Origin of the sequence: Alkalimonas mucilaginosa, assembly GCF_036327005.1 — a bacterium.
In the GTDB taxonomy this organism is placed as follows: Bacteria; Pseudomonadota; Gammaproteobacteria; order Enterobacterales; family Alteromonadaceae; genus Alkalimonas; species Alkalimonas mucilaginosa.
The window spans coordinates 341,285-398,955 of the sequence record NZ_JAUGZK010000004.1; the positions used below are offsets into that span (position 1 = coordinate 341,285).

47 protein-coding genes, 1 tRNA gene and 1 pseudogene (2 of these 49 running past the window's edge) are annotated in these 57,671 nt (G+C 51.8%); 27 read left to right on the plus strand and 22 right to left on the minus strand.

The features are described from left to right. On the minus strand, nt 1-983 hold the 5' portion of the coding sequence (locus QWF21_RS07925) for a hypothetical protein (RefSeq protein ID WP_330087501.1). The gene continues 523 nt to the left of window position 1, outside the view; only the first 983 of its 1,506 coding nucleotides appear in the window; the start codon lies at nt 981-983; the stop codon falls past the left edge of the window. A gap of 238 nt (nt 984-1,221) precedes the next feature. Between QWF21_RS07925 and QWF21_RS07930 the strand changes: the two genes are divergently transcribed. After that, entirely contained in the window at nt 1,222-1,674 is a 453-nt protein-coding gene (locus tag QWF21_RS07930) for a hypothetical protein (RefSeq protein ID WP_330087502.1), read from the plus strand. Nucleotides 1,675-2,538: 864 nt separating this feature from the next. Here the strand turns inward: QWF21_RS07930 and QWF21_RS07935 are convergent. The 4 genes from QWF21_RS07935 to rpsU form a co-directional block, all read right to left on the minus strand. Next, a tRNA-Ile gene (locus QWF21_RS07935) sits at nt 2,539-2,615 on the minus strand. A gap of 146 nt (nt 2,616-2,761) precedes the next feature. After that, entirely contained in the window at nt 2,762-4,603 is a 1,842-nt protein-coding gene (rpoD, locus tag QWF21_RS07940; protein ID WP_330087503.1) for an RNA polymerase sigma factor RpoD, read from the minus strand. A gap of 84 nt (nt 4,604-4,687) precedes the next feature. After that, on the minus strand, nt 4,688-6,436 hold the full coding sequence (gene dnaG, locus QWF21_RS07945; RefSeq protein WP_330087504.1) for a DNA primase: 1,749 nt from the start codon (nt 6,434-6,436) through the stop codon (nt 4,688-4,690). A gap of 199 nt (nt 6,437-6,635) precedes the next feature. Then, a complete protein-coding gene (gene rpsU, locus QWF21_RS07950; protein ID WP_091338499.1) occupies nt 6,636-6,851 on the minus strand; it encodes a 30S ribosomal protein S21 in 216 nt (71 codons plus the stop codon). A gap of 163 nt (nt 6,852-7,014) precedes the next feature. Here rpsU and tsaD point away from each other — a divergent pair, with 163 nt between their 5' ends. After that, nucleotides 7,015-8,028: a tRNA (adenosine(37)-N6)-threonylcarbamoyltransferase complex transferase subunit TsaD gene (gene tsaD, locus QWF21_RS07955; RefSeq protein WP_330087505.1), complete on the plus strand. Its 1,014-nt coding sequence runs from the start codon at nt 7,015-7,017 to the stop codon at nt 8,026-8,028. 7 nt (nt 8,029-8,035) lie between these two features. On the opposite strand, the gene plsY is transcribed toward tsaD, so the two are convergent. Continuing rightward, complete coding sequence (gene plsY / locus QWF21_RS07960; protein ID WP_330087506.1) at nt 8,036-8,641, minus strand: glycerol-3-phosphate 1-O-acyltransferase PlsY; 606 nt, start codon at nt 8,639-8,641, stop codon at nt 8,036-8,038. Nucleotides 8,642-8,764: 123 nt separating this feature from the next. Here plsY and folB point away from each other — a divergent pair, with 123 nt between their 5' ends. Genes folB through QWF21_RS07980 form a run of 4 tightly spaced genes read left to right on the plus strand, consistent with a single transcriptional unit; the run spans nt 8,765 to nt 11,154 of the window. Further along, nucleotides 8,765-9,118, plus strand: coding sequence for a dihydroneopterin aldolase (gene folB / locus QWF21_RS07965; protein ID WP_330087507.1), 354 nt, complete (start codon nt 8,765-8,767; stop codon nt 9,116-9,118). Next, on the plus strand, nt 9,118-9,609 hold the full coding sequence (gene folK / locus QWF21_RS07970; RefSeq protein ID WP_330087508.1) for a 2-amino-4-hydroxy-6-hydroxymethyldihydropteridine diphosphokinase: 492 nt from the start codon (nt 9,118-9,120) through the stop codon (nt 9,607-9,609). The genes folB and folK overlap by 1 nt, the downstream gene beginning before the upstream one ends. Further along, nucleotides 9,610-10,416 carry an undecaprenyl-diphosphate phosphatase gene (locus QWF21_RS07975; protein ID WP_330087509.1) on the plus strand — a complete coding sequence of 269 codons (807 nt, stop codon included), beginning with the start codon at nt 9,610-9,612 and terminating at the stop codon, nt 10,414-10,416. It begins immediately after the preceding gene. A gap of 18 nt (nt 10,417-10,434) precedes the next feature. Further along, a complete protein-coding gene (locus QWF21_RS07980; protein WP_330087510.1) occupies nt 10,435-11,154 on the plus strand; it encodes a DUF445 domain-containing protein in 720 nt (239 codons plus the stop codon). 37 nt (nt 11,155-11,191) lie between these two features. Here QWF21_RS07980 and QWF21_RS07985 read toward each other — a convergent pair whose 3' ends face one another. After that, nucleotides 11,192-12,529, minus strand: a complete 1,338-nt coding sequence (locus tag QWF21_RS07985) for an MFS transporter (RefSeq protein WP_330087511.1) — start codon at nt 12,527-12,529, stop codon at nt 11,192-11,194. 201 nt (nt 12,530-12,730) lie between these two features. On the opposite strand from QWF21_RS07985, the gene QWF21_RS07990 reads away from it, so the two are divergent. From QWF21_RS07990 to QWF21_RS08000, 3 genes are all read left to right on the plus strand, one after another. Then, nucleotides 12,731-14,809 (plus strand): M13 family metallopeptidase, encoded by a 2,079-nt coding sequence (locus tag QWF21_RS07990; protein WP_330087512.1) that lies wholly within the window; start codon nt 12,731-12,733, stop codon nt 14,807-14,809. Nucleotides 14,810-15,081: 272 nt separating this feature from the next. Continuing rightward, entirely contained in the window at nt 15,082-17,679 is a 2,598-nt protein-coding gene (acnB, locus tag QWF21_RS07995; RefSeq protein ID WP_330087513.1) for a bifunctional aconitate hydratase 2/2-methylisocitrate dehydratase, read from the plus strand. Nucleotides 17,680-17,768: 89 nt separating this feature from the next. Then, nucleotides 17,769-18,191 carry a secondary thiamine-phosphate synthase enzyme YjbQ gene (locus QWF21_RS08000; RefSeq protein WP_330087514.1) on the plus strand — a complete coding sequence of 141 codons (423 nt, stop codon included), beginning with the start codon at nt 17,769-17,771 and terminating at the stop codon, nt 18,189-18,191. A gap of 8 nt (nt 18,192-18,199) precedes the next feature. Here the strand turns inward: QWF21_RS08000 and QWF21_RS08005 are convergent, their stop codons facing one another. The 4 genes and pseudogenes from QWF21_RS08005 to QWF21_RS08020 form a co-directional block, all read right to left on the minus strand. Further along, on the minus strand, nt 18,200-20,632 hold the full coding sequence (locus QWF21_RS08005) for a helix-turn-helix domain-containing protein (protein WP_330087515.1): 2,433 nt from the start codon (nt 20,630-20,632) through the stop codon (nt 18,200-18,202). 168 nt (nt 20,633-20,800) lie between these two features. Next, nucleotides 20,801-20,968: a hypothetical protein gene (locus QWF21_RS08010; RefSeq protein WP_330087516.1), complete on the minus strand. Its 168-nt coding sequence runs from the start codon at nt 20,966-20,968 to the stop codon at nt 20,801-20,803. Nucleotides 20,969-21,005: 37 nt separating this feature from the next. Beyond that, nucleotides 21,006-21,710: pseudogene (locus QWF21_RS08015) on the minus strand (zeta toxin family protein). Next, nucleotides 21,707-22,933 carry a multifunctional CCA addition/repair protein gene (locus QWF21_RS08020; RefSeq protein ID WP_407935272.1) on the minus strand — a complete coding sequence of 409 codons (1,227 nt, stop codon included), beginning with the start codon at nt 22,931-22,933 and terminating at the stop codon, nt 21,707-21,709. Before QWF21_RS08020 ends, QWF21_RS08015 begins: the two are co-directional and overlap by 4 nt. Before the next feature lie 77 nt (nt 22,934-23,010). Between QWF21_RS08020 and QWF21_RS08025 the strand changes: the two genes are divergently transcribed. Both QWF21_RS08025 and QWF21_RS08030 read left to right on the plus strand, forming a co-directional pair. Further along, the gene (locus QWF21_RS08025; protein ID WP_330087518.1) at nt 23,011-23,925 is read left to right on the plus strand and encodes an ExeA family protein; all 915 of its coding nucleotides are present in this window, start codon (nt 23,011-23,013) and stop codon (nt 23,923-23,925) included. A gap of 90 nt (nt 23,926-24,015) precedes the next feature. After that, nucleotides 24,016-24,771 (plus strand): general secretion pathway protein GspB, encoded by a 756-nt coding sequence (locus tag QWF21_RS08030; protein WP_330087519.1) that lies wholly within the window; start codon nt 24,016-24,018, stop codon nt 24,769-24,771. 1 nt (nt 24,772) lies between these two features. On the opposite strand, the gene QWF21_RS08035 is transcribed toward QWF21_RS08030, so the two are convergent. After that, the gene (locus tag QWF21_RS08035) at nt 24,773-25,915 is read right to left on the minus strand and encodes an HD-GYP domain-containing protein (RefSeq protein ID WP_330087520.1); all 1,143 of its coding nucleotides are present in this window, start codon (nt 25,913-25,915) and stop codon (nt 24,773-24,775) included. Between the two features lie 70 nt (nt 25,916-25,985). Continuing rightward, nucleotides 25,986-29,756 carry a bifunctional proline dehydrogenase/L-glutamate gamma-semialdehyde dehydrogenase PutA gene (gene putA / locus QWF21_RS08040; protein ID WP_330087521.1) on the minus strand — a complete coding sequence of 1,257 codons (3,771 nt, stop codon included), beginning with the start codon at nt 29,754-29,756 and terminating at the stop codon, nt 25,986-25,988. A gap of 144 nt (nt 29,757-29,900) precedes the next feature. Between putA and QWF21_RS08045 the strand changes: the two genes are divergently transcribed. Next, nucleotides 29,901-30,386 carry a winged helix-turn-helix transcriptional regulator gene (locus QWF21_RS08045; protein ID WP_330087522.1) on the plus strand — a complete coding sequence of 162 codons (486 nt, stop codon included), beginning with the start codon at nt 29,901-29,903 and terminating at the stop codon, nt 30,384-30,386. Nucleotides 30,387-30,460: 74 nt separating this feature from the next. On the opposite strand, the gene QWF21_RS08050 is transcribed toward QWF21_RS08045, so the two are convergent. Continuing rightward, nucleotides 30,461-31,057: a TIGR04211 family SH3 domain-containing protein gene (locus QWF21_RS08050; RefSeq protein ID WP_330087523.1), complete on the minus strand. Its 597-nt coding sequence runs from the start codon at nt 31,055-31,057 to the stop codon at nt 30,461-30,463. 153 nt (nt 31,058-31,210) lie between these two features. On the opposite strand from QWF21_RS08050, the gene QWF21_RS08055 reads away from it, so the two are divergent. Both QWF21_RS08055 and glnE read left to right on the plus strand, forming a co-directional pair. Continuing rightward, on the plus strand, nt 31,211-32,140 hold the full coding sequence (locus QWF21_RS08055) for a CYTH domain-containing protein (protein ID WP_330087524.1): 930 nt from the start codon (nt 31,211-31,213) through the stop codon (nt 32,138-32,140). After that, complete coding sequence (gene glnE, locus QWF21_RS08060) at nt 32,140-34,935, plus strand: bifunctional [glutamate--ammonia ligase]-adenylyl-L-tyrosine phosphorylase/[glutamate--ammonia-ligase] adenylyltransferase (RefSeq protein ID WP_330087525.1); 2,796 nt, start codon at nt 32,140-32,142, stop codon at nt 34,933-34,935. The genes QWF21_RS08055 and glnE overlap by 1 nt, the downstream gene beginning before the upstream one ends. On the opposite strand, the gene QWF21_RS08065 is transcribed toward glnE, so the two are convergent. From QWF21_RS08065 to tolC, 3 genes are all read right to left on the minus strand, one after another. Next, a complete protein-coding gene (locus QWF21_RS08065) occupies nt 34,932-35,504 on the minus strand; it encodes a TcpQ domain-containing protein (RefSeq protein ID WP_330087526.1) in 573 nt (190 codons plus the stop codon). The two genes, glnE and QWF21_RS08065, sit on opposite strands and share 4 nt — an antisense overlap. A gap of 40 nt (nt 35,505-35,544) precedes the next feature. Next, a complete protein-coding gene (lpxL, locus tag QWF21_RS08070) occupies nt 35,545-36,468 on the minus strand; it encodes an LpxL/LpxP family Kdo(2)-lipid IV(A) lauroyl/palmitoleoyl acyltransferase (protein ID WP_330087527.1) in 924 nt (307 codons plus the stop codon). Between the two features lie 127 nt (nt 36,469-36,595). Continuing rightward, a complete protein-coding gene (gene tolC / locus QWF21_RS08075; protein WP_330087528.1) occupies nt 36,596-37,924 on the minus strand; it encodes an outer membrane channel protein TolC in 1,329 nt (442 codons plus the stop codon). Nucleotides 37,925-38,039: 115 nt separating this feature from the next. Between tolC and nudF the strand changes: the two genes are divergently transcribed. From nudF to rraB, 10 genes are all read left to right on the plus strand, one after another. Beyond that, on the plus strand, nt 38,040-38,684 hold the full coding sequence (nudF, locus tag QWF21_RS08080) for an ADP-ribose diphosphatase (protein ID WP_330087529.1): 645 nt from the start codon (nt 38,040-38,042) through the stop codon (nt 38,682-38,684). Between the two features lie 2 nt (nt 38,685-38,686). Then, nucleotides 38,687-39,124 (plus strand): DUF1249 domain-containing protein, encoded by a 438-nt coding sequence (locus tag QWF21_RS08085; RefSeq protein ID WP_330087530.1) that lies wholly within the window; start codon nt 38,687-38,689, stop codon nt 39,122-39,124. Nucleotides 39,125-39,137: 13 nt separating this feature from the next. Continuing rightward, nucleotides 39,138-39,899, plus strand: a complete 762-nt coding sequence (locus QWF21_RS08090; RefSeq protein WP_330087531.1) for a metallophosphoesterase — start codon at nt 39,138-39,140, stop codon at nt 39,897-39,899. Then, on the plus strand, nt 39,896-40,501 hold the full coding sequence (locus tag QWF21_RS08095) for a YqiA/YcfP family alpha/beta fold hydrolase (RefSeq protein ID WP_330087532.1): 606 nt from the start codon (nt 39,896-39,898) through the stop codon (nt 40,499-40,501). The genes QWF21_RS08090 and QWF21_RS08095 overlap by 4 nt, the downstream gene beginning before the upstream one ends. After that, nucleotides 40,498-42,390: a DNA topoisomerase IV subunit B gene (parE, locus tag QWF21_RS08100; RefSeq protein ID WP_330087533.1), complete on the plus strand. Its 1,893-nt coding sequence runs from the start codon at nt 40,498-40,500 to the stop codon at nt 42,388-42,390. Before QWF21_RS08095 ends, parE begins: the two co-directional genes overlap by 4 nt. 130 nt (nt 42,391-42,520) lie before the next feature. After that, on the plus strand, nt 42,521-42,733 hold the full coding sequence (locus QWF21_RS08105) for a hypothetical protein (RefSeq protein ID WP_330087534.1): 213 nt from the start codon (nt 42,521-42,523) through the stop codon (nt 42,731-42,733). A 115-nt stretch (nt 42,734-42,848) separates the two neighbouring features. Continuing rightward, complete coding sequence (locus tag QWF21_RS08110) at nt 42,849-44,267, plus strand: tetratricopeptide repeat protein (protein WP_330087535.1); 1,419 nt, start codon at nt 42,849-42,851, stop codon at nt 44,265-44,267. Further along, the gene (parC, locus tag QWF21_RS08115) at nt 44,264-46,546 is read left to right on the plus strand and encodes a DNA topoisomerase IV subunit A (protein WP_330087536.1); all 2,283 of its coding nucleotides are present in this window, start codon (nt 44,264-44,266) and stop codon (nt 46,544-46,546) included. The genes QWF21_RS08110 and parC overlap by 4 nt, the downstream gene beginning before the upstream one ends. A gap of 49 nt (nt 46,547-46,595) precedes the next feature. Beyond that, the gene (locus QWF21_RS08120; protein ID WP_330087537.1) at nt 46,596-47,336 is read left to right on the plus strand and encodes a 1-acylglycerol-3-phosphate O-acyltransferase; all 741 of its coding nucleotides are present in this window, start codon (nt 46,596-46,598) and stop codon (nt 47,334-47,336) included. A 4-nt stretch (nt 47,337-47,340) separates the two neighbouring features. Then, on the plus strand, nt 47,341-47,712 hold the full coding sequence (gene rraB / locus QWF21_RS08125) for a ribonuclease E inhibitor RraB (RefSeq protein ID WP_330087538.1): 372 nt from the start codon (nt 47,341-47,343) through the stop codon (nt 47,710-47,712). A 94-nt stretch (nt 47,713-47,806) separates the two neighbouring features. On the opposite strand, the gene QWF21_RS08130 is transcribed toward rraB, so the two are convergent. The 3 genes from QWF21_RS08130 to QWF21_RS08140 form a co-directional block, all read right to left on the minus strand. After that, entirely contained in the window at nt 47,807-50,368 is a 2,562-nt protein-coding gene (locus QWF21_RS08130; protein ID WP_407935273.1) for a glycoside hydrolase family 3 protein, read from the minus strand. A 9-nt stretch (nt 50,369-50,377) separates the two neighbouring features. Further along, complete coding sequence (locus tag QWF21_RS08135) at nt 50,378-51,637, minus strand: sugar MFS transporter (RefSeq protein WP_330087539.1); 1,260 nt, start codon at nt 51,635-51,637, stop codon at nt 50,378-50,380. A gap of 298 nt (nt 51,638-51,935) precedes the next feature. After that, nucleotides 51,936-52,958: a GlxA family transcriptional regulator gene (locus tag QWF21_RS08140; protein WP_330087540.1), complete on the minus strand. Its 1,023-nt coding sequence runs from the start codon at nt 52,956-52,958 to the stop codon at nt 51,936-51,938. 102 nt (nt 52,959-53,060) lie between these two features. On the opposite strand from QWF21_RS08140, the gene QWF21_RS08145 reads away from it, so the two are divergent. Continuing rightward, on the plus strand, nt 53,061-53,234 hold the full coding sequence (locus QWF21_RS08145) for a hypothetical protein (RefSeq protein WP_330087541.1): 174 nt from the start codon (nt 53,061-53,063) through the stop codon (nt 53,232-53,234). A gap of 131 nt (nt 53,235-53,365) precedes the next feature. Here the strand turns inward: QWF21_RS08145 and QWF21_RS08150 are convergent, their stop codons facing one another. Next, nucleotides 53,366-53,971, minus strand: coding sequence for a class I SAM-dependent methyltransferase (locus QWF21_RS08150; protein WP_330087542.1), 606 nt, complete (start codon nt 53,969-53,971; stop codon nt 53,366-53,368). A 464-nt stretch (nt 53,972-54,435) separates the two neighbouring features. Here QWF21_RS08150 and QWF21_RS08155 point away from each other — a divergent pair, with 464 nt between their 5' ends. Then, a complete protein-coding gene (locus QWF21_RS08155) occupies nt 54,436-55,077 on the plus strand; it encodes a peroxiredoxin (protein WP_330087543.1) in 642 nt (213 codons plus the stop codon). 64 nt (nt 55,078-55,141) lie between these two features. After that, nucleotides 55,142-56,011 carry an MBL fold metallo-hydrolase gene (locus tag QWF21_RS08160; protein WP_330087544.1) on the plus strand — a complete coding sequence of 290 codons (870 nt, stop codon included), beginning with the start codon at nt 55,142-55,144 and terminating at the stop codon, nt 56,009-56,011. A 102-nt stretch (nt 56,012-56,113) separates the two neighbouring features. Here QWF21_RS08160 and QWF21_RS08165 read toward each other — a convergent pair whose 3' ends face one another. After that, nucleotides 56,114-57,671, minus strand: the 3' portion of a protein-coding gene (locus tag QWF21_RS08165) for a TIGR03545 family protein (RefSeq protein WP_330087545.1). Its footprint extends 173 nt past the window's final position; 1,558 of the gene's 1,731 nt are visible here — the last part of the coding sequence; its start codon lies off the right edge, out of view — the gene reads right to left on this strand; the stop codon is at nt 56,114-56,116.

The following is a 57,671-nucleotide window of genomic DNA, read 5'->3' on the forward strand; positions in this document are numbered from 1 at the left end:
AACCAACCCTTCAGTGACTGATCATTCCATGGTTGTCCTAACTCATGAAATTTTGCAAGAACAAAATCCACTTCATCCAAATTTGGAGAGTCTACTAGTTTGACTCTCTCAATAAAATCTTCACTACCTAGAAAGATAATCTCATCGCGATACCAGCCATTGCTAACGTTAAAATATTCATCATGCTGAGTGCTACGATAAACAAACACGCGAACTTCATTTGCTGTAGGATAGGTTTTCCTTAATTCCGTTTTGTGTCGATATGCGGCTTTAAGACCTTGCATGATATCTTGTGCGGCATGATAAGCCACTGAGTCATTATCTGCGATAAAATCAGCGTATAGCCGATCAGCGGATAGATTGTAGAATGACACAAGCCCACGAACGGTTTCTTCGATTTCATTTTTCAGTGTTTGTACTTCTTCCACATGGTTTTTAAGGTAGTGACAGTGCTTTTCCTCTATGGTTCGTGGGTAGCTTCGCTCAATAGCTTCCCAAACCACCGTGGTTAACGGAGAAATATTTCGTGTAAGGCCGTCCCTGAAATCTGCTTCTGTAATCGGCTCAAAGGTGGGCTGTAATATGATTTGATAAGCTTCAGTTACTTCTCCAAGATCTTCATCAAAAGCACCGACAGGCACATCGACGATCAAAGCAGAATATGCAACACACTCAGCAAAATCTTCCGGGATCTCCAAGTAGTAATCTCCGGCTTCTTCAGTAAGTTTTTGTGGTTCGTCAGGATCAGCTATTCCATTGCCATTAATATCTAAAAATACTGTACCTCCTACTATGTAACCATCTATTGCTTTTCCCGACACTGTTAAAAACCGCGCTGTCGGTGGTGTCACTCCTTGAGGAGGTGGTGTCACGCCTTGCGATGGTGGCGCTGGTTCAGAGCTGCCACCACCACCGCAAGCACTTAAAGCAACTGCAATGGCAGTGACAATTGCCAGTTTGGTAAATATTTGGTTTTTCTTCATATCACTCTCCTGATTATTAGGGATAACCCAAACTCGCCTGCAAGGACTCGTTCAGGCTTGGCAACAGGAGTAAATTACAGTGATCAACTAAACTGGTGGTGTACGACAACGACCAGTTTGTGTAACTGACCGACAATATACCCATCGATAACTCATTCAAGCGATGGTGAAATTTTTCTTATTCTTCATACATATCTTTTCTGTTGTGCTAAAACTGACAACTAGTGCTTCAACGATCATGGCTGCAGGTGTATTTGTTTTTCTTTATGGCTTCATTTTATATGGCATGTATGAATTAAGCTTCCAAGTGGTATCTTGGAAGAAACGTTTGAAAGAGAAATATCGGGGCAAGGAGCATTTTGGCTGGATAATGGTTCCGACTTTAATTGCAGGGGTTGGAGTAGGAGTGCCGCTAGTGTTTATTTCGATAATATCATTTGCTGTTTTAGTGGTACTTAATAGTTACACAGTAGGGGCTAATCGGGCAGCTGATGAAATCAAAGCTTTTGTTCAATGCGATCATCCTGAAGCAAGGTGTACCAGGATTTTCTCTGGTACTGACTTGATTGCTGAAGGTAAGATCGTAACGGTGTCAGCTAAAAGTCTAGCGGTATTTGATGGCCATAGAGTGTTAATTCTAGATCATGATAATCTTCGCGTTGAGACAGAAATACAAAAACAGCATAGGTAGCTTGTATATGAAGAGTTTTGCGGTATTTTTCCCCAACGTCACCGAGGTTAGCGTGTGATCTATTGGAAGTCGTTTCAACATCAGGGGAATGAATTTAGTCTTGAACATCTACATCCCAAAATATGGCTCTATGAACAAGCTGCAACAGACACTAAGCCTGCTATACCTTATCGGATTAGGGTTATTTATAGTTTGCATTGTTTTACTGTGATGAGGGATGAGACAAAGCCTAAGCTGGATTATTCAGACGACAGAGAAATAAGAACTTTTTGTTTCGATAGGTACGAGTGGTCGAAGCTTCTGAACGAGGTCATTGAAAACCTGGATGAAGGGCATGTATACCATACGGGGCGACAAAATTTTCTAAGAATCAGGAGCACTTCAGGCTCGGAGTATGAAGTGTTTTTTACGCTCATGAAGTCAAAAGAGAAAGGTGTCGATCTTCAGCTATACGTTCAATCTGCTTACCTGAGAACCAGAGGAAGTAGCCCAAAGGCTGGTAAGATTCGATTTTCTGTTATTGCATACAACACGAAAGCAAATAAACCAATTAAGGTACATAAACGCTAGAAACTAAAAAAGCGCCAAAGGCGCTTTTTTAGTTTAATCAGGGTCTTTGGGTATCACGCTCTTGGGCGGTAACCTTAATCTAATAAGGCGACATTAGCGCACTCTCTCGAGTCCTGTTTATACGCTAACAACGACAGTATAAACTATAGTTGACGGTCAACACATCGGACCAGTTTGATTTGGTGGTTATCCTAACGTTTTACAGGCTGTAGTTTGTTTAGTAGTATCTCGGTAGCACAGAGGTAGCACCGAGCTATTTTCAGGAAACCGGGTAAAACGACAAGCCTTTAAAAATGGTGGCCCCAGCTGGACTCGAACCAGCGACCGATCGATTATGAGTCGAGCGCTCTAACCAACTGAGCTATAGGGCCATGGTGTGGACATTCTTGCTAAGCAAAAACGGCTTGCAGTATAGAAAGTTTTGCTGCCGTTGTCATCTGACTTTGCTGGCTTATTGCTATCAAGCGGTTATTTTTTCTGCAAAAAGTAAAAGGCGCCGGGTAGGCGCCTTTGGTATTTACTCGTCCAGGAAGCTTTTTAACACTTCCGAGCGCGATGGGTGGCGCAGTTTGCGTAATGCCTTGGCTTCGATCTGCCGGATCCGCTCCCGGGTAACGTCGAACTGTTTGCCGACTTCTTCCAGGGTGTGATCGGTATTCATGTCGATACCAAACCGCATCCGCAGTACTTTGGCTTCACGGGCGGTAAGGCCGGCCAGTACTTCGTTGGTGGCGTTTTTCAGACTTTCCATCGTGGCTGAGTCCAGTGGTGATTCACCGCTGGTATCCTCGATAAAGTCGCCCAGATGCGAATCTTCATCATCGCCAATCGGGGTTTCCATCGAAATTGGCTCTTTGGCGATTTTCAGCACCTTGCGGATTTTGTCTTCTGGCATTTGCATGCGTTCGGACAATTCTTCCGGTGTTGGCTCCCGGCCCATCTCCTGCAACATCTGCCGGGAGATCCGGTTCAGCTTGTTGATGGTTTCGATCATATGCACCGGAATACGGATGGTACGGGCTTGATCAGCAATGGAGCGGGTGATGGCCTGACGGATCCACCAGGTGGCATAGGTCGAAAACTTGTAACCACGACGGTATTCGAATTTATCGACGGCCTTCATCAGACCAATATTGCCTTCCTGGATCAGATCAAGGAATTGCAAACCACGGTTGGTGTATTTTTTCGCAATCGAAATAACCAGACGCAGGTTGGCCTCGACCATTTCCTTTTTCGCCCGGCGGGCTTTGGCTTCGCCAATGGACATCCGACGGTTGATGTCTTTAATTTTGGTAATGCTAAGGCCAGTCTCTTCCTCAACTTTCTTCAGTTTTTCAACACAGCGATACAAATCGTCTTTGAAATCGCTCAGTTTTTCAGAGTGCGTTTTTTTGGCTGCAATTTCAGCATCGATCCAGGCCGTAGAGGTTTCATTGCCAGTGAAGGCTTTTACGAAAGCTTTCTTCGGCATTTTGGCATGTTCGACGCTGTGCTTCATCAGCAGACGTTCCTGCACCCGCACCCGGTCCATCATTTCGCGCATGTTTTTGACCAGGCGATCGAATTGCTTCGGTACCAGGCGGAAACAGCGAAACACTTCACTCAGCTTCAGAATCTCTTCTTTGGTGGTGTCGTGCTCACGGCCATTGCTGACAATGGAGTTACGGGTAACATCGTATTGCTGACGCAATTCACCGAATTTAATGCGGGCAACTTCCGGATCCGGACCGCTATCACCATCATCGGCATCGTCGCTGTCGTCATCATCGTCGTCATCGTCGTCATCGTCGTTGTTGGATTCCGGCACATCTGAACCAATGTTGGTTGCAATTACCGGTGCTTCATCCAGCTCATTCGGATCGACGAATGCGGTGACGATGTCACTCAGTCGCATCTGGTCGGCTTCGAATTTATCCCACAACTCAAGCAGGTAGGTGATAGCTTCCGGATATTCCGCAACCGAGGTTTGTACCTGGTTGATGCCATCCTCGATGCGCTTGGCGATTTCAATTTCGCCATCCCGGGTTAATAGCTCGACGGTGCCCATTTCCCGCATGTACATCCGCACCGGATCAGTGGTGCGGCCGAGTTCTTTATCGACACTGACCAGCGCCTGAGCAGCTTCTTCAGCGGCATCATCATCGGCGGCGGCATCGGCCATGATCAGATCATCGGCATCCGGGGCGGATTCAAACACCTGGATCCCCATGTCGTTGATCATGCGGATAATATCTTCGATTTGCTCCGAGTCGATAATGTCTTGTGGAAGGTGGTCATTGACTTCCGCAAAGGTGAGGTACCCTTGCTCTTTACCTTTCAAGATCAGGAGTTTGAGTTGCGACTGAGGACTTTGCTCCATAGAGGCTATGCTTCCACTCAAGTTAATTAATAAACGAATTGCGAACTGGCAATTATAACAAACTGCGGCATTTCTAGCCAGCAATTAGCTGGGTGCCGATCGCGGTTTTCTGCTTTTTAGTGCTGTAAGTAACAATACGTATTCCTGTTGCTCTACAGAGGTCAACTTTTGCAGTTTGGCTGTACGCTCCAGCGCCTCCAGGCGTTGTTGCAGATAAAGATCTTCTATCGCGGCAAAGGTATCCACAAATTCTGGCTCGATTTGCTCGGGTTCCAGTTGAGGATCCCACACTGCCAGTTTATTGAGTATCGGATATTCCTGACTATTCCGCCAATGCTCTAACAGCTGAGCAGTACGAACCCCGGGGATTTCCAGGATTTTTTGTTGCAATGCCAGCAATAAATCAAAGCCCGGTAACTGGGCTCCTGCCAGCTCTTGTGCTTGCGGTATGCTGTTGGCCAACGCCGGGTATTGCAGTAATAAAGCAATGGCTCGGCGCATTGGGGTCATGCTTTGTGCTTTGGGCAGATAACGGGCGGTTATACCTTTGCCCGGAGCTGCTTTGGCCTCTTTGGGCTTGCCAATCAGGTTGTGCAGCTTATCACTGAGTTGTTCCCGGTAAAACTCACTGGGGATCTGACCGATCAGAGCTTTTCCTTCTGCCAATAGCGCTGATTTTCCAGCATCGGAACTGGCATCGTGTTGTGTCAGCAGGTACTCAAAGAAATAATGCTGCAAGCTGGCGGCTGCGGCAACACGCGCTAGAAAAGCCTCTTTGCCTTCTTGTTGTACCATGCTATCCGGATCTTCGCCATCCGGTAAAAAAACAAATTTAAGCTCCACACCATCTTTTAACTGTGGCAGAGCATTTTGCAAAGCACGCCAGGCAGCATCGCGGCCGGCACGGTCACCATCGTAGCAACAGACCACGGAGCGGCAATAGCGAAACAGCGTTTGCATGTGGTCGCTGGTCGTCGCAGTCCCCAGGCTGGCGACAGCAAAATCAATGCCTTGCTCCGACAGAGCCACCACGTCCATATAGCCTTCGACTACCAGCACCTGCTCCAGTCGTTCCTGCTGCTGACGGGCCTCAAATAAGCCATAGAGTTCACGGCCCTTATGAAACAAGCGGGTTTCCGGTGAGTTCAGATACTTGGGGGTGCCGTCATCGAATACCCTGCCACCAAAAGCAATCACCCGGCCACGGCGATCACGAATGGGGAACATCAACCGGTTACGAAAAAAATCGTACTCGCGGCCTTGCTCATTGCGGCTGGTCAGTTTCAGCTCAACTAACTGATCGCGTACTTTCTTGTCCTTGCCCAACTGGCGCAGCACAAAATCCCAACTATCCGGTGCGACACCAATACCAAACTTCTGTACCGTGTTGGCACTTAAACCCCGGCGCTTTAAGTAGGCTTGCGCCTGTGCACTGGCAGGACCATGCTGCAATTGCTGTTGCCATAAGCTACTGACTTTTTGCATCAGTTCGTAATCATCGGCCTGACCACTGGGGCGGGCAGGACCACCGCCTTCGCGTGGCACTTCAAGATGATGCATTGCCGCCAGTTCTTCAATGGCCTCAGGAAACTCCAGTTGCTCGTACTCCATCAAGAAGGTGATGGCGTTGCCGTGTGCTCCACAACCGAAACAGTGGTAAAACTGCTTGTCTTGGCTGACAGTAAAAGAGGGCGTTTTTTCGTTATGGAAAGGGCAGCAGGCAGAATGATTCCGGCCTTTTTTCTTCAAAGGCACACGTTGATCGATCAACTCGACAATGTCGGTTCGAGCCAGTAAATCATCAATGAACTGTCGCGGGATCTGTCCGGCCACTGGATAGTTTCACTTTGCTCAGAAAAAGACAAACCGTGCCTGAAAGCACGGTGTGGTCAGCATATGCCAGTTCCCGACTCTTTGCATTCTAACAATCAAGAGTTGGGGGGCGTTTCATTGCAATCAAAAGCTGTTTGAAAACAGCAGCTGCCTGCCAGGCAATGAAACGCAGCCGTCGCTGTGACGTCTTTAGTACAAATTAGTACAGACGGATACGACGTGCATTTTCGCGAGAAAGCTTCTTAGCGTGGCGTTTTACCGCAGCTGCTTTCTTACGCTTACGAATCCAGGTTGGCTTTTCGTAGAATTCTTTTGCACGCACGTCAGCCAGGATGCCAGCCTTTTCACAAGAGCGCTTGAAACGACGCAAAGCTACGTCAAAGGGTTCGTTTTCTTTTACTTTAACAACAGGCATTAAATTCTCACCTCGGTTTATCTGGTCAGTCAGCGACCAATACGATTAAAAATGGTGCCGCATTTTACTCAAAAGCCGGGGCCCTTGTAAAGGGATTCTGTGGATCGCTGGTGATTTATCCTGGATCCCAGTACAATTCGCGGGTTTTCGGCCGGAGGTAACGATGCGGGTACTGGGAATTGAGACATCCTGTGATGAAACGGGCATTGCCATTTACGATACTAAACTTGGTTTATTAAGCCATCAGCTGTATAGCCAGATCAAGCTGCATGCCGATTATGGCGGTGTGGTACCAGAGCTGGCATCGCGTGACCATGTCCGCAAAACGCTGCCACTGATCCGGGCTGCACTAAAAGAAGCCAATTGCAGTGCCAGTGATATCGATGGTGTGGCCTATACTGCCGGGCCGGGCCTGGCGGGAGCTTTGTTGGTGGGCGCTTCCATTGGCCGTAGCCTGGCTTTTGCCTGGCAAAAACCAGCCATAGGTGTGCATCATATGGAAGGCCACTTACTGGCACCGATGCTGGAGGCTGAGCCGCCAGCCTTTCCTTTTCTGGCGCTGTTGGTGTCCGGTGGCCATACCCAGTTGGTTGCGGTGGCCGGCATTGGTCAGTATCAGTTGTTGGGCGAGTCGATCGATGATGCCGCTGGTGAAGCCTTTGATAAAACTGCCAAACTGATGGGACTGGATTATCCGGGAGGGCCTTTGTTGGCGAAGATGGCAGCAGCAGGCAACCCGGCAGCACACCGTTTTCCACGACCGATGCTGGACAGGCCCGGGTTGGACTTTAGTTTTAGCGGCCTGAAAACTGCCGCGGCTAACGTAATTGCAAAAGCCGGCACGGATAGCAGTGCCCGGGCCGATATTGCCGCTTCGTTTCAACAGGCGGTAGTCGATACTTTGGTGGCCAAGTGCGAACGGGCACTGGAGCAAACAGGTTTAAATCGACTGGTAGTAGCGGGAGGGGTCAGTGCCAATACTTCGCTGCGTGAACAATTAGCGGCTTTGTTGCAACAACGTGGTGGCCGGGTCTTTTATCCACGCAAAGAGTTTTGTACAGACAATGGTGCCATGATTGCCTTGGCTGGGCATCAGCGCCTGCTGGCAGGGCAGCAGCAGGACCTGGCCATTGCCGTGCAGCCACGCTGGCCGATGCAGCAGTTGTCGCCACTTTAAGCCTTGTCTACTCTTTCAGATTGTTATCTTTATCCCAAACCCGGCTTTCGTTGCCACGCAGCAGCCGGGTGATGTTTTGGTGATGGCGGGCAATAATCAGCACGCTGAGCATCAGTACCGGCAGGGTATACATCGGTTTGATAAACCAGGTAAATACCGGTGCCAGTCCAACGGTGATAATAGCCGCCAGTGATGAGTAACCGCTGATTGCCAACACCAGTACCCAGGTTGCCAGTAACAGGCCGGTTAGATCCAGTCCAATCGGCATCATGGTACCTAGCGCGGTGGCGACAGCTTTACCGCCTTTAAAACCAAAAAACAGCGGGTAAATGTGGCCAAGGCAAGCGCAAATACCAATCAGACCCAGATAAATGGGCTCAATGCCCAGAAAATACGAGCCCCAAACGGGTATGGTACCTTTAAGAATATCGAACAGTAAGACCAGGGCCGCTGGCAATTTACCACCAGAGCGTAACACATTGGTGGCGCCCGGATTGTTGGAGCCGGTGGTTCTGGGATCTGGCAGCCGGAACAGCTTGCTAATCAGCACCGCCGATGAGATGGATCCCAGCAGATATGCCAGCAACATAAGTGTCAGGATCATAGGTGTCATCAATGCGGTTCCTCAGCCTGGCTTTTTACGATAAGATCGGCCTCGCCTGATCTTAAGGTGGCGGCAATCTACCCAATTGGCTTCTGTCTTCATCTTACCCTGAACCTGCTGCGGAATGAACTGATGGATACTGTTTTTATTAAAAAATTGTGCATCGATACGGTTATTGGTGTGTACGAGTGGGAAAAGTCCATCCAACAGCGGCTGGAGCTGGATTTGGAGCTGCAGTGCGATACCCGCCGGGCTGCTGCCAGCGACGATATCCGTCAAGCACTGGATTACAGTGTGATCGCGACCCAGGTGACCGAGCTGGTGCAGCGCGAACCCATAGAGCTGATAGAAACCGTGGCAGAGCGGGTGGCTGCTTTGTTGTTACAAAATTTTGCTACCAACAGGGTTCAGGTCACTGTCAGTAAGCCCGGGGCAGTACCTACAGCTGAAACGGTGGGTGTATGCATTGAACGGGAGGCTGGTTGATGGCCTTTATTCTAATCAGCATTGGCAGCAATATTGAGCGCGAGAAGCATGTTCGGCTCGCTATCCGTGAGCTGAAACAAGCGTTTGGCTCCTTGCAAATTTCCTCTGTATACGAAAGTGAGGCGGTCGGTTTTGACGGCGAGCCTTTTTACAATCTGGTGGTCGGTGCCAACACCGACTTATCAATTGAGGCCTGCGTTGAGCTTTTTAAAGGCATTGAAGATCGTCATGGCCGTAAGCGCAATGTGGCTCGTTTTTCCGGTCGGACACTGGATTTGGATTTGCTGACCTACGATCAGATTATTTGTCAGCAGCCGATTGAACTTCCGCGTGATGAAATTACCAAAAATGCCTTTGTACTGCTGCCGTTGGCAGAGTTGGTGCCGGATCAAATCCATCCGGTCACCGGGCAAAGCTACCGCCAATTGTGGCAACATTACCCGAAACAGCAAAAACTGTGGACGGTGCCTTTTTCATGGAGTGAAGACTAAGTGAGTACCATAGAAATCCTAATTTTATCCATTATTCAGGGCATTACTGAATTTCTTCCTATATCCTCTTCGGCGCACCTGATTTTGCCTTCGGCCATTTTAGGCTGGGAAGATCAGGGGGTGGCTTTTGATGTCGCCGTGCATGTTGGCACTCTGGCAGCGGTGGTACTGTACTTTCGCCGCGATGTGGGGCAGATTCTGCTGGGTTGGTTCAATTCCTTGCGCGGCCAGCAAAGCACCCATGGCACTTTGGGATGGATGCTGATTGTGGCGACCATACCGGCAGGGCTGGCAGGTTTGCTGTTTTCCGGTCTGATTGAAACCGTGCTGCGCTCGCCTTGGGTGATTGCCTGCACCACGCTGATTTTTGGTAGCTTGCTCTGGTACGCCGACCGTACTGCTAAACAGCAAACCGATGTGATGCATTTAAGCTGGCGTCAGGTGCTGGTGATTGGGGTGGCGCAGGCGGTGTCGCTCATTCCGGGCACGTCGCGCTCTGGCATTACCATGACGGCCGGCCTGATGATGGGGTTGGATCGTGCTAGTGCCGCCCGCTTTTCGTTTTTAATGTCCATTCCTATTATTGTGCTGATTGGGCTTTATCAGACCAGCAAATTGATTAAAAACCCGGAGATTTACGACATTCCGGCGCTTGGTATGGGCATGTTGCTATCGTTTTTCAGTGCCTTGGTGTGCATTCATTTGTTCTTAAAAATCATTAGCCGGATGGGTATGCTGCCCTTTGTGATTTACCGGCTGGCCTTGGGGATAGGTTTGGTTATCTTTTTAACCTGGTTTGCAGCTTAACGTTTAGGAGATATTTGGATGAACAAAAGTATGCTGACCAATGGTGTGGCGCTGGCGATCACCATCGCTGGTTTTGGTCTGGCGCAGCCCTGGTTGCTTACCACCGGCTTATTTGCCTTGTCCGGCGGTCTGACCAACTGGCTGGCCGTGCATATGTTGTTTGAGAAAGTACCTGGTCTTTATGGCTCCGGCGTGATCCCGGCCCGCTTTGAGCAGCTCAAACAAAGCCTGCAGCAGCTGTTGATGACGCAGTTCTTTAGCAGCGACAACATCGACCGTTTTTTGCATCAGCAAAATGAATACGGCGAGCCGATGAAGCTGGAGCTTGGCCCGGTTATCGAACAGGTGGAGCTGGATCCGGCTTTTGATGCACTGCTGAAGGTGGTGGAAGAGTCGTCCTTTGGCTCGATGCTGATGATGGTGGGTGGTAAAAAAGTGCTGCTGCCACTGCGCGAGCCCTTTATACAAGAACTCAAAGCTGCTCTGACCGAGATTGCTGACTCCGATGCCTTCCAGCAGCAAGTCTTACTGCAACTGGAACGCCCAGAGCAGATGCAGCAAATTCAGCAGCACATTGAAACCATTGTCGAAGCAAGACTGGATGAGCTCACGCCTGAGCTGGTGAAGCAGATGCTGCAGCAGATGATCAAAGAGCATCTGGGCTGGCTGGTGGTGTGGGGTGGTTTCTTTGGCGGCCTGCTGGGCTTGCTGGCCGCTTTGGTACTGAATGGTTTGTAATCAGCAGGCGCAGGCCTGCTGATTATTTTTATCCCCGTTAGCCCGGGTGCTGGTGCTCGGCGGCGGTTTCCTGGTGATGGCCTGGTGTGGCCATCGGTTTGTTTTCATGACGCCATAACAACAGCGCAAACACCAGACCGGTGACGGCCAGGCCGGTGTAAAACCACATACCAGGCGCATAGCCGGCGACATTGTCGGCACTGGCCTGATTCAGATCATTCAGATAGCCAATTACCGGTGGCACGATGGACCAGCCGATTTGCTGGCACAGCGTCATAGTGGCATAGGCGGTGCCTAAACGGCGCTGATCGACGGTATAAGCCACCGAAGGCCACATCGCCGCTGGTACCAGCGAAAAGACGCAGCCAAGCAGCAGCATCACCAGCAACAAGGTCAGTGGAATGCTACTGCCAAACACCATCACCGGTGCGCCGGCTGGCAGGTAGGTGACTGCCAGAAACAGTGGCAGCATCATCAGACAACCAACCGTCATAAAAAGACCACGCCGGCCGACTTTATCGATTAGCAAACCAAACAGCGGGGTGGCAATAATGGCGGATACCATCATCATGCTGTTCAGCATACCGGCAGCTTCCCGCGCCAGGCCATGCGCCTCCTGAAAGTACATAATAGCAAAGGTACGGAACGGGAAAATGGTGGAATAAAACACCACGCAAAGCGCCACAATAAACCAGTAGCGCTGGCCAAAGAAAAATAACTCTTTGAATTTCAGTTTGTCGGTCTGGCCGGTGGCGCCCAGATCAAAGCGCCCTTCGCAGCGTTTTTCCTGCAGCCAGTACAGCATGGCAGCCGTCACCGAAATACCGGCAAAGGCGGTGGCAAGCCACAGCGGGTCCTGCCAGTTGCTGTACAGCGGGCTGGCAAAGTTGGTCGACCAATCGGCCGAAGCCGATCCTAAGCGTGACAGCGATAAATTGATGCCAAAGGCAAAGCTCAGCTCTTTGCCTTTAAACCATTTGGCCAGCACGGTGGTAGCGGCCACAATCAAAGGCTCGGAGCCTAGCCCCAGCAGCAAACGACCACTGGCAATGATTTCATAGCGGGGGCTGATGGCCGTGATAATGGCGCCAAGCAGACAAATGCTGGCAAACAGCAACAAAGCGCGCTTGGTGCCGTAACGGTCGATAATAATACCGCCAATCAACAGCGCTGCGATGGCGCCCAGATTGTAGATGGAAATCAGAAAGCCTGTTTGCTGATTGCTAAAGCCCAGATCGCTTTGCAGTAAATCAATCACCGGACCAAGCGAGTCGTAGACATAGTAATTGCCAAACATCGCCAGGCTGACAAATAGCAGCACCAGCCAGCGGTGCAATGGGGTAGGCCGGGGCAGGGCCTGATGGGTTGGGTTCATAGTGGGTGGTTTCTCATGCTGGGTGCATCTGGGGATGCTTTGTTATTTGGCTAATACTGTAACGGAGCCGAGCTTGTCAGGCAATGCCGGCAAAAGGGTAACAGGGTTGTCAGGTTTTGTTACAAAACATGTTTGCACTTGCAGCAAGGGCTTCGTACTATGCATAGCGATAACCACTTTCGACCACAGGATCTTACCACGATGAAAAAGAAAATCAGTGTGCTGGCAGCCAGTGTGGCATTGGCACTGGGTTTGGCTGCCTGCGATGGCCAGCAACGCGTACCGGCAAATGAATCAACCACAGCGACTGTTCCTGCTCAGGTGGCGTTAACCTCTGGGGTAGAGTTGGAAAATTTTGATAGCAGCGTGCGCTTACAGGATGACTTTTACTATGCCGTCAATGGCAAATGGATAGAAAATAACCCTATCCCGGCCGATCGCTCACGTATCGGCTCTTTTGATATTTTGCATCAGCAAGCACAGCAAGCAGTGTTGGACATTATCGAAGCCGTGGCAGCCCGCACCGATTTGGTTGAAGGTTCGAATGAGCACAAGCTGGCCAGCTTCTACAACAGCTTTATGGATCAGGACAGGCTGAACCAACTTGGTATTCAGCCAATCCAGCCTTTACTGGAGCGCATTGCTGCTATGGAATCCACCGAACAGTTAGGTCAGGTGCAAGCGGAATTGCAACGTGATGGCGTAGCTGGTTTGTTTGGCTGGTACGTCAATAACGATGCCCGTGAGTCGACCCAGTACGGAGTGTATTTGTTTCAGGGCGGGTTAGGTTTGCCGGATCGCGATTACTACTTTAACGAGGATGACGACTCGCTGCGTTTAAAAGCAGCCTATCAGGAGTATGTCGCGGATATGCTGGCCCTGGCAGGCGTGGCGGATGCGGCTGAAGCCGCCGAGCAAATCCTGAAGCTTGAGCATGCGCTGGCCGAGCATCACTGGAGCCGGCTGGATAGCCGCAATGCCGACAAAACTTACAACAAGAAAACAGCAAAGGAACTGAGCGTTCTGCTTGGTAACTTTGACTGGGCTGCTTACGCCACTGTGTTTGGCGTACCTGTTGAGCAGGATGTGATCGTGGCACAGCCATCGTATTTCTCTGGCTTGTCGGACATCATTGCCAATACCGACCTGGCGACCTGGCAGGCCTATCTGACCTACCGCACCATCCATAGCTTCGCTCCGCAGCTGAGCGAAACCGTGGCCGATCGGCGTTTTGCCTTTTACAGCCAGACACTGCAAGGGGTCGAAGAGCAGCAACCTCGCTGGCGGCGGGCGGTCGATACTACCAACAGCGTACTGGGTGAGCTGGTAGGGCAATTGTATGTCGAGCGGCACTTTAACGAAGCCGCCAAAGCGCGGATGGAAGAGTTGGTAGAAAACGTGCTGTTGGCGTTTGGCGAGTCGATCAAAGAACTGGAATGGATGTCGGAAGCTACTAAGGTCGCGGCGTTGGAAAAGCTCAGTACCTTTACGACTAAAATTGGTTACCCGGATAAGTGGGAAGATTATTCGGAGTTGGTCATTAAAGCCGATGATTTGGTTGGCAATAGCATTCGCGCCAGCCACCGTGGCTATGATCAAATGGTTGGGAAACTGGGTGGTCCTATCCAGCGCCACGAATGGTTTATGACGCCACAAACCGTAAATGCCTACTACAACCCGGTGATGAACGAAATTGTCTTCCCGGCCGCTATTTTGCAACCCCCTTTCTTTGATATGAATGCCGATGATGCGGTCAACTATGGTGGCATTGGCGCTGTCATTGGCCATGAAATTGGCCATGGTTTCGATGATCAGGGGGCCAAGTACGACGGTGATGGCAATCTGCGTGACTGGTGGACTGCCGAAGACCTGGAGCGTTTCCAACAGTTGGGTGCCCGCTTAAGTGCCCAGTACAGCCAGTTTGAGCCTTTCCCTGGTGTCTTTGTCGATGGCGATGTGGCCCTTGGCGAGAACATCGGCGATCTGGGGGGCATGACGGTGGCACTGCGTGCCTACAAACTGTCGTTGGGCGGTGAAGAAGCACCGGTGTTGGATGGCTTTACCGGCTTGCAGCGTTTCTTTATCGGTTGGGCGCAAATCTGGCGTGCCAACTTCCGCGAAGAAGCCCTGCGCCGTCAGTTAAGCACCGGCCCACATTCACCGCCATACTACCGGGTGATTGGTGTACTGCCGAATATCCCGGAGTTTTACCAGGCCTTTGATGTACAGCCAACCGATACCATGTATCTGCCTGAGGAAGAACGCGTCAAGATTTGGTAATCATTTTCTGTTATACTTTCATCGGTTAACGGGCAATCGCAATGCGGTTGCCTGTTTTCGTGCCAACACGCCCTGCAAGCATGCTACAACTGGTCTAACCATTTTATTCAGCCAGTTTATACCGGCTATAACCGGATACGACTGCAGGCGAATGTTAATCCGGCAGCTAATTTCTTATAATCACGCAGGTACAATTCCAGAGTCGACGCCAGCAGGCAGCGCAGTTCCGGCCTGAACCATGCAGCGTCACCAACGACCAAGAGGACATTACAGTGCTACAAGAATATCGTGATCACGTCGCCGAGCGCGCGGCAGAAGGCATCCCGGCCAAGCCGCTGAATGCTGAACAAGTGGCAGCCTTAGTCGAGCTGCTGAAAAATCCACCTCAGGGTGAAGAAGCCTTTCTGGTCGAGCTGCTGGAAAACCGTATTCCACCTGGCGTGGACGAAGCTGCCTATGTCAAAGCCGGCTTTTTAGCTGCGGTCGCTAAGGGCGAGACCAAATCCCCTTTAGTCACCCCAGAGCGCGCCACTGAGTTGCTGGGCACCATGATGGGTGGTTACAACATTGAGCCCCTTATCAGCCTGCTGGACCATGCTACGTTGGCACCGCTGGCTGCCAAAGCGCTGTCGCACACGCTGCTGATTTTTGATGCTTTCCACGATGTCACCGACAAAGCTGAAGCGGGCAATGCCTTTGCTAAGCAAGTCCTGGCCTCCTGGGCCGAAGCGGAATGGTTTAAAGCCAAACCTGCGCTGGCAGAAAAAATTACCCTGACAGTGTTTAAAGTCACCGGTGAAACCAATACCGACGACCTGTCACCGGCACCGGATGCCTGGTCACGGCCGGATATCCCGCTACACGCGCTGGCAATGTTGAAAAACAGCCGTGAAGGCATTGAGCCGGAAGAGCAGGGCGTGCGTGGCCCGATCAAGCAACTGGAAGCCCTGAAAGAAAAAGGTTTCCCACTGGCCTATGTTGGTGATGTGGTCGGTACCGGCTCGTCGCGTAAATCCGCCACCAACTCGGTGCTGTGGTTTATGGGCGACGATATTCCCTACGTGCCAAACAAGCGCGGTGGTGGCTTCGTACTGGGCGGCAAGATTGCCCCGATTTTCTTCAACACCATGGAAGACTCTGGCGCGCTGCCGATTGAAGTGGATGTATCCAACCTGAATATGGGCGATGTGATTGATATCTACCCTTACCAGGGCAAAGTGTGCCGTCATGGCAGCGACGAGGTGGTGGCTGAATTTAGCCTGGCGACCGAAGTGTTGCTGGATGAAGTACAAGCGGGTGGTCGTATCCCATTGATCATCGGCCGTGGCCTGACCGACCGTGCCCGTGAGTTCCTGAAGCTGGAACCATCCACGGTGTTCCGTCGCCCAAGCGCGCAAGACGACAGCGGTAAAGGCTTCACCCTGGCGCAGAAAATGGTCGGTAAAGCCTGTGGCGTAGCGGGTGTTCGCCCTGGTACTTACTGTGAGCCTAAGATGACTACGGTCGGCTCCCAGGATACCACTGGCCCTATGACCCGTGACGAGCTAAAAGATCTGGCCTGTCTGGGTTTCTCGGCTGATTTGGTAATGCAGTCATTCTGCCATACCGCAGCCTATCCAAAGCCGGTGGATGTGGATACGCACCACACCCTGCCTGATTTCATTATGAACCGTGGCGGTGTGTCGCTGCGTCCGGCCGATGGCATTATCCACTCCTGGTTAAACCGCATGCTGATGCCAGATACCGTGGGTACCGGTGGTGATTCACACACCCGCTTCCCGATCGGTATTTCTTTCCCGGCAGGTTCTGGTCTGGTCGCTTTTGCGGCAGCAACCGGCGTGATGCCACTGGATATGCCAGAGTCGGTGCTGGTGCGTTTTAAAGGCGAGATGCAGCCGGGTATTACCCTGCGTGACCTGGTGCATGCGATCCCGTACTACGCCATTCAACAAGGTTTGCTGACGGTGGAGAAAAAAGGCAAGAAGAACATCTTCTCTGGCCGTATTCTGGAAATCGAAGGCTTGCCAAACCTGACCGTTGAGCAGGCGTTTGAGCTGTCCGATGCCTCTGCAGAGCGCTCTGCCGCCGGTTGTACCATCAAGCTGTCGGAAGCTTCCATTGCCGAGTACCTGGAATCCAACATCGTGATGCTGAAGTGGATGATTGCCGAAGGCTATGGCGATCGCCGCACCATCGAACGTCGTATTCAGGCGATGCAAGAATGGCTGGCCAAGCCAGAGCTGATGGAAGCCGATGCCGATGCCGAGTACAGCGAAGTGATTGAAATCGACCTGAGCGCAATCAAAGAGCCGATTCTTTGTGCACCGAACGATCCGGACGATGCCCGTCTGTTGTCGGAAGTGGCTGGCGATAAGATTGATGAAGTCTTTATCGGCTCTTGCATGACCAACATCGGTCACTTCCGCGCTGCCGGTAAGCTGTTGGACAAACACAAAGGCCAGCTGCCAACCCGTTTGTGGATTGCTCCGCCAACCAAGATGGACCAGGCTCAGCTGACCGACGAAGGCTATTACAGCATCTACGGCAAAGTCGGTGCCCGCACCGAAATGCCAGGGTGCTCGCTGTGTATGGGTAACCAGGCACGGGTGGCAGAGAACTCCACCGTGGTCTCTACTTCTACCCGGAACTTCCCGAACCGCTTGGGTCAGGGCGCAAACGTCTACCTGGCGTCTGCCGAACTGGCTGCGGTCAGCTCCATCATTGGTCGTTTGCCAACCGTTGCCGAGTATCTGGACTACGCCAAGCAGATCGATGCGACAGCGGCCGATACCTACCGCTACCTGAATTTCCACAAAATGCCGCAGTACACCAAAAAAGCGGACAATGTGATTATTCAGCAAGCGGTGTAATTAGCACCTGCACAACTAAAAAGACCTGCTGCGGCAGGTCTTTTTTTGACTTAAAATCGAACCAGCTAGTTACCATAGGCAACACAATAATGCACTACATTCAACGAGAACTTCGGTTATCCCCGTATCGGCGAGGCTTTCATTTGATCACGCAGGATGTTATCCGTGCGCTACCGGAATTGGCGATGGTGCAGCAGGGGCTGCTGCATGTGTTTATTAAACACAGCTCGGCATCTCTGACCATCAATGAGAATGCCGATCCGACCGTGCGCGGTGATTTTGAACGTTTTTTCAACCGGGCGGTGCCGGAAAATGAGCCTTACTACCAACATACCGATGAAGGCCCGGATGATATGCCGGCCCACCTGAAAGCCAGCTTGCTAGGCAGCAGTGTGACGGTGCCGGTCACGGCAGGGCGGCTGAACTTAGGCACCTGGCAGGGTATTTATCTGGGCGAGCACCGCGATCACGCCAGCGGCAGAACCCTGGTGCTGACGCTGCATGGCAGTTAAGCCCGCTATCAGGCCAGCAAAGCCAGTTTAATCTCCCCGTACGAGTACTGCTCGCCAAGTGCTTCTTTCAGGACCTTCAGGCTATCTGCACCCAACCGTTTGGCTTCCTGACGAATGGTGGCTAGCTTGTCTGCTGAGACCAGCGCGGTCAGTTCCAGCTCCCCCTGTGCGACGTAATGCGCCAGATGATTTTCGATGGTGCTACGGACCAGGCCGCGACGCTCGGCAATTTGCTCCAGGCTGAGCCCCTGCTTGAACAGGGTAAAGCTCTCCAGCCGGCTATCAACTTTGTTGCTGCGCGCCGTGGCTTTGGTGGGGCTGGCTGTCGCCAGGTTGGGCTTCAGATCCTGCTGTTGGCAATAATCGGCCACCAGCTGCAGCAGTGCATCGCCGTATTTTTCGACGGTAGCCGGGCCTACTTTGGGCAGGGCCAGCAAGGCGGGCTTGTTGCCAGGCAGGGCATTGGCAATATGCAGCAGCACCTGTTGATGCAGGATTCGAAAGTGCGGGACCTGCTCGCTGCTGGCCTTGTCAGCGCGCCAACGCTTGAGCGCTTCAAACAGCTCTGGGTGTTGTAGATCATCCAGCGCAATTTTTGCGGCGGCTTTTTTGGCGGCGCTTTGTTTGCTGGTATCGATTTGTGCCCGCGCCACCGCTTCCAGGTAGTGGCTGCTGCTAAATCCCTGCTGCATGCAGTGAAGTGCAGCCTGTTTAATGGCGAGCTGCTGGCGCAGCTGCTCGATGGTTTTGCTCAGTTGTTTGCGAATGGCTTGGTTGTCTGTGTCAAAAGCAAATGCATCCAGCCAGGCTTGCAAGGCCGTCAGCTTATCACTGAAATAATTGCCGGCCTTGTTCAGTCGCTCCAGCAATGGTGCTTGCTGCTGTGGCTCCTGCTGCGGATGGAATAACGACTTGAGTTGACGTTCGAAGTTGCTGGCCACCGCCAGCACCTCAGTATCCAGGCTCTGGCGGATATCCGCCAACTGGTCGGCGCTGCTGCAGCGGATCAGAGACTGCTGCTGGTGCAGCAGAGTACTAAGGCTGCTCAGTTGGCGGTTCAAAGGGTTGAAGTCGAACGCATCCAGCAAAAGTGCTTGCTGGTAGTCAATTTTGGCCTGTTGCACCTGAGCTTGGTCTGGTAGTGTTTGCTCACGGCTAAACTGGCTGACGGCCTGGTCGGTCAGCACCGAGCGTGCCGAGAGCGGCGTCTTTAATACCAGGCCATCAAAGCGTTTGCAGCGACTGAGGGCGACATAGATTTGGCCATGGGAGAAGGCCGCTTCGCCGTCGATGATGGCTCGCTCGAACGTCAGGCCCTGACTCTTGTGAATGGTGACCGCCCAGGCCAGTCGCAGTGGGATCTGCTGAAAGCTGCCAATCACCTGCTCCTGGATAGCGCCTGATGCCTTGTCCAAACCGTACTTGATGTTTTCCCAGCTGACGGGCGACAGCTGGATATCCTGTGCTTCGCCGGGGCAGCGCACCCGTACCGACTCTTTATCCAGTTGGGTGATGACACCGGTTTTGCCATTGTAATAGCGCTGCTCGGCGTTATCATTTCGCATAAACATCACCTGAGCCCCTACTTTTAGCAGCAGTGTTTCGGCTACCGGGTAGTTTTGCGACGGATAATCGCCTTCAATCACGGCGGTAAACTCCAGCCCTGGGTCTGGCAGCCTGGCCAATTGCTGCTCGTTGATGGCATCGGCACTGTGATTGTGGGTGGTCAGGGTGATGTAATCTTCCCCTGGCACGGCTTGAAAGTTGGGTTGATAACGGCTGTTCAGCAGGGCAAGAGCGGCGTCATCCAGCTGGTTGTCGCGCACTTTGTTCAGCAGCTCAATAAAGCGCGGATCGGACTGGCGGTAGACCTGCTGCAATTCAATGGTTAGCCAGGGCGTTTGTTGTAGCGCCTTGCTTGAGAAAAAGTAGCCGTTGTCGTAGCTGCTTTTGAGCAGCTCCCAATCCTGCGCTTTGACCACCGGCGCCAGCTGGTGCAGATCGCCAATCATCAGCAATTGCACCCCGCCAAAGGGCTGGTTGTTGCGCCGGTAACGCCTGAGCACGGCATCGACCGCATCCAGGGTGTCGGCCCGGACCATACTGATTTCATCAATGACCAACAGATTCAGGCTACGAAGCAGGTTGATTTTTTCCTGACTAAAGCGCTGTTGTTGTGGCAGGGTGCTACCCGGCAGCCAGGGCCCAAAAGGCAATTGAAAAAAAGAATGCAGGGTAACACCACCGGCATTTACCGCGGCCACGCCGGTAGGCGCTGTTACCACCATGCGTTTGGGCGACTGCTGCTTCAGCTTACGCAGAAAGCTGGTTTTGCCGGTACCTGCTTTACCGGTTAGAAACAGGTTGCGGCCGGTATGCTCTAGCAGCTCTCTGGCCAGCTGCAGCGGCTCGTTGACGGTTGAAGCTGGGGTCTGTGCCATGCGTTGTCGTCCTTGCTGTTCGAGTGGTATCCCAACCAAAAAGTTAGACTTAATGCTGCAAAAGTGCAAATTTAATGTTCTTTATTGGTGGTGTATTAGGCTGGTATAAGTTGTATCGGTGTATATTGGGGGAAAATGCTATTGTAAGGGGTGCAATGCCACCTGCTATTATTGCTTGGCAGTACTGTGTTTTTCAATCAAAGCATTTTGAGCGACGATAGCTTGATCAATCACATGACTATAAATACGCTTTTTTTCACGCGAACTTGCAGTGCGGACAAACTCCGATAATTTTGAGTTTCCGTCGCTTTTTGTCTTGAATAGCCGTGTCAACATGGACGCTCCAAAAATACTCAACCTATCTGCAGGATGATTATAATATCAACAACTCGAGGTCTTTTCGAGTATATTTTTCAGTAATGTGATTGCCAACATGTGTAATATTGTCATGGTAGAATCTTACTTGCCCTTTGTTATTCTTAACAAGCAGATCTACTCGAATTTGACTGCCAAACTTCAGTTTAAGTTCACGGATCACTTCTTGCGCAGAAAAAAATTGATCAATGAAGGTGGCGGCTTGTATTTTCCTTCCTTCCAGACTTTCCCTGGCTTTAACAAACTCCCATGCTAGCTCTGGCCTTTGATAAACAAATAAAATGAGAACAGGGCGATTTTTGTCTAACGAACGAGCTATATTTTTTTCGGCAACAGTATAACTCGCCAAAGTTCCGTCCAGGAGGAAGGACTGACGATTTTTAAAAGCGTAATCCAATGCCCGCTCTACAATCAGTGACACAGCTGGTTAAAACAAGTAGGAATTATCACCAGTATAATTAGGAAAGTAATCGCGTAATTCATCTGGATCCAAGCGAATAACGTTTGTTGCATCGAGTGCTTCAAGAAAAGCTTTTGAAGCTTCTGTCTTGCCGGCACCAGGGGAGCCACTCAGAAACACAGATACCGGCTGGCTTTCAGTTGGGTAGCGATCTTTACAGGTAAGCTCTCGGGCAAACCTGGTTCGGTTAGCTTTTGCAAACAGGATTGCTTCTGCTATGAGTTGTTGATCCGAAATTGTCATGATTGTATTCGAACTACTGCTTGAATCGCCTCTAACCGTGCCTGCTGCAGTGCTTGCTTGATGGCATCGCCTTTCATACCTGGCTGAATCAAAGCTTTGACATCAACGGCCTGAGCCGCGGCAGCGAGTTTCGGTAACAACTGCTCGGCCGGGTACTCGGCCTTTTCAAAGCCGGTACGGCCGCGCAAATCGGCGATGCAGCAGCGGATAATGGCATCCAGCCGCTCGGGTTTGCGCCACAGATCAATGCCATCGAACAGTTTTAACACGGTGTTGGCTTTAAGCTCGGCTGCCCGGTGGATCAGTTGATGGTACTGGCAGACCAAGAGCGCGAGATCCCGGCAATCGTTCGGCACTTTTAAACGCTGACACAGCTGACGAATCAGCGGCAAACCGGTGTGCTCATGACCATGATGCGAGGGCCAGTGCTCTGGTGGGCTAACGCCTTTACCCAAATCATGCACCAGGGCAGCAAAACGAATATCAATGCGCTCTGATAGCTGCGCTGCTTGCTGTAATACCAGCAGCGTATGCACGCCGGTATCAATTTCCGGGTGCCATTTAGCTGGCTGGGGGACGCCCCAAAGCACATCGAGTTCCGGCATCAGTTGTTTTAGAGCGCCACAGCGCCTCAGCAGCTCAATAAAGGCTTCCGGGTGCTGGGTGCTCAGCGCTTTACTGAGTTCCTGCCAGACCCGCTCTGCGCTTAATGCCTGCAGCTCACCGCTGTCACTCAGTTGCTGCATCAGGGCAAGGGTGTCGTCGGCCACCTGAAAACCGAGGTGGTAGTAGCGGGCATAAAAACGGGCCACTCGCAGCACCCGCAATGGATCTTCGGCAAAAGCCGGCGAGACATGGCGCAGCAGCCGTGCTTTCAGATCTGCCACACCGCCATAAGGGTCGACCAGACTGCCGTCTTCGGCTTTGGCGATGGCATTGATGGTCAGATCGCGCCGGGCTAAATCCTGCTCCAGCGTCACATCGGGTGCGGCGTAAGTGACAAAACCAGTGTAGCCCGAGCCTTGCTTGCGCTCAGTACGGGCCAGTGCATACTCTTCTTTGGTTTTCGGGTGCAAAAAAACCGGGAAATCTTTGCCAACTTGTTGGTAGCCTAAATCAAGCAGTTGCTGCGGATGCGCGCCCACCACCACCCAATCCCGCTCGTGAAAGGGATAACCAAGCAGCTCATCGCGAACTGCACCGCCAACAAGATAGATCTGCACAGGCTTTTCCAACGTCGCTTTTTTTGCCATTATACCCAACCACTGAAATTTTTCAGCGATTAGCACAGGAAGCGCGCATGTACACCGGCTTTTTTGGCCTGCACAGCCAGCCATTTTCGATTGCTCCGAACCCGGATTTTCTGTATCTGAGCGGACGTCACGCTGAAGCCCTGGCGCATTTACGCTATGGCCTCGGCGATGCCGGCGGTTTTGTCTTGCTTACGGGCGAGGTGGGTACCGGTAAAACCACGGTATCGCGGGCTTTACTGCAGGAACTGGACGAGCAGACTGAGCTGGCTTTTATTTTGAATCCCACCCTGTCAGAGCTGGAACTTTTAGCCACCATTTGCGACGAATTACGCATTCGTTACAAAAAATCCGATGCCAGCCTGAAATTACTGGGCGATAAAATTAAAAATCGCTTGCTGAAAAACCATCAGCAGGGCAAACAAACCTTGCTTATTATCGATGAAGCGCAGCACTTGCAGCCAGTGGTGCTGGAGCAACTGCGCCTACTGACCAATCTGGAGACCAACAGCCGTAAATTGCTGCAGGTGATTTTAATTGGCCAACCCGAGTTGCAGCAATTATTGCAGCGTTCTGACTTACGGCAGCTGGCGCAGCGCATCACGGCACGGTACCATCTGATGCCATTGACTGAAGCAGAAGTGCAGCAGTATTTAAGCTACCGGTTAAAGGTCGCCGGTTCCGAGCGGCCGGTATTTGAGCCGGGTGCAATTCGCCAGTTGTATCAGCGCAGTCAGGGCATCCCGCGCTTATTGAACCTGCTGGCCGACAGGGCCATGTTGGCAGCCTTTGCCCGCCAGAAACCACTGGTAGGCAAAGCGGAAGTGCAGCAGGCCGCCAAAGAAATTTTACCGGCCAGTACTGGCCAAGCTCAGGCAATGCGGCCTGCGCTCTGGCTTTGGTTGCTGGCGTTGGTGCCGCTGATGGCAGGTCTTGGTTTTGTTTTAGCCCGTGTTTTGGGTTAAGTGGCTTGGGTATAGTATTGTGCCAACCAGAAACAGCGTTTTGGGTTGGCAACTTGCAAGACAAAGCGAACAGCTTTGCAGGAGTAGCACATGTCCATTTTGATGGATGCATTAAAACAGCAACAAAACATGACAACCAGTTCGACACCTGGTAGTCGGGTTGCACCTTTTTGGCTGGGGGTGCTGGCTGGCGCAGCTATTCTTAGTTTGGCACTGGCCGCAGGATACTGGCTTGGAACGCAACAAGGAGGGGCTGCGACAGAGCCTGCCAGGCAAGCTGAGCCGGTGGCTGTTTCCAGCCAGCAACAGATTTTGGCCGCTTTATCCGAAGTGCCTTCAGCCGATGCCAATGGATCTTCTGCTGTGGAGCCTGCTGTTGTAGCAGAGCGCACTGCGACCACAGTAGCTGAGCCCACAGAGCCTGAGCCTGCGATTATTGCCGCTGAGCCGCAGTCGCGTCCTGCCCGTGCGGCTTTACCGTCACTGGATGAACTAGAGGTAACCGAGGTATCGGCAGAGTTACAACAGCGTTTTTCACAGGTAGTGGATGAACTTGAACAGGCCGGACAGCGTCGTGAGCAGGTTAGGGTGCACGATGCACCGGCACGTACTATTTCAGAACTACCTCCCCAGTTATTGCAGCAGCTGCCGCCGATGCGTTTCGAAGCCCATGTATTTGCCAGCGTTCCTTCGCGGCGCTGGGTAAAGGTCAATGGCCGCACTTTACAACAGGGCCAGTGGCTTAGTACCGATATTCAATTGGTGGAAATTTATCCGAATCATGTGGTGTTGCGCTATCGTCAGCAGGAGTTCAGTATGCCGGCGCTGGCTGAGTGGCCCAATTGAATCAGAGGTAATTACTGGCTTGCAAGCCGTATTGCTCCAGATCTACACAGTAATCAATGTGCTCTTCCATGTGCCTGGCGAGGTCAATAATTTTGCTTGGTAAATGATGCTGATGTTGGCTGTGGTAGAACACCTTTACTTTTGGCTGAGTCGGTTTTTTAGGGTTATTTTCCAGCACCAGCGCCAGCTTACCACTATGAAGCTTCACCACACTGCCCGGCGGATATATGCCAATGCAGCGAATAAAGCGTTGGGTTAATTCGCTGTCGAGCTGCTCTGGCGTTTTCTCAAGGAGTTTTTTGCTGGCTAATTGCGGATTGATTGGCTTTTTGCCCGCAGGGTGTGACAGATTGTCGTAATGGTTGACAATAGCCAGCATGCGGGCACCTAAACTAATTTGGTTGTTTTTCAACCCTTTGGGGGCGCCACTACCGTCAAGATAGGCACAGTGCTGAGCAATCCATAGCGATACTTCTGCTGGTAAGCGATTGAGTGGTGCCAGCAGTTTCAGGCTGGTCTGGATGGCATCGGCATCACTGGTTGTTTCGCCAAGCGTTACTTTTCCCACATCATGCAACAACGCAGCCATAATCAAATCCTGCACTTTACCTTTTGATAGCTGCAGTTGTTGACCAAATGCCGCCATATAAACCGCACAATTAATGGCATGTTGCAGCAGTTGGTCACTGCTTTGAGCGATGCGGCTTAAGCACAGCAATACATCCTGATTGCGGCTGACTGAGTCGGCCAGCCCGCAACTGACTTCCTGAACCAGTTCGAGATCGATAGGCTGCTGGCGGCGACAGCTATCAAATAGACGGCTTTGTTTGCGCTGCAATTGTTGCCAGGCGCGCTCTGCTTTAGGCAACTCTGCAGAGAAATCGGCCCGCCCCCCCTGCGGATATTCGGAGGACTCACTGGTATCACTATCGTCAGATTGTCCGGATCCTGGCCGCAGGCTGAGATCGGCCAAATCCGGATCGATCCAAAGGCGTTGCACCCCTTTTTTACGGAGCAGCTCAATGGTTTTTTGGCTACGCACCAAACCGGCTTCTTTGATGAGCACATCGCCAGTTTGCTGACTAACGCGCACCACAAAGTCACCGGGTTGTAACTGTTGCAGAGATACTTCCTGTAATGCCATGGTTCCGGAGGTTCCTTAAACTACCTTACTACTGATTTATTGTAGCCTAGTAACCGGAATTTAACAGCAGTTAGATGTTATCTGCCATAGTCATTAGCGATGCATTTCCTCCAGCCGCAGTGGTGTTTACTGTAATGGTTTTTTCTGTGACAAGTCGGTGCAGTAGACGGTGATCAGCCGGAGTGGTGATCAACGGCAGGATGGCTCCTTCACGGCTGGCAAGCAATTCAGCGGCCAATGGTTTGATGGCCGTACCGGATTGCACGATAGCCCCAGCCAGTCCCGGTGCAGCCAATAAGGTGGTCATGCTGCTGAGCTTGATCACAGCCATCAAATGAACGGGCATACCCGCTTGCACCAGCGCTTTGACCACTGCTTCGGCTTCGGCCAGGTCTTGCTCTTCCACAGCGGTGATCACCGCATTACCCGCGGCAATGGCCGTCAGGGCGCTGAGCAGCCAGTGACTAAAATCAGCGGTGTCATCACGTAGCAAAGCCAGGGTGCCACGAGGTTCCAACCATAGGCTGTTGTGTTCACCGGTAGGGCCAGGCAGTTGGACGGGGTTTGCCAGCTCCTGTTCAATCAGTCGCAACTGACTGCGGGCGATGGAAATCACCTGTTCCAGATCCGGTTCCAGCTTAGCGACCACCGTATTGGAGGCCAGCGATGCCAGGAACTGACGCAGCACCGAGCTGCGCTGTACTATAGGCATTTGTTGCCAACTGGTTTGAGCGCTAGCGGCTGCCGGCATGGCATAGGCGACGGCACGGCTGGTGGTTTCTGCCAGCAGTTGTGAGCGCTTTTCTGCAGGCAGGGCTGCATCCTCAACTGCCAGGTTGTCTTTCACCAGTCGGGTTAGATAGAAAGGGCCACCGGCTTTAGGGCCAGTGCCCGACAAACCGCAACCACCAAAAGGTTGTACGCCGACCACTGCGCCAATCATATTTCGGTTAACGTAAATGTTGCCGGCTTTGATGGATTTGGCAACCCGCTCGGTGACCTCTTCAATCCGGCTGTGCACACCCATGGTTAAGCCATAGCCGGTGGCATTGATTTGTTCGATCACTTTATCTAGCTCTGGGCCTTTAAAGCGGATCACATGCACCACAGGGCCGAATACCTCCCGCTCCAGCAAGGTCAGATCGCTGATTTCATACAGATGTGGCGCGAAGAAAAAGTGGCGATCGCCTTCCGGGATAGGACAGGCGTAATGCAGCGTGGCTTTATCGCTTAAGTACTGCACATGGCTGCTCAGGCGTTCATGCGCTTTGGCATCAATCACCGGGCCCAGATCGCTGGACAAATAGGCAGGATCACCCACGGTTAGCTCTTTCATGGCGCCAACCACCATCTCGATCACCTGATCGGCAATATCTTCCTGCAGGAACAAGACCCGCAGTGCTGAACAGCGCTGGCCAGCACTCTGGAAGCCAGAGGCAATCACATCATCGACCACCTGCTCAGGCAAGGCGGTGGAGTCGACGATCATGCAGTTTTGACCACCGGTTTCGGCAATCAAAGGTACCGGCTCACCTTCACGTTCGGCTAATTTACGGGCAATCCAGCAACCGGTTTCGGTCGAGCCGGTAAACATCACCGCCTGAATACGCTCATCCGGTACAATATGCTCACCAACCTGCCGGCCTGGAGCAATCACCAGCTCCACCACGCCTTCCGGTAAACCGCACTGCTTCATCAATTCGACAGTACGAATGGCTATCAGACTGGTTTGCTCGGCAGGCTTGGCCACCACCGTATTGCCGGTGACGATAGCTGCAGCCACCTGACCTAAGAAAATTGCCAGCGGGAAGTTCCAGGGGCTGATGCAAAGAACCACGCCGCGTGCTTCGCTATCCTCCGGTAACTCCTCAGCACGGGCTGCGTAATAACGGCAGAAATCTACGGCTTCACGCACTTCGGCAATGCTGTCTTGCAGGGTTTTACCGGCTTCTTTGATGCAAATTGCCAGCAGTTCGTCCTGATGAGCTTCCAGCGCATCCCCCACTTTACGCAGCAGGTTGGCCCGCACGGCCACCGGGGTTTGTGACCAGGTGGCAAAAGCTTGCTGGGTTTTGCTAAGAATGGCCTGCATCGCCTCTGCATCGGCGTACTGGATGTAGCCAATCACTTCATCCAGATTGGCCGGATTGGTCACCGGCTGGCCATTCGCTGGCTGTTCCAGCTTGGCAATGAGGCTCAGCCAGGACTCCATCGCTTGCTTGATGGGGATCAACTGATCGCAATCGCTGATATCAGTGCCGCGTGAGTTTAACCGCTCAGCACCATAGACATCGGCGGGCAATGGGATCTGGCGGTTGCGTTTTTGCCGCCAGTTGCGCACGGTTTCTACCGGATCGGCCAGCAGGCTTTCCACCGGGATGGTCTCATCAATGATATTGTTCACAAAGGAGCTGTTGGCACCGTTTTCTAATAAACGACGAACCAGATAGGCCAGCAAGTCGGCATGTTCACCCACGGGCGCATAAATGCGACAAGGCACCTTATCAGCACTGACCACCTGATCGTACAGGGCATCCCCCATGCCGTGCAATCGCTGGAACTCAAAACCGCTGCGATCCGGTGCCATTTCCAAAATGGTGGCTACGGTGTAGGCGTTATGAGTAGCAAACTGTGGGTAGATGGTATCGCGATAGGCCAGCAGTTTTTTGGCACAGGCCTGGTACGACACATCGGTAGATGGTTTGCGGCTAAAGACAGGGAAGTCGTGCAAGCCTTCTACCTGACTTAGTTTGATTTCAGTATCCCAGTAGGCGCCTTTCACCAGTCGGACCATCATTTTTCGGCCAACGCTCTCTGTCAGCTCACGCAACCAGTCAATCACATGAATGGCGCGTTTTTGGTAGGCCTGCACCGCCAGACCAAAGCCTTCCCAGCCGTCCAGCGCCGGATCACTGAATACGGCTTCGATAATATCGAGCGATAGATCCAGTCGGTCGGCTTCTTCGGCATCAACGGTAAAACCAATATTGTACTGTTTGGCGGCTACGGCCAGTTGTTTCAGGCGTGGGATCAACTCGGTCAGTACCCGATCACGCTGAGCGAATTTGTAGCGCGGATGAATGGCTGACAACTTAACCGAGATACCCGGGCTTTTAAAGGGGCCTTTGCCAACTGCGGCTTTACCTATGGTGTCAATCGCCGTGAGATAGCTTTGGAAATACCGCTCAGCATCGGCCATAGTACGGGCGCCTTCGCCGAGCATATCGTAGGAGTAGGTATAGCCGCGCTTCTCCTGTTCTTTCGCGCGCTCTATTGCGCTTGCGATGGTGGTACCCATCACAAACTGAGTGCCCATGATTTGCATGGCGTAGCGGACAGCCTGACGAATGACCGGCTCACCCAGCCGGCCACAGGTACGCTTTAACAAACCAAATTGCTGGGCTTTGCGTTCATCGCTGTAGTTGACCATCTTACCGGTCATCAGCAGACCCCAGGCTGAGACATTGACAAAAATGGAGGAGCTGTTGCCAAGATGTGAGCTCCAGTTGCCTTTGGACAACTTATCACGGATCAGCCGGTCCATGGTGTTGTTGTCAGGCACCCGCAGCAGGGCTTCGGCCAGACACATCAGCACCAGTCCTTCTTCAGTCGAGAGCGAGAACTCATTCAGCAGTGCATCGACACCGCCTTTACCTGTTTGGGCTTTACGGATGGCCAGCACCATCTGGCGTGCCCGTTCCCAGGCGCGGCTGCGGGCGTTGTTGCCAATATCGGCTTGTGGCAGCAAAAACTCCAGCACCTGATCTTCATCGGCACGGTAGAAGTCACGAATGTGTTGGCGCAGAGGATTGGTCGCCTCCAGTGAGTCACGAAATAACATCAACAGCTCCCGCTAAAACCCAGTTCAAGTAGGATGCGCATTTTAGGAAAAAGTTGACCAAATAGGGTGGTTTATTTTGCGGTTAAACCGGATATAATTCGGCGAAATTGCCCAATCACCCAAAAAAATACTGTGAGCCCTGCCATGGTGAAAGTCCGGCCTCTTGATCGTATTGATATGAATATCCTGGAAACGCTGCAGCGGGAAGGGCGCATTTCCAATGTAGAACTGGCACGGCGGGTGAATTTAAGTGCCAGCCCGTGTATTGACCGGGTAAAGCGTCTGGAGCAGGAAGGTTATATAGAGCGTTATGGGGCCCAGCTCAATGCCAGCCGGCTTGGCTTTGGTACCACAGTTTTTATTCAAATCACGCTGGATAATACCACCAGTGATGTGTTTGATCGTTTCAAAGAGGATGTGTTAAAGATCCCCCATGTGGTGGAGTGCCATATGGTAGCCGGTGGCTTTGACTATTTGCTGAAACTACGGCTACCGAATATGGATGCCTATCGCATTATTCTGGCCGAAATTGTGGATTTACCTGGCGTCATTAAAAACCATACCTATGTAGTGATTGAGCAGGTAAAAAAAGACGAAGGGTTGCCGCTGAAAGCCAACGAGCAGTTGTAAACTGGCCTGTCTTTTGTTTCCATCACAACCAGGCGATGCTGGGAGGAAACTCGCTAAGACAGGCCTGACAAGCTTTACCAGCGCTCCTTGTTCTTCCGTCGTGGTATCAGCAGTGGCAGGATCAGACCCAACAGCAAACCAAAACCCAGAATGGCTGCACCCAGCACTTTGGGGTTTTGCCAGACCGAGCTGTGCTCGGCATCAAACTGCACTTTTAGCTGTTCATAGGCGGTATTGGCCACCTGCAGCTGATCACGCATCCGGTTGTATTCCTCGTTACGTGCCGACAGATCGCGACTCAGCTGCTGGTTTTGCTGCTGCAACTGACTGAGTTCCGATTGTTGTTCCGCCAATTGTTCATTCAGTTGCTGCAGCTGCACTGCCATGCCTGGTGTGGTTGACACATACTGGCCGGGTAACCAGCCGCGGCGATTGCCTTCAAACTGGATCTGTACATAACCTGAGTCGGCATCTCTGTCCAACAGCTGGACGGCATCTCCTGCATTAACGGTGCCGATAATGCGGTATTGGTTGCTTGGGCCGGAATGAATGTAAACAAACAAGGCATCACTGATAAAAGCAGGTTCTGCGGTGTTGCTGTAGCTGTGCGATGGGAAAAACAAAGCTACACTAAACAGAAGAGTACATACGAAAGCGGAGGTTCTGAACATGGGCCATCCTGTGACGGTAATCATTTGGTTTTACAGAGTTCGTATCAGGATGATAGGGAGTTGTGCTTGAATTGACAAGTCCGACAGGAAAAGTCTTGTTGGGGCTGACGAGTTATTTTAAGGTATCGAAACAACAACTGGCGGGAAAATGCGATGGCGATGGAAATTGAACTGAAGTTTTTGCTGCAATCGGTGGCTGCCAAGGAGTTGGAAGCCCTACTTAAACCTATGGTGCAGCAGCTCCAAAGTGCTGAGCCGATGCATCTGCTGAATGGCTATTACGACACGCCTGAATACTGGTTTCAGCAGCATGGCATGGGATTACGCAGTCGCCAGCAAGACGGTAACATCGAGCATACCATTAAGTTGGCAGGGAAACAGCATGGTGCTTTGCATGCCCGCCAGGAATACAATGTGCAAGCCAAGCAACTGATACCTCAATTGGCAGCTTTTCCTGCGGTTATTTGGCCAGAACACACCGATGTGCAGGTTTTGCAGCAACAATTGACTGAACTGTTCAGGACCGACTTCTGTCGTCAACCCTGGTTGCTAACTCTGGCACAGCACACACAAATTGAGCTGGTGCAGGATGAAGGGCACATTGTGACTGCCGATAGCCAGCAGCCGATCTGTGAGTTGGAACTGGAACTAAAAACCGGTGATGTCAGTCAGCTATTTGTACTGGCCCGACAACTGGTGACAGCTTTACCTCTGCGGTTGGGGGTGCAGTCCAAAGCTGAACGTGGCTACCGCCTGACAGGCTCAAAACCACTGCAAGTCAAGGCATTGCCGACAGAGGCTGGTCCGGCACTGTTACTCCGTCTGCTGCAACACAACGAAGCTTGCTATATGCAGGAGCAGAGCCCCGATGCCATGTTAACAGTCTCGTTGGCACTGAACCGAATCGCCCAGTGGTTGAAAACTGTCCCTGCCATGCAGCGCTGGCAGCCAATTTGTACTCAGCTCTCCGCTAAGGCTGCACAAAGTAAAGCTGATCAACAGCTGTTTTTTGGCTCCGACTACAATTTATTGCTGTTGGCACTGACTGAGTATTTCCTGAACGCTGAGCTATCACATCATTGATGAATGCACATGACAAAGCGCTGGCACTCTGCCAGCACCTTCCAGGTTTTACCGAACTGACGGAGCCACAGCAACAGCGCCTGGCTTGGTTGTGCCGCTGTAGTGCTTTTTTAGGCCGTTGCCTGCAGCAGCAACCGGAGCTAATGCCGTTACTGCTGGATGATGCTGTACTGGCCGCGCCGCTTGATCTGACCGATCCGCTGGCCGGCCTGGTGGAGCAGGATGAGGCCCGTGTATTTAAGGCTATTCGCCTGTTTCGGCATCGTAGCCTGGCTCTGCTGCTGGCGGCTGATTTAGTGCAGTTAAAGCCCATCGCCCAGGCATTGCAAGAAGTATCGGCACTGGCGGAGTGTTGTATCAACAGTGCCTATCACTGGGCCTATCAACAGTTAACCCCCCAGTGGGGCACGCCTTTGACGGACAATGGTCAACCGATGCCCTTGCTCATTTTAGGGATGGGCAAACTGGGTGGTGGTGAGCTCAACTTTTCCTCCGACATCGATCTGATTTTTACCTATCCCCATAATGGTGAAACCCAGGGGGGGCGCCGCAGTGTCGAGCATCATCAGTTTTTTCTGAGGCTCGGCCAGAAGGTGATCGCAGCCTTGCACCAGGTTACTGCCGATGGTTTTGCTTATCGGGTCGATATGCGGTTACGGCCTTTTGGCGACAGTGGGCCCCTGGTGCTGAGCTTTGCTGCGATGGAAGATTATTATCAGGAGCAAGGACGGGACTGGGAACGGTACGCCATGCTCAAAGCCAGGGTGATGAATCCGGATGGCCAGCACAGCACTGAGCTTAAGCAATTGCTGCGGCCTTTTGTTTACCGGCGTTACATTGATTTTTCCGCCATTGAATCGCTGCGCCGCATGAAGCAGTTGATTGAACAGGAAAACCGACGTCGTAATCGCAGCGATAACATCAAGCTGGGTGCTGGCGGTATCCGGGAAGTAGAATTTATTGTGCAGACGCTGCAGCTGATCCGTGGTGGTCGCATCCCACAATTACAAACGCCCTCTATTTTGCAGGCGCTGCCACAACTGACTGCGCACGGTTTACTGCAGCAAGACCAGCAACAGCAACTGACCAATGATTATCTGTTTTTACGTCGGATCGAACAGTTGCTGCAGGGGATGGACGACCAGCAAACCCAGACCTTGCCAGATCAGGCGGAGCAACAAGCCTGCCTGCTGGCCATGTTGCAGCTAGACGACTGGCCAAAGCTGCAGCAACAAATTAGTGATGCCATGGCCCGTATTCACCAGGAGTTTTTGCAGGTCATCGAACCGGAAGAGGCCGCTGAACCGGATGAATTACTGGTGGGCAGGCTGTTATGGGACAGCGGGCAAAGTGCGTCGGAGTTGGCCGAACAAGTGGATTGGCTAAGTGCCGAACAGGCCGGTAAGCTGGTGGCTCAGGTGCTGGATTTCCGGCAGGAGTCTCAGCGTCGCGCCGTAGGCCCCAGAGGCCGTGATTATTTGGCTCGTCTTATTCCGCAAGTGCTGCATTTGCTGGCTTCTAATCAGGCGGGCGTCTCAGTGCTGGAACGGGTACTGCTGGTGTTTCGCAGTGTGATGACCCGTACCGCTTATCTGGAACTTTTGTTCGAAAATCCTCCAGCCTTGCAACAACTGGTGACCTTGTGTAGCCAAAGTCAGTGGCTGACCGAGCAACTGGCTCGTTACCCGATTTTGCTGGATGAACTGATCGATCCGGCTCAGCTGTATCAGGTGCAGACCAAAGCAGATTATCAGGACAGGGTACGACAACGGCTGTTGCGTGTGCCGGAGGAGGACCTGGAGCTACTGATGGAAAGCCTGCGTCAGCACAAGCAGGCGCAGCAACTGCGGATTGCTGCAGCCGATATCAGCGGGGCTTTGCCATTGATGCAAGTCAGCGATCACCTGACCTGGCTGGCTGAAGCCATGATGGAGCAAGTGGTGGAGCTGGCCTGGCAGCAAATGGTCGCGCGTTATGGCTATCCGGCGGGTTTGGCGATGGGGAGCGACAAAGGCTTTGCGGTGCTGGCTTATGGCAAGATGGGGGGGCTGGAGCTTGGCTATGGCTCTGATCTGGATCTGGTGTTTGTGCACAATTGCGATAGCCTGGCGCCCACCTCAGGTGAGAAGGCCATCGACTCGCGGCAGTTTTATCTGAAGCTGGTGCAGCGTATTCTGCATTTATGCACCACCCGTACGGCCAGTGGTGTGCTGTACGAGGTAGATACCCGCTTACGACCATCCGGTAACTCCGGGCTTTTGGCCATTCATGTCCATACGTACCGTGATTATCTGGCGACCGAAGCCTGGACCTGGGAGCATCAGGCGCTGGTCAGAGCCCGTCTGGTTTATGGGGATGCCTTGATTGCCGGGCAGTTTGCACAGATCCGGGCTGATATTTTAAGCAAAGAGCGCGCAATGGCCAGTCTGCAACAGGATGTGCTCGGCATGCGCGACAAGTTGCGTCAGCATCACGGCAGTGATAACGAGCAACTGAAACACGCCAATGGTGGTTTGATTGATCTGGAGTTTATCAGCCAGTATCTGGTGCTGGCACATGCCTGCAAACACCCTGGGCTCTTCCAGTACAGCGACAATATTCGTATTCTGGAGGCTGCGGGCAAGGTAGGGCTTTTAACCCTGGCCGAAGTGGAAGCCTTGCAGCAGGCCTACCAGCTCATGCGGGCGGTGCAGCATCGCCTGACATTGCAGCCAGTACTGCCGCCGGAGCTCTCCGGGCTGGAGGAGGCAAAAGCTGCAGTACAGGCCGTCTGGCACAAGCTGTTTAAGGATTAATGCCGGCTTAAAGGCTGGCAGTTTTGCTGCACGTAAGTATTGGGTTGATCGGTAATGACCAATGCGCGTTCTTTATGGCAAAGATAACTGAGTAGAGGGCTCGGAAAATCTGGCTGAATGGCTGCGGTGACTTCCGTTATGGCTGCGGTCATGCTGCCATTGGTTTGAAAGTATTGTTTAACCACATAATCCCGCGGCAGTGTCCAGTACAGTACCAGCCCTTCTGCTTGCACATATTCTTCCAATTTTGTTTTAACGGTATCGCCTTCGCGAAAGCGACGGTCGGTTTCCCGGCCTTGCCACTGCTCAGTCAAAGGCGATACCTGCAAAGCCCGTTGCTGCAGCTGTTGCGTTAAGCGGTGGCTGGTATCGGGTAGGCTGATGACAAAGTCACTGAGCTGTATATCGGCAATGGTGCCACGGATGCGTTCGTAAAAACTGCTCAGACCCTCGGCTGCCCTATTGCTTTGTTCACGATCCAGGCTAAAAAAGTCGGGCCGGAACAGCAGCAAATACACCAATCCGGATAACAGCACTGTGATAATAAGACTTCGGATCCAGAACCACATACCACTCACCTTTTGTGCTTCGCCTTGCAAAGGCATTGTTTTAGTATAATCCCGGATCGTTCGGATTGGGACGGGTTTTAAAACGTCGGTGCAACCACATGTACTGCTGCGGTGCACGCAGTACCGCCTGCTCTACCCAGGCATTGATTCGGCGCACATCAGCTGCGTTGTCGCCAGATGGGAAATTGTCCAAGGCTGGCAGACATTCTATTTCGTAGCCCTGATTACCCGGTAACCGCCGGGTGTACACCGGTATGACCTGACAGTTGGCATTGCTGGCAAACAGCAGGGTGCCGGTAGTAGTGGCTGTTTGTTCGACCGCGAAAAACGGCACAAATTCGGCAGTTTTCCGACCATAATCCTGATCTGGTAAGTAAAAGCAGACTTCGCCATCATCCAGAGCCTGCAGCAGGGCTTTGACTTCACGCTTACCAATCATGTATTTATTCGCTTTAATGCGACCACGGTACTGCAACCAGTCCATCAAGGGATTGTTGTTGGGTCGATAAAAGCCGACGCTTGGCAGGGTAAAGCCGAAAATACGGCCTGCCGCTTCTAAGTGCAGCATATGCGAAGCCAGCAGCAGCACTCCTTTGCCGGCATTACGGGCTGCCTGAACGTGTTCAAAGCCTTTTAAGGCGCCAAACCGCTTTAAACGCCAGGCTGGCCACCACCAGCCGATGATGGTATCAAACAGCGCCCGGCCGCTTTCCTTAAAATTAGCACGCAGCAAGGCTTGCCGCTCAGCAGCGGTTTGTTCCGGAAAGCACAGTTCAAGATTGCGTCTGGCTACTTTGGCACGTGACTTCAGCAGTTTTAACAGCAGCAGGCCGATACCATCGCCAAGCTTCATCAATACTGAATACGGCAGCCAGCTAATCAGCCACAACAGAGCGCAGCCCAGCCAAATACCCCAGTAGCGTGGATGCAGAAAAGACCCTTGAAATTGCGGTGCTTTAACCACCCCAAACCCTCAGTTTGCCAGAAAGGGGGCTATTGTAGCGGAAAATAATGTTCAGACAAAAGGTTAGGGGCAGAAAACGAAGAACGCAGCAAATGCTGCGTTCTTAGGGCCTGAAGGTTGGTATGAATTACAACGTCAGAGCACGGTTAATATCGGCCAGGTCTTGCTCGGTCAGATTACCGGCTGCCAGCTTCAAATCCAGCACCGACAAGATGTAATCGTAACGGGCACGCGACAAATTGCGCCGGGCATCAAACAGGTTACGGGTACTGACCAGCACATCAACGATGGTGCGGGTACCGACTTCAAAACCCGCTTCTGTAGCCTTTAACGCACTTTCTGCAGAGACCACCGCTTGCTCCAGCGCCCGGATGGACGAGGTCAGGGCCCGCACATTGTTAAAGGAGCTACGCACCTGCCGCACGGTGCTGCGATAGGTTTGCTCCACCAGCTCACTGGTTTCAACGAAGTTAGCCTGGGCCACGTTGACGCCGGCGTTAGTTGCACCACCACTGTAGATAGGTACTCTGACAGTAATACCAATGGAGCTATTATCCTGACGCGGACCTGTACCTCGCTCTATAAAGTTCTGATCGTAACCCCTGGCTTTGCTGCTGCCAATACTGGCTTCCAGCCCAACGGTCGGCAGGTGGCCGGCACGGGCCCGATCAATTTCGATACGGGCGATTTCAAGCCCAATACGCTGAGCCTGCAGTTCGAAGTTGTTTTCTTCTGCAATGTTTAACCACTGTTGCGGTTCGGTTGGGTTAAGCGGTGCTGTGCTGAACAAATCCGTATTCAAACCGGCCAGCTCACTGTGGTAGCGGCCGGTGATTTCACGCAGTTGCTCCAGGGCAATCTCCAGGCTGTTTTCGGTGGCAATTTCCCGCGCTACCGCATTATCAAACTGGGCCTGAGCTTCATGCACATCGGTAATCGCGGTTAAACCGACGGCAAAGCGCTGCTTGGTTTGTTCCAGCTGACGCTCAATGGAGCGTTTTTCGGCTTGAATAAAGGTTAAGTCATCTTTGGCTTTTAACACATTGAAGTAAGCATCGGTAACCCGTACGATCAAGGCTTGAGCTGCACTGTTGTAAGATGTCTGGGCTTGTAATGCCTGCTTTTCGGCAATATCCAGGTTTTGCCAGTTGCGCCGGTCATATATGCTTTGGTCCAATTGAATACGACCACTGAGGGTGGTTCTGTCGTCACCAAAGGTCCAGTCACGCTGATCAGCCCGGGTTAAGCCAGTACTAAAGCCAATGCTGGGCAGTAAACTAGCTTTACTGATATCAATACGGGCTACGGCAGCATCACGACTGGCAGCCGCCCGCTGAATAACAGGATCTTTTTGCGTAGCCAATTGATAAACGCTTTGCAGATTGTCAGCAAGGGCTGGCAGACTAAATACGCCAAAAGACGAGCACAACAGGGTAGCGACTAATTTTTTATGCATGAGCAGGGGATCCTGAGTGAATCAAATTGGATAAATGATAACCTGTTCCAGTTTTACAGTGAAACTTAAAACCGTAAAGTTATCCCTTCAAATGTAACAGAATGTGAGTACGCTGATGTCAAAATTCAAGGCGATAAATTATCCATCATTTTCAGCAAAAGATGTAGAGATAAACGATAAAACCACGGTTTTTCAGGGTTTCTTTAAACTTGAACGCTATCAGGTACGGCATAAGTTGTTTGCTGGTGGCTGGAGCGACTGGATGCAGCGCGAGCTCTTTGAGCGGGGGCATGCTGCTGCAGTATTGCCTTATCATCCAGCCAGCGATCAACTGGTGCTGGTAGAGCAATTTCGCATTGGTGCGCTGAGGCGTGCTGCTGGTCCCTGGTTGCTGGAGATTATTGCCGGTATGGTAGCGCCAGGGGAAAGCATGGCTGAAGTAGCGATACGGGAAAGCAAGGAAGAAGCTGGGCTTATTCTGAGCGAACTGACCCCGATGCTGAGTTATTTATCCAGCCCTGGAGGGACAACCGAGCGTATCCAACTGTATTTTGCTACACTGGACACTTTACCGCAGGAAGGTGTGTTTGGCCTGGCTCACGAGCACGAAGATATTCGGGTGCATCTGGTACCACGTATGCAGGCCTTGCAATGGCTTGATGAAGGCCTGATAGATAATGCAGCAACTGTGATTGCATTGCAGTGGCTGGCATTGCATTATGAGCAGCTGTTTGCTGATAGCCAGGGCAGTTCGGAGTAACCATGACAGCGAAGCCAAAGTACCGGCCAAAACTGCCAGATTTTCTTAGCTTGTGCGAACGCAACTTTGCACAGCTGAATCCTTTGTTGCCTGCCAAGCTGGCGGTTGGTGAACGTCAGGTGATCGGCATGGATGATGCCAGTTATTTCCGGTTAGAAGTACTGGAGGTTTGTCCCTTCACCACTGTGCTGCGTATTGTACCATTGAGTGATCCTGCCTGGCCGGCACTGCAGCCTGCTTTTGATGTGCGCTTATACCACGATGCCCGGCTGGCTGAAGTCATCAGCTGCCATGGCCGACGTGGTTTCAAAGCCGTGTACGACTACCCGAATAGTGAGATGTTGCAACCGGATGAAAAACGCCAGGTCAATCGTTTGCTGAGTGACTGGTTGCGGCTATGTCGTCAGCAGGGATATCGGCCTGAGCCGGTACCGGGTTGATATCAGGAGCCCCATGCTGAGTTACCATTTTCCGCACCAGACCAGGTTCCGGCTGGTACAATTGACCGATTGCCATTTGCTGGCCCGGTGCGATGCGCTGTACCAGGGGGTGCAGCCTTATCAACAACTGGCAGCTGTGCTGCACCAACTGGCAGATAACTGGCCGGATGCTGTGCTGTTAACCGGTGATCTAAGCCAGGATCACAGTCTGGCATCCTATCAACTGCTGAATACTTTGTTTCAGCAGGTACCGGTGCCTGTGTTCTGGTTACCCGGCAATCATGATGATGGTCAGCCGCTCGGTGAATTGCTGGCTGCACCACCTTTTTTACCCCATAAAAGTTTGTACGCAGCAGGCTGGCAGCTGGTGCTGCTGGATAGTACCGGTCCCACCCCGGCAGGCTATTTTCCGCGTGAACGCCGGGTTGAATTGGCCGCCCAGCTTGATACACACCCGGCACCTTGCTGGCTATTTGCCCATCACCATCCCTGGCCGATAGGCAGTTCAATTGATCGCCATGGCTGGCAGGATGCGGCACCTTTTTGGCAGTTGTTGCAGCAATATCCGCAAGTACGCGGTCTTGCCCATGGCCATTGTCATCATGCCTACCGTCGTCGTCGGCAGGGGATTGAGTTGGTAGGCTGCCCGGCTACCTCCGTGCAGTTTCAGCAAACGGCCGATTGGCAGACAGACATGCAGGGGCCGCAATGGTGTGAATGGTATTTTCATCAGGACGGCACCATTCAACTCGATTTTAAAAGGATCATGTCATGAGTTTGGTACTCTACCTGCATGGCTTTGCCAGCTCTTCGCAGTCGCACAAAGCGTTGCAAACGCGGGCTTATTTTCAGCAGCATCACCCTGAGGTTGAGTTGTTGGTGCCGGATTTACCCTACACGCCGCTTGAAGCCTTAGCGGAAGTCAGCCAGGTGCTCGCCGGGCGTGTTCCAACGGCTGTGATTGGCAGTTCCTTAGGTGGTTTTTTGGCCACCTGGCTGGCTGAACAGCATGATTGTCGTGCCTGTTTAATCAACCCGGCGGTAGCGCCATACCGATTGCTGCGTCACCATTTAGGCCGCTACTACCATCCGGTACGTCAATGCCATTACGAAGTATCGGAGCAGGCAATCGAGCTGCTGCAACAACTGGAGCCGCCAGAGCTTGCCAAGCCGTCAAATTATCTGGTACTACTGCAAAGTGGCGATGAAGTGTTGGATTACCGCCAGGCGGTGCATTTTTACCAGCACTGCCAGTTGGATGTGCAACAAGGTGGTGACCACAGTTATCAGAACTATCTGCAGCAATTGCCCGCTATAGTGCGCTTTTGTTTGCAAACCGATGAATTTTGTACAGAACAGGTAATGTTTCAACCATGACAGTTCAAAGTTATAACGCCGATTCGATTGAAGTCCTTACCGGGCTGGAACCCGTGCAACGCCGTCCAGGCATGTATACCGATACCTCCAGGCCCAACCATCTGGCACAGGAAGTTATTGATAACAGTGTTGATGAAGCCCTGGCTGGACATGCCAGCCAAATCAAGGTGATCTTGCATCCAGACCAGTCTTTGGAAGTGGTGGATAATGGTCGGGGGATGCCGGTAGATATTCATCCCGAAGAAGGGGTGTCTGGCGTAGAACTGATTTTTTGCCGGTTGCATGCCGGTGGCAAATTTTCCAATAAAAATTATCAGTTTTCCGGTGGCTTACATGGCGTTGGGATCTCGGTGGTCAATGCTTTATCCAGCCGGGTGGATGTCACTGTGCGGCGCGATGGGCAGGTTTATGAGATGGCGTTTGCAGAAGGCGCTAAAACCAGGGAGTTAACAGTCACAGGTACCGTAGGAAAGCGCAATACCGGCACCCGGGTCCACTTTTGGCCCAACGCCGGTTATTTTGACTCGGCCAGGTTTTCTGTACCCCGTTTACTGCATGTGTTAAAAGCCAAAGCTGTCCTTTGTCCTGGCCTTAGCATTGAGTTTGACGATAAGGTCAACAACCAAAGTCACAGCTGGTGTTATCAGGACGGTATTCGTGATTATCTGGCCGAAGCAGTGAAAGACTTTGTTGCTTTGCCGGAGCAGCCTTTTGTCGGCAATTTCAACAGCACGCAGGAAGCTGTCGAGTGGGCCATGCTTTGGTTGCCTGAAGGTGGCGAGCTGGTGACCGAAAGTTACGTCAACCTGATTCCAACCGCTCAGGGGGGGACCCATGTGAATGGCCTGCGGCAAGGGGTGCTGGAAGCGCTGCGTGATTTTTGTGAGTTTCGTAACCTGCTGCCTCGCGGTATTAAGTTGTCACCGGAAGATGTCTGGGATCGCTGCAGCTATATTCTGTCGCTGAAAATGCAGGATCCGCAGTTTGCCGGCCAGACCAAAGAGCGGTTGTCATCACGCCAGGCATCCGCTTTTGTCTCTGGCATCGTTAAAGATGCGTTCAGTCTGTGGCTAAATGAGCACACTGAGATTGCTGAAGCTCTGGCTGAGCTTTGCATTAGCAATGCACAAAAGCGGCTGAAGGCTGCAAAGAAAGTGGTGCGCAAAAAGGTGACCTCCGGCCCGGCTTTGCCTGGCAAGCTGGCGGATTGTTCGGCGCAGGATCTGCAGCGGGCCGAGCTGTTTCTGGTAGAAGGGGACTCGGCCGGCGGCTCGGCCAAACAGGCCCGCGATCGAGAGTTTCAGGCAGTAATGCCGCTGCGTGGTAAAATTCTGAATACCTGGGAAGTTGAATCCGGCCAAATTCTGGCTTCACAGGAAGTGCATGATATTTCAGTGGCCATTGGGATGGATCCGGACTCCACTGATTTATCGGCACTGCGCTACGGTAAAATCTGCATTCTGGCCGATGCGGACTCCGATGGTCTGCACATTGCTACCTTGCTGTGTGCGCTTTTTATGCGCCATTTTCCCGCTCTGGTGGAAGCTGGCCATGTTTATGTTGCTATGCCGCCATTGTATCGGATTGATATTGGTAAGGATGTGTATTATGCACTGGATGAAGATGAAAAAAATGGCATCCTGGACCGCATTGAAGCCGAAAAGAAAAAAGGCAAGGTCAATGTACAGCGCTTTAAGGGGCTGGGGGAAATGAACCCATTGCAGTTGCGCGAAACCACCATGGACCCAAATACTCGTCGGCTGGTGCAGCTTACCATTGACGATCAGTTGCAAACCATGGAACTGATGGATATGTTGCTGGCCAAAAAACGCTCTACGGATCGCCGGCAATGGTTGGAGCAAAAGGGTGATAAAGCCATTATTGCTTAATATAACAGTGCTTTAGCTGTAAGTTGCGAGTTTGACTGTTTGCTTATAGGCTGCTTATTTGCACCGGGTTGCAACCTGTGCTAGGTTGGCTGTGCTGAGTTCTTTTTACACTCATTCAAGGGAAATGCACATGAAACTAACCTTAAAGAAGACCCGTTTGGTTAACTTATCGCAGGAAGACAAGGGATTGCCACAAGAGCTTACCGCCCAGGTTGGTGCTGGTGGTGGTGCTCGCTATCTATCGAATGGCTGCACATATAATTGCATTACCAGACGTTGTGAAAGGCTGCAGCAATTCACGGTGGATGAAGACCCGGAAGCACCATTTACCGAGATGCCATAAATATTGACAGGCTGGCGCTGATACCTCGTTAATGCTGGCCCTGATTCGCTTCTCTTTGCTTGATGCAATGATAGAGGTATACTGCCAAAAATGTTAATTATCAGCCAGGGTTGCGATGAAAGACATCAGGCAGCTGTTTCTGTTGATCAGTATGGGTTTGTGGAGTCTGTCGCTTCAGGCTAGCCAGGCTGTGCCTTTGGGAGCTCCGGCCTGGTTGCAACAGGTGATTGAGCAAAAACGAATTCAGCCCGAAACCATGCTTGTGTTGCTGCAGCAGCATGAAGATCAGATCCCGACGTTACCGTTGCAAATCCAGCGCAGTGCTTATCTTCAGTTTGCCAGCATTTATGGCATGCTTGGGGAGCATCAGCAGCAGCTGAACTATGCTCGTAAGGGGCTGGCACTGGATGATCGCATTGATGCCGTGCGCATACAGTTGATGTTTAATCTTGGTTTTGCCACCGAAATACAAGACAATTACCTGCAGGCTCAGCAATATTACCAACAGGGAACACAACTGGCTGAACAGCTGGGACTTGCATCCCTGCGTTTCAAAGGCCTTATGAATCAGGCTGCCATTTTACGCGCCCAGGATCATTATCAGGAAGCTTTATCCTTGTTGCAACAGGTCTACCAGCAAAGCTCTGAGTTGGATGATCCAGAAATTGAGGCTGAAATTCATGCTGAATTAGGGCTGCTGTACGCCACTGTTTTTGAAGATGAAGCGGTGGCCTTTTTGGAGCAAGCTTATGGCATGTTTAAAGCTATGGGCTGGCGTACCAGTAAGATCGCTGTGCTCTACAACCTGGCCCAAACATACAGCGCTTTAGAGCAGTACGAACAAGCTTTTAGCACCTACCAGCGGATACTGACCGTTAGCCAGCAATACGACGATCAGCTCAATCTGTATTATGCGTATCTTGGTTTGGCTATAACCAGCTATGAAACCGGTCGTTTTAATTCTGCATTAACCTACATCCAAAAAGCTGAAGAATTTATGCAGCAGCTGCAATCGCCGATGCGGCACGTTATGCATTTTTATGAAAAAGCCACTATTTACAGTGGTCTAGAGCAGTATTCGCAAGCGTTGCAGCAACTGCTGTTGTCAGAGCAGTTATTGCAGGAGTTGGATCATGTAGAAAGTGCTGTCATGTTACTGAATATTCAATTTATGCAGGCGGAAGTTCGGGCCAGCCTGGGGCAATACGAGCAGGCCTATGCGTTGTTACAGGATTTCTTGTCTTTATTTCGTGAACGTTTCACGCAGGAAAGCCAGGCTGCACTCAATAGTTTGCGGCTGAACTTTGAGTATGAACGCGAACAGTCTGAGCGTGCCTTGCTGTTAAAAGATAATGAGCTGCAGGCACTTCGGTTGCAGGAAGCAGAACGTAAACGCCTTATTCAATGGTTATGGACAGCCGTTTTTGCCATCACCAGTTTGGTCCTGATGATCCTTTTGCTATGGCAGCGCAAGTTGCGTCATAGCGCCGAAACTTTGCAGTCACACCATCAAGAGGAAACGAAGTCGCTATGACCGACACCATCATTTCTGCAGATGGCGTAGAGCAGCTGTCGCTGCGACGCTTTACGGAAGATGCTTATCTCAATTATTCCATGTACGTCATTATGGATCGTGCATTGCCACACATTGGTGATGGTTTAAAACCAGTACAGCGTCGTATCGTCTATGCCATGTCAGAGCTTGGCTTGAGCCATATTGCCAAGTACAAAAAGTCCGCCCGAACGGTGGGGGATGTGCTGGGTAAATTCCACCCGCACGGTGATTCAGCCTGCTACGAAGCCATGGTGTTGATGGCGCAGCCGTTTTCGTACCGCTATCCGTTAGTGGATGGTCAGGGCAACTGGGGGGCACCGGATGATCCTAAGTCCTTTGCGGCCATGCGTTATACCGAGTCGCGTTTATCCCGCTTTAGCGAGGTGCTGTTATCGGAGCTTGGGGCTGGCACAGTCGACTGGACACCCAACTTTGATGGTACCCTGGACGAGCCGAAGGTGTTGCCGGCTCGCCTACCGCACATCTTATTGAATGGCATTACCGGCATTGCGGTGGGGATGGCCACCGATATTCCGCCGCACAATGCGCGGGAAGTTGCCCATGCCTGCGCTTTATTGTTGGATCAGCCGGATAGCTCTATTGCCGATCTCATGCAGCATATACAAGGACCGGACTATCCAACCGATGCCGAAATCATCAGCAGCAAAGACGATATTGTTGCGATGTACCAAAGTGGCCGTGGTAGCATCCGCATGCGCGCCCGTTATGTACTGGAGGATGGCGATGTGGTGATTACCGCACTGCCGCATCAGACGTCTGGCGCCAAAATACTGGAGCAAATTGCTGCCCAGATGCAGGCAAAAAAACTGCCAATGGTGACCGATCTGCGTGATGAATCTGATCACGAAAACCCGACCCGCATTGTGGTGATACCACGCTCTAACCGGGTAGATATAGAGCAACTGATGCAGCACCTGTTTGCCACCACCGATCTGGAGAAAAGCTACCGGGTCAATCTGAATATGCTGGGGCTGGATAACCGGCCTGGTGTGCGGGATCTGAAAGCAATTTTGAGCGACTGGCTGCTGTTTCGCCGTGATGTAGTGCGTCGTCGTTTGCAGTACCGGCTGGATAAAGTGCTGGATCGGCTGCATGTGCTGGAAGGTTTGTTGATTGCCTTTTTGAACATTGATGAAGTGATAGCCATTATCCGTGAGCACGATAAACCTAAACCAGTGCTGATGGAACGCTTTGGCTTGTCGGATCGTCAGGCAGAGGCGGTGCTCGAGTTAAAGTTACGGCATTTAGCCCGGCTGGAAGAAATGAAAATCCGTGGCGAGCAGGATGAGCTGGCTAAAGAGCGCGACAAACTGCAAGGCATTTTGGGCTCGAATGCCAAATTAACGAAACTGATCCGGACGGAAATCTTAGAAGCCGCCGAAAAGTATGGTGATGACAGGCGCAGCCCTATTGTAGCCAGGGCAGAAGCAAAGGCACTGTCAGAAAAAGAACTGTTACCCAGTGAGCCGGTCACGGTTGTATTGTCGGAGAAAGGCTGGGTACGCTGTGCCAAAGGCCATGATGTGGATGGTACTACGCTTAGTTATAAGGCCGGTGATGCCTTTAAATCGGCCGCTAGCGGCAAGAGCAACCAGCATGCCGCCTTTTTAGACAGCTCTGGCCGTAGCTTCTCGGTAGAAGCGCATGAGCTGCCATCAGCCCGCGGCCAGGGAGAACCCTTATCTGGTCGCTTCAACCTGGTAGCCGGTGAGGCCTTTGAGCATGTATTTATGGCCAAAGATGAGCAGTTGCTGTTGTTTGCCTCCGATGCCGGCTATGGTTTTGTCGGCCGCTTTGATGACATGCTTACCCGTAACAAATCTGGCAAGGCGCTGCTAAGCCTGCCGACCGGTAGCCGTGTGTTGCCGCCGGTGCCGATTCGACAGCCGGAATCGGACCTGGTGGTCTGTGTGTCCACTGAAGGGCGTATGCTGGTATTTCCGGTGCAGGATTTACCGCAGCTCAGTAAAGGTAAAGGCAACAAAATGCTCTCAATTCCGACCGCTAAAGTAGCCAGCCGGGAAGAGTACGTGCGCTTGATGACGGTGATCCCGGTCGATGGTGGTGTGGTGCTAACCGCCGGTAAGCGCAAACTGAGTTTAAAAGCAGCTGATCTGGAGCACTACCGCGGTGAACGGGGGCGGCGGGGGAATAAGTTGCCTCGTGGTTTGCAGCGTATCGAGCAGATGGAGCAACTGCAGGGCGCAGCGGCCGGCAGTGATCAAACCAGCCTGTGACAGGCAAGCGGCTATACTGTGCCTCTTATGATGAACTAGGGATTTGCTTGTGATAGCTGTTGTGCGTTTACTGCTGGTATTGGTGTTTATTGTTGTGAGCACAGTGGTTGGTTTGGTGGTCTGTATTTTCAGACCTTTTCATGCCAATAATGTAGTGTTATTTGGTCGTTGGTACGCCTGGTGTGGTCGCATTTTCGGTGTTGAAGTAGAGGTCAGGCGTCATCCGGCAGTGCCTGAAGCGCATCCATGTGTGTACACTGCTAACCACCAAAACAATTACGATCTGTTTCTGATGCCTAAGGCATTACTGCATCGTACGGTCACTATTGGGAAAAAAAGCCTGCGACTGATCCCCTTTTTTGGTCAGCTGTACTGGTTAAGCGGTAATATTTTGCTGGATAGAGACAACCGTAGCCGGGCGGTTGGGACCATGCAGGGGGCCGTTGATCGTATTCGCAATGAGCAGCTGTCGGTCTGGATGTTTCCGGAAGGCACCCGCAGTTATGGTCGTGGCCTGTTGCCTTTTAAAACGGGTGCTTTTCATATTGCTCAGCAAGCTGGAGTGCCGGTAGTTCCAATCTGCATGAGCTCTACCGCGCATATTAAGTTAAATCGTTGGCGTAATGGTAAAGTGATTATCGCCATGCTGGAACCTGTTGCTGTGACAGAAAGCACAAACATTCGTACGCTGACCAAGCAAGTACATCAAATTATGGCTGACAAGCTGGCCGAGCTTGATAGCGAGCTGAGCAGCGACTACACTGCCCAAAGTCTCACTGCGCGGAATTAACTTTATGGAAAACTGGCAAGAATTTACCGAAGAAACCATTGCTGCATTGCTGGAAGATGGCAGCGATCCGGATGCACTTTACACCATTGAACACCATTTTTATCACGCCGACTTTAAGAAATTGGAACAATTGGCGGTAGAGGTGTTTAAATTAGGGTTTGAAGTGACCGATGCTGAAGAAATTGAACTGGATGATGGTAGCCTCGCCTGGGTGTTTGATGCGATTCGTGAGCAATCACTGGACGCCGATGCTATTACTGCCGATGCGCTTCGGCTGGAGAAAGTAGCCGCAGAGCATGGTATTGAATACGATGGCTGGGGTACCTACTTTGAAGATGAAGATGGCTACGAGCTGGAGGAAGACGACGATTTTTAATCGTTTGCTCATTGCCTGCATTGGCTGTGGGAAAGTATAAGTTTACAAGCAGTGCTCATGCAGAAAAATCAATGTCTGCATGAGCAACGGCACTTCACGGGCAACTTATGTAATCCGCTGTTTGTTGCTGAGCGACAATCCGCACATCAGCCAGACTGAGCGTTAAGGCACCCTTGGTTTCCAGATACATCGCAGAAAATACTTGCTGCAAGGTGAGGCCCTGCTGTTGCAGGCATTGCAGTGGTATTGCCAGTTGAGTCCATTCGCCTTCTGCAACCGCATTCAGCGCTTTGGCAATATTGACGGCGCCCTGGCAGTCGGTGTTGCAGTGCATACCTAGCCAGACCTCATCCGGCACCGCTCCCTGACGTTTTAATTCAACCACCAGTTGGCTATTGGTCTCGCCATAGCCGCGTAAATCACGTGGGAAGGCACTGATAAAGCTAAAACGCGCCATCTGGCCACCGGCAAACACAAAGCGGCGGGCATCTTCTTGCACCTGTCGGTCAAAGGTGCGGCTGGATAGGCCTGGGAGTTCCTGTACACTGCTGGTCACCGCAGCACTCTGCTCACCGCTGTGAATAAAGAGTTGCCATGGGCTGCGCGGGGCCCGCTCAAACACCACCAGATCGCTTAGAGCTTCATCCTGCACAATGTCAACCGGCAGATTATCGCTGAGTACGTCGGCATCGCCGTAGCGCAGGCCGAAGCCATATGGTAGTAGCGGCTGGTAATCAGCATCAAAGCGATTGACGACGGCTTGCTGCGGCGTGGCTGGCCAGGAGAAGGTCAAACGACCATGAAAGTCGTGCTGCACAGCGCCATGAGCATCCTGCAGAATCACGTCTGCTACCCCTTCGCCTTCGCTGCCAGGCAGCCAGATGGCGACAAAGGCATCGGACGCATTCAGCTCCGGGTTAACCCACATGGGTCTACCACTGATAAAGAGCGACACCACCGGAATGCCTTCTGCCTGTAGCTGCTGCAACAGGGCCAAATCGGTTTTATTGCCACGCTGATACTCCAGGTTATCGATATCACCATTGCCTTCGGCGTAAGGCTCTTCCCCAAAGACTACAATGGCAACATCGGGTCGTTGTTGATAACTGCCATCAAGGCTTAGCTCGACGGAGCCACCGGCTGCTGCCACCTGACGGGCAATACCGCCATAAATGGAGGTGCCGCCCGGGAAATCTGCATTGGTATTGCCGGTGCCTTGCCAACTGATGCTCCAGCCACCGGATTGCTGGCCAATATTATCGGCGCCAGGGCCGGTTACCAGCAGATGCTGGCGTGGATCTAATGGCAACAGCTGATGGTGGTTTTTCAACAGCACCAGCGACTGGCGTACGGCCTCACGTGCTACTTCCCGGTGCTCTGCTGCGCCGATCAGTTCCAGCCGTCCAGCCAGAGGCCGTTGGGCCGGGCTTGGCTTGTCAAACAGTCCTGCGCGCTTTTTCACCCGCAAAATTCGCCGCACTGCATCGTCAATCCTGCTCATTGGGATCACGCCGTTTTCCACTTGCTCGATCAGGTTGTAGTACAGCGGTTTCCAGGCATCGGTTGGTACCATGTAGATATCAAGGCCTGCTAATGCTGCTTGCGGACAGTCTGCGTTGCTACAGCCCGGAATTTGGCCATGGCCGTTCCAGTCACCCACTACCAGACCATCAAAGCCCATGCGATCTTTTAACACCTGCGTCAGCAGGTAATGATCGCCGTGAATTTTTTTACCATTCCAGCTGTTAAAGGTCGCCATCACAGTCTGGGCACCGGCCGATAAACCGCCGACATAGCCTTGCGCATGGATCTCGAACAGCTCCCGCTCAGATATTTCGGCATCACCCTGGTCAATGCCGTTGGTGGTACCACCGTCACCAACAAAGTGTTTGACGGTGCTGATCACCCGCCGATCGCCAAGAAAGTCCGCATCAGCCGCGCCTTGCAAACCTGTAACAATGGCCGCTGAATAGCTGCGGACAATCTCCGGATCTTCCGAGTAGCTTTCATAGGTGCGGCCCCAGCGTGGATCCCGTGCTACTGCGACCGTTGGTGCAAACACCCAGTCGATGCCGGTGGCCATGACTTCGCGGGCCGTGACTTCGGCAATACGTTCAATCAAGGCTGGGTTGTTGGCCGCACCAAGGCCGATGTTGTGCGGGAAAATAGTGGCGCCAATCACATTGTTGTGGCCATGCACGGCGTCGGTGCCCCACATAGTGGGGATGCGAATGCCATTGATGGAGTCGTCCATGGAAGCCTGGTACATGGCTTCAGCCAGGGCTATCCAGTCTTCCGGGGTCGCGTATTTATTGTCGTTGGGAAAGGCGCCACCACCATTTAAAAAGGAGCCAAAGCCATAATGGCGCATGTCTTCAACGGTGATATCGCGTATTTCCGGTTGGATCATTTGGGCAATTTTTTGCGGCAGGGTCATTTGTGCCAACAGCGCATCAATGGCTTGCTCCATGGCGGGATCCTGGGTGACTGGACTTTTTATGACCGGCCAGATGGACACATCGCCTGTTGGCACAGCACTAACATCGCTACTGGATTGTTGCTGGCTGCAGCCCGTCAGGGCCAGCAGGCTGGCCGTTGCAAGTGCCATTGGTAACCTCCGCTTCAGACCCGGCAGGGCAGTGAATTGAAAAATCATGCTAGCTCCTTAGGATTGTTCGGCAGTCGATTGGGGGATACAGCCTTTTAAGCCGTAATAGGCGATGTAGATATAACAAAGCAGTGGCAGCAGGAAAGCCTGCTGTACACCAAAGGTGTCGGCCAGCACACCTTGCAACAACGGCAGTACGGCACCACCCACAATGGCCAGACACAGAATACCTGAACCCTGGCTGGTGTGCTGTTTCAGGCCATGGATAGCCAGGCTAAAAATGGTCGGGAACATAATGGAGTTGCACAGACCCACCAGCAGTAAAGACCACATGGCCAACTTACCTTCGCTTAAAATGGTGATCGCCAGCAGCAGCACGGCGCAAACAGCATTAAAAGCCAGCGCCTTGCCAGCATTAATTTTCTGCATGGCGGCAGCACCAATAAAGCGGCCCAGCATGGCACCGCCAAAATACCAGGCAATGTAGTGAGCGGCTTGCGCTTCGGTCATGCCGCCAATCTGTGGCATGGTGAGATAGCTGACTAAAAAGCTGCCGATGCCGACTTCAGCGCCGACATAGACAAAGATGCCGATGGCTCCGAGCACCAAATGGCGATACTGCCAGGCAGAGCCCTGCAGGTGCACCGGATTGCTGCGATCTTTCTGGCCAAGCTTTGGGAGCTTGATCCAGGCAAAAATAATGGCCAACACAATCAGGGTAGCTGCCAGCAGCAGATAAGGCAGCTTGACCGAGGTTTCCGAGACCTGTGCATCGGCCGAGACATCCATGCCAGAGAAAATCAACCAGGCACCAAAGAAAGGGGCAACAGTAGTGCCTAATGAATTAAAAGCCTGGGTCATAGTCAGTCGTGACGAAGCCGTTTCAGGCCTCCCCAACACACTAACATAGGGGTTGGCGGCTACCTGCAGGATGGTAATGCCGGATGCCAGCACAAAGAGGGCAAATAGAAACAGCCCATACACCTGAATGGACGCGGCCGGATAGAATAACAAACAGCCTGCGCCTGCAACCAACAGGCCAGTAACAATACCCGACTGATAGCCAATACGCCCCACCAGCATGCCTGCTGGCACCGATACCACAAAATAGGCCCCAAAAAAGCAAAATTGTACCAACATGGCCTGGGTGTAGCTGAGATCAAACAACAGCTGCAAGTATGGGATTAAAATATCATTGAGGCAGGTAATAAAGCCCCAGATAAAGAATAAAGATGTGAGTGATGTCAGTGCAAAACGCAGATTTCCTGGTTGTTTTGCCTGCTCAGCTTCGGTCATTATCACCGGTGCTGTCGCCATAAGTTCCCCCTGTCTGGATCATAATAGTTCCCGCTGGCAATGGCATGCTGTGGGAATGCTTTACGGCCTTATTGTTCTATGCAGCTTGCAGCTGAAAGCATTTGACGCTGTTCGAATGACCGATTAGTTTGAATGTAAGCGCTTTCATTTATAGCATAACTCTGGCTGATGGCAATGTTTTTTGTCGGTTTTTTAGCTGCCACTTAGCAGTCCCATGCTTTGCTATGAAGCGGGATTCTTGTGCAAGCCTGACAAGCTAGGTTGGTTTTTCGCAGATACTGAACATGTGAGAGGAGCTCTAGCTGGCATCCTGTGGACAACAGTTCCAGTTCGGTTCAAGCAGAAACTTTTGCCGGTACTGGCTTGGCGTCAGCTCCGTGTACTGCAAAAATAACTTTCGGAACGAGCTCACGTCTTCGTAGCCAACTTGCAGTACTACCTGCTCAATTGGCATCCGGCTGGTTTCCAGCAGGCGCTTTGCCTGCTCTATGCGCAAACGTTGCAAGTAGTTTAACGGGGTGTCTTGCAGTTCTGCTTTAAAGCGGCGCAGCAAGGTACGCTTGGTCAGATGCAGCTGATCGGCCAGTTGCTGTAATGAGAAAGGTTCGGCCAAATTGGCCAGCAAATAGCGCCGGGCTTGTTTCATCAGTGGATCCAACGCCGGATTGGCGGGTAGTAGGTCGGCATCCATGTAAGGCAGTTGCGAGCTGCGGTTGGGATCGGTCAGCATCAGTTTCGCCATTTGGCGGGCAAATTGCTCCCCGGCCAGTTTTTCAGTCAGAGCCAGGCATAAATTGTGGTGTGAGGTGGTGGCACCAGCGGTCAGCAGTTGCTGATCCAGCACCAGCACTTTATTCAGTTGCAGATGGACCTGTGGGAACATGCTTTGAAACACATCTTTAAAAAACCAGCTGCTGGTGGCTTGTCGGTGATTGAGCAAACCGCTGCCGGCCAGTGCATAAGTGCCGGTGCAACTGGCGGCAAGGATAGCTCCCTGTTCCAACAAGGCTGGCAGCTTCGGATAGTAACAGCTGGATTGTTCGACCAGTTGCTGCAGGCCTTTGGCATCGTATGCATAACCCGGTGTAAAAACAGCGGCATCGGCCTGGCTCCAGTCATGGGGCTGCACGGCTAATTGCAGACCATGGCGCAGTTGCAGTGGCTTGGCGTCGGGGCTGACCACATAGGCATGAAACAGCTGTTGTTGGCTTTCTGGCTGTAAAAAGCGCCAGAGTGCATTACTAAACTCAAAATAATCCAGCAAGGTCAGCACATCGCTGGCGATGCTGTTGGGATGAGCGAGAATCGCGATGGTTTTCATCAGTTGTCACTATCGACCTTATTTTTATCAATAGTGACACTGCTCTTTCAATTGTGCAAGTTTTACACTGGGCTCCGTATTCATTGTGACTGTGGAGCAATCATGAACAACCAACATCGTGCCCTGATAAGTGTGCTGTTACTTGGTATCAGCTGGTCGGCTATTTTCTGGATCAACTTTACCGCCAGCTTGCCAATTGCAACCCAACTGGTCGCCTTGCCGGTGCTGTTAGTAACTACGGCCTTGCCGGCTGCCCGGGTTTTCTCTTATGATTAAAGCGTGTAGTGAGTTGCTGTATTATTTAACCGATGGTTCCTGAGCCAGATTTCGGCCAGCAAAAGAAGAGCTGCCTTGCCGAAAGCTAAAGTAAAATCACAACCAGAGTTTTCCATTCAGATTCAACTGTTTCAGGATTTAACGGCAACAACCTGACTTACCGCTGCTAAACCGGTATGTCCTGTCCCTTCATTCACGTGGCGCTCACAGGCCTCTAAATGTGATATCGCCAGACCAGCAAGTTGCTCATTCAGAGTACAGAGGCTATACAGCATCTTGATATCCTGAGGGCCACCGGTTTTAAAGCGTAACTGGTCAGGCCGGTAAAACTCGCCAATAAAAAGGCCACCAGGCCGCAGTGCCGTTTTTATTTGCGCAAATACCCGATCCCGGATGATTTCTGGTAGATGCATAAAAATTGCGACGATAAGATCCCACTTGTCATGAGCAAGTATATAGTCTGCCAAATCAGCATGCTGCCAGCTCACCTTTACACCCGCTTTGTCTGCTAGTTTGCGACCTTTATCCAGTGCCACCACAGAGATATCGACGGCGGTAACGTTATGGCCTAATTGCGCCAGATACACAGCATTTCGTCCTTCCCCTTCGGCTAAACACAGGATGTGAGAATTTGGCTTTATTCTCGCTACCTGACTGACCAAAAAATCATTTGGTTTTTCACCATACACATAGTCTTCCTGAGCATAACGCTCATCCCAAAACGTAGAACCGTACATTGCTTACCTCATTTTTGGTTACTAAAGAAGTTTGTGCACTCCACATCATACGTTCTGAAATGCCCTGTCACATAATGTTAGCGCCCCCTAAATGTTATGGTGTCTGAAAATGATTTGCAGGTGTTTTGCCTGCGACATTTTGTCGCATTTACTTGGGGCAAGGAGGACACCAACCTAGCTTGTTTAGCTTTTTGAACCAAATTAATGGTGTGGCTCTCTAACCTGGCCACTAAGTCATTTAAGTTTAAGTTATTAATCTAAAAATGATTTTATCTGCGTCGTGTTGCATGGTATCGCTCCTACGCACCCGACCATGCTCCAGTGTTATGAAATAAATCTCTAATTAATCGATAAATACGATGAGCCTAATCCAAAACAATTATTTCCATTGGTTATAAGTATAGTCTAATTTGCTATAAGCAACTTTGCTAAAGTACTCTTAACAACCAATCGAGGAATACAAAATGTCTGAACAAAACGTGACTTTCCCACAACTAAACAAACCGGCTCCAGCTTTTAATGCAAAAACCACTTTTGGTATGAAGAGCCTGGAAGACTACAAAGGTAAATGGTTGGTGCTGTTCTCACATCCAGCTGATTTTACGCCAGTTTGTACCACTGAGTTTATGGGGTTTGCCACCCGCGCTGACCAGTTTGCTACGTTAAACTGTGAGCTGTTAGGCCTGTCAATCGATAGCGTCCACTCACACATTGCTTGGGCGCGCAGCATTGAAGAAAACTTTGGTGTGAAAATTACCTTCCCCATCATCGCCGATTTATCGATGGAAGTGGCTAAAGCCTACGGCATGATCCAGCCAGGTGCCAGCGATACTGCTGCGGTACGTGCCACTTTTATTATCGACCCGGACGGAATTCTACGGGCGATGGTGTACTACCCCATGAGTAATGGTCGTAGCATCGACGAATTTGTGCGGGTATTAAAAGCCCTGCAAACCAGTGATGAGCACAAAGTAGCCACACCGGAAAACTGGCAGCCAGGTGAGGATGTGATTGTACCACCACCGGCTACCATGGCCGATGCTGAAGTCCGTAAAGATCAAGGCTATCAATACACGGATTGGTATTTTAGCAAGAAGTCCCTGTAAGTTATCGCCGATATCATCCAAGAGCTGTATTGCAGCTCTTGCTTTCACTTCGATAGGAGGGGGTATGGATCCTTTTACACACGTCAAAGCTTTTTTAGACAGCGACAGTGAAACCTTTAGCTATGTGGTTGCCGATGTAACCTCTGGTTCAGCTGTTATTATCGATCCAGTGCTGGATTTTGATTATAAATCGGGACGGACTTCAACGAAAAGTGCTGAGGAAATTTTGGCTTATGTTGAGCAAAAAACCTTTAAGGTAGAATGGGTTCTGGAAACTCATGCTCATGCCGACCACTTATCTGCCGCGCCGTTTTTTAAAGAAAAGCTCGGTGCCAAAATTGGGATTGGCGAACATATCCAGCAAGTACAAGGCATTTTTAAGCAGATTTTTAACTTAGAAAAAGAGTTTTTGCCTAATGGTGCGCAATTTGATCGCTTATTCAAAGATGGCGAAGCGCTCAAGGTTGGAAGCTTGTCGATCAGGGTGATGCATACCCCTGGCCATACACCAGCAGATCTGGCTTATATCGTGAATGGGAAGATGGCCTTCGTTGGCGATACCTTATTTATGCCAGATGTTGGTACCGCACGCTGTGATTTCCCGGGAGGAAGTGCTAAAACCCTATATCAGTCGATCAGAAAATTGCTGTCTTTACCATCTGAGACGGAAATTTATATCTGCCATGATTATCCAACCCAAGGTAGGGGACATGAATACAAAACCACAGTTGCCGAACAACTTGAACATAATATTCATGTGAACAGCGAAGTTTCAGAAGAGGCTTTTGTGCAAAAACGCGAAGCTCGCGATAAAACCTTGGCAATGCCGAGGCTGATTTTGCCCTCCATTCAGGTCAATATCCGGGCTGGACAGTTACCGCCAAAAGAAGCGAATGGTCAGATTTATTTGAAAGTGCCAATCAACATGTTGTAACGGCACCCAGAGAAATAGTATGACTTATATTTTCTTGGTGCCGAGCTAATTGGATTTAGCCCCGATAACTGCACCTTGTCAGCCATCGGGGCCTGTTGTTGATTAACCGCCAATCCGGTCGCGTAAGCGGTCTCGCACCCTGTCCCGTACGTCGCCAAGCTGTGCTTGCAGCAAGGATTCAATCTGCTGGCTCATTTGCTCGGTGCTGGCTTGTTCGCGGTCCAAAAGGCTTTGCAGGGCTTGCTGGTCGCCGGCGGTATCCGGCAGTTTGGCATTGAATTTACTGCGTAAATCCTGCTCGAAACCGGCAAAGCGGGCCTGGGCTTCGCCCATTACCGCATCTGCCACAATGCGATCCAGCGGTGAGCTGACCCGCACATTGGGCCGGGTCACTGTGCCGTCGGCGCGCAGCTGAAACGGGATTTCTGCTTGCTGGTTTAACAGCTGGGTAAGCTGCTGCACATAACGGTTATCGCCACTGTTAAAGCGAGGGCCTTGCAAAGCCACTGTAGCTTGCTGGCTGAGTGCAGTACCGCTTAGGTTTAATCCGCCGCCAGAATTGAGCAAGGCGTGCTCCAGGCCAAACCGGGTAGCGCCTTCGCCAAATACCCGCTCGGCCAGTTGCAGGCCCTGCAGCTGCCAGTTTACTTCCGATTGCAGCTGGTCGAAGATGGCAAAGTTGCCATCCAGACGGAATTGCTGCAGCATCGGCAGTTGCTGTACATCCAGCACAAAGCGGGTGGCGGCATCGATAATCTGGTGCTGCGCAGTGATGTCCTGCACCCGCAGCTCGGCACTGCCGCCGCCAATCAGCATGCTGATGCTGGCATTTTTAATCCAGAAGTTTGGATAGGGCTGCTGTTTCAGCGGCAGTATCCGACCCGGTAACTCCATCGGCTCGGGCTGCTCTTCCAGCCGTGATCCTTCCGGCAGGTAGGGGGCGACCAACTGATAAACGGTATAAAGCTGCTGCAAACGCTCTGTCCACAAATCGCCTAATAGCAACTGGCTGATACCCGCCAGGCCGCCATCGGCCAGATTGGCGTAGGACTGCACTTGCTGCCAGTCGGCCTGAGTCGCTTGCTGAAAATCACGCACCGCGCTTTGCAGTTGCTCGCGGCTTTGTAGCAGAGCGGTTTTCACCTGCTCAACTTTGGCTTTGTCTTGCTCCAGCTCGTCTTTTAACCTCCGCAGTTGTTCGGTTTTGGCAGCCAAATCGGCCGCATCGCGGATATCGCCATCGATCAGGGCTTTAATTTGCTGCTCCAGCTCGTGCAGTCGATCGCTATCTGGCAGTTGTTCGCGCAATTGCCGCACTTGTTGCTGTTCGCTTTGTGCCAGCTGTTTGAGTGCTTCGCCTTTGGCGACGGAGGTTAAATTGGCCCGGGCCAGCAGTTCATCGGCATCTGGCAGCTCAATGGCAAACAGGCTGGCAAAATCGAAGCCAGAGTCTTCGCTTTCGGCCAGCTCACCACGAAACACCTTACCGGGGCGACGGCGCTCGCTGCCATAGGCCAGTTGCTCGACCGACAAATCGCTGATCACATAATAGCCAAGCAGGGCAGGCCAAAGTTCCAACTCGGCGTTGGCACGGCCAAAGCTGACCAGGTTCTGCTCCGGGGCTTTGGCATCCGTGACCTGGAGGTCGTCGATGGTTAAG

Excerpts from the sequence above, each read along its gene's own strand:
- QWF21_RS08090 (WP_330087531.1), top strand. The coding sequence starts at position 39,138 with ATGCTGAGTTACCATTTTCCGCACCAGACCAGGTTCCGGCTGGTACAA.
- rpoD (WP_330087503.1), bottom strand. The coding sequence starts at position 4,603 with ATGGAGCAAAGTCCTCAGTCGCAACTCAAACTCCTGATCTTGAAAGGT.
- QWF21_RS08030 (WP_330087519.1), top strand. The coding sequence starts at position 24,016 with ATGTCCATTTTGATGGATGCATTAAAACAGCAACAAAACATGACAACC.
- QWF21_RS07930 (WP_330087502.1), top strand. The coding sequence starts at position 1,222 with ATGGCTGCAGGTGTATTTGTTTTTCTTTATGGCTTCATTTTATATGGC.
- parE (WP_330087533.1), top strand. The coding sequence starts at position 40,498 with ATGACAGTTCAAAGTTATAACGCCGATTCGATTGAAGTCCTTACCGGG.
- QWF21_RS08155 (WP_330087543.1), top strand. The coding sequence starts at position 54,436 with ATGTCTGAACAAAACGTGACTTTCCCACAACTAAACAAACCGGCTCCA.
- QWF21_RS08005 (WP_330087515.1), bottom strand. The coding sequence starts at position 20,632 with ATGGCACAGACCCCAGCTTCAACCGTCAACGAGCCGCTGCAGCTGGCC.
- tolC (WP_330087528.1), bottom strand. The coding sequence starts at position 37,924 with ATGCATAAAAAATTAGTCGCTACCCTGTTGTGCTCGTCTTTTGGCGTA.
- folB (WP_330087507.1), top strand. The coding sequence starts at position 8,765 with ATGGATACTGTTTTTATTAAAAAATTGTGCATCGATACGGTTATTGGT.
- QWF21_RS08095 (WP_330087532.1), top strand. The coding sequence starts at position 39,896 with ATGAGTTTGGTACTCTACCTGCATGGCTTTGCCAGCTCTTCGCAGTCG.
- QWF21_RS08045 (WP_330087522.1), top strand. The coding sequence starts at position 29,901 with ATGGTGAAAGTCCGGCCTCTTGATCGTATTGATATGAATATCCTGGAA.
- QWF21_RS08105 (WP_330087534.1), top strand. The coding sequence starts at position 42,521 with ATGAAACTAACCTTAAAGAAGACCCGTTTGGTTAACTTATCGCAGGAA.
- putA (WP_330087521.1), bottom strand. The coding sequence starts at position 29,756 with ATGTTATTTCGTGACTCACTGGAGGCGACCAATCCTCTGCGCCAACAC.
- QWF21_RS08140 (WP_330087540.1), bottom strand. The coding sequence starts at position 52,958 with ATGAAAACCATCGCGATTCTCGCTCATCCCAACAGCATCGCCAGCGAT.
- QWF21_RS08050 (WP_330087523.1), bottom strand. The coding sequence starts at position 31,057 with ATGTTCAGAACCTCCGCTTTCGTATGTACTCTTCTGTTTAGTGTAGCT.
- glnE (WP_330087525.1), top strand. The coding sequence starts at position 32,140 with ATGAATGCACATGACAAAGCGCTGGCACTCTGCCAGCACCTTCCAGGT.
- QWF21_RS08135 (WP_330087539.1), bottom strand. The coding sequence starts at position 51,637 with ATGGCGACAGCACCGGTGATAATGACCGAAGCTGAGCAGGCAAAACAA.
- QWF21_RS08150 (WP_330087542.1), bottom strand. The coding sequence starts at position 53,971 with ATGTACGGTTCTACGTTTTGGGATGAGCGTTATGCTCAGGAAGACTAT.
- folK (WP_330087508.1), top strand. The coding sequence starts at position 9,118 with ATGGCCTTTATTCTAATCAGCATTGGCAGCAATATTGAGCGCGAGAAG.
- QWF21_RS08000 (WP_330087514.1), top strand. The coding sequence starts at position 17,769 with ATGCACTACATTCAACGAGAACTTCGGTTATCCCCGTATCGGCGAGGC.
- QWF21_RS08055 (WP_330087524.1), top strand. The coding sequence starts at position 31,211 with ATGGCGATGGAAATTGAACTGAAGTTTTTGCTGCAATCGGTGGCTGCC.
- QWF21_RS08010 (WP_330087516.1), bottom strand. The coding sequence starts at position 20,968 with ATGTTGACACGGCTATTCAAGACAAAAAGCGACGGAAACTCAAAATTA.
- QWF21_RS08130 (WP_407935273.1), bottom strand. The coding sequence starts at position 50,368 with ATGATTTTTCAATTCACTGCCCTGCCGGGTCTGAAGCGGAGGTTACCA.
- QWF21_RS07985 (WP_330087511.1), bottom strand. The coding sequence starts at position 12,529 with ATGAACCCAACCCATCAGGCCCTGCCCCGGCCTACCCCATTGCACCGC.
- QWF21_RS08035 (WP_330087520.1), bottom strand. The coding sequence starts at position 25,915 with ATGGCATTACAGGAAGTATCTCTGCAACAGTTACAACCCGGTGACTTT.
- QWF21_RS07980 (WP_330087510.1), top strand. The coding sequence starts at position 10,435 with ATGAACAAAAGTATGCTGACCAATGGTGTGGCGCTGGCGATCACCATC.
- tsaD (WP_330087505.1), top strand. The coding sequence starts at position 7,015 with ATGCGGGTACTGGGAATTGAGACATCCTGTGATGAAACGGGCATTGCC.
- parC (WP_330087536.1), top strand. The coding sequence starts at position 44,264 with ATGACCGACACCATCATTTCTGCAGATGGCGTAGAGCAGCTGTCGCTG.
- QWF21_RS08145 (WP_330087541.1), top strand. The coding sequence starts at position 53,061 with ATGAACAACCAACATCGTGCCCTGATAAGTGTGCTGTTACTTGGTATC.
- nudF (WP_330087529.1), top strand. The coding sequence starts at position 38,040 with ATGTCAAAATTCAAGGCGATAAATTATCCATCATTTTCAGCAAAAGAT.
- QWF21_RS08085 (WP_330087530.1), top strand. The coding sequence starts at position 38,687 with ATGACAGCGAAGCCAAAGTACCGGCCAAAACTGCCAGATTTTCTTAGC.
- rraB (WP_330087538.1), top strand. The coding sequence starts at position 47,341 with ATGGAAAACTGGCAAGAATTTACCGAAGAAACCATTGCTGCATTGCTG.
- QWF21_RS08025 (WP_330087518.1), top strand. The coding sequence starts at position 23,011 with ATGTACACCGGCTTTTTTGGCCTGCACAGCCAGCCATTTTCGATTGCT.
- plsY (WP_330087506.1), bottom strand. The coding sequence starts at position 8,641 with ATGACACCTATGATCCTGACACTTATGTTGCTGGCATATCTGCTGGGA.
- QWF21_RS08065 (WP_330087526.1), bottom strand. The coding sequence starts at position 35,504 with ATGTGGTTCTGGATCCGAAGTCTTATTATCACAGTGCTGTTATCCGGA.
- QWF21_RS07990 (WP_330087512.1), top strand. The coding sequence starts at position 12,731 with ATGAAAAAGAAAATCAGTGTGCTGGCAGCCAGTGTGGCATTGGCACTG.
- rpsU (WP_091338499.1), bottom strand. The coding sequence starts at position 6,851 with ATGCCTGTTGTTAAAGTAAAAGAAAACGAACCCTTTGACGTAGCTTTG.
- QWF21_RS08110 (WP_330087535.1), top strand. The coding sequence starts at position 42,849 with ATGAAAGACATCAGGCAGCTGTTTCTGTTGATCAGTATGGGTTTGTGG.
- QWF21_RS08160 (WP_330087544.1), top strand. The coding sequence starts at position 55,142 with ATGGATCCTTTTACACACGTCAAAGCTTTTTTAGACAGCGACAGTGAA.